Origin of the sequence: Methylobacterium sp. Leaf104, from assembly GCF_001422885.1 — a bacterium.
In the GTDB taxonomy this organism is placed as follows: Bacteria; Pseudomonadota; Alphaproteobacteria; order Rhizobiales; family Beijerinckiaceae; genus Methylobacterium.
This window is the reverse complement of record NZ_LMMZ01000038.1, coordinates 55,847-113,223: the sequence shown is the minus strand read 5'-3', so window position 1 is coordinate 113,223 and position 57,377 is coordinate 55,847. Positions and strand designations below refer to the sequence as shown.

The window sequence follows — 57,377 nt, the reverse complement described above, 5'->3', positions numbered from 1 at the left end:
GGGTCGGGGAGCGCCCGCGCCGCACCTATCTCGACTTCGCGCGCCGGGGCGAGGACGGGCTCACGGTGACCGTGTCGAAACGCACTTGGCGCGCCTTGCAGGAACGTGGTTTGAGTGCGGCCTCCCTGCGCGGGCGGCACGTCCGGGTTCGGGGGGTGCTGGAGGCTTGGCGCGGCCCGACCCTCGACATCGCGAGTGCCGACATGATCGAAGTACTGGACGGGGAGCAGGCGCAGCGGCGCTGAACGGCATGGGTTCGATCCTCCGCCTCACGATGCGCACGACGGCCACCCCTTCGCTTGCTGGCCGGCCCCGGCTCGGCGTCCGCGCCGCCGCCTGGCCGCTCCTCGGCCTGCTCCTCTCGGGCTGCATCGGCGACCAGACTGGCGCCGTCGTGCAGAAGGCGGCGCTGGCCGTGCCCCGAGAAGCTCCGCGCACCACGGGACGCGAGCGGACCGCCTCCGATGCCGACCACGCCAAGCTGGTGGCCTCCTTCGGCGGAGAGTACCGGTCCCCGGCCACGCTCCGGCTCGTCAGCGACGTGACCGACCGCCTTGTCAAGGCGACGGAGCGGCCGGAGGAGACCTATGCCGTCACCCTGCTCGACTCGCCTGTGATCAATGCCTTCGCGCTGCCGAGCGGCCGGCTCTACGTCACCCGGGGCCTGCTGGCGCTGGCGAGCGACACCTCCGAGGTCGCGGCGGTCCTCGCCCACGAGATCGCCCACGTCACCCTGCGCCACGCCACGGCGCGCACCGAGCTGGCGCTGCGCTCGCAGCTGGTGAGCAAGGTCGTGGCCGACGTGCTCAATGACCCCGTGACAGGCGCTCAGCTCCAGAGCCAGTCGAAATTCGCCCTGGCGCGGTTCTCGCGCGACCAGGAACTCGAGGCCGACAGCGTCGGCGTGCGCACCCTTGCGCGGGCCGGCTACGATCCCTTCGGCGCCGGGCGCTTCCTCACGGCGCTCAACCGGACGACGGCCCTGAAGACCGGCACCGGTATGGCCGGTGAGCCCGACATGCTGGCGACCCATCCGGGCACCACCGAGCGGATCACCCTGGTGACCCGCGCCGCCCGCCTCATCGGTGCGCCGGGCCTGGGTGTCGATGAACGCGCGCGCTACCTCGCGGCCATCGACGGCATCGCCTACGGCGACAACCCGGGCGAAGGCGTCGTGCGCGGGCGCAAGTTCCTCCATCCCGCCCTCGGCATCGCCTTCGAGGTGCCGGAGGGCTTCTCCATCGAGAACACCCGCAACGCGGTCCTCGGCACCACCGGAGAGGGCAGCCGGCGCCTGCTCTTCGACCAGGTCGAGAGCAATCCGGGCCAGGGCCTCGACGAGGTGCTGAAGGCGACCTGGAACGACGTCGTCGAACCCGGCTCCCTGGAGAACCGGATGGTCGCCGGCTACCCGGCGGCCACGGCCCTGTCCCGCGGCAAGGACTGGACCTTCCGCCTCGCCGTGATCCGGGTCGGCGAGACCACCTTCCGGATGATCATGGCGGCCAAGGGTGGCACCGATCCGGACGGCGCCTTCCGACGCTGGACCGAGAGCCTGTCCGCGATCGATCCGGCCGAGGCCCGGACCCTGCGGCCCCTGCGCCTCGTCGTGGTGACGGCCGGCGCCGGCGAGACCGTCGAGACCCTGGCGCAGCGCATGGTCGTTCCCGACAAGCCGGTGGAGCGCCTCCTCGTGCTGAACGGCCTGGAGCGCGGCGCCATCCTGCGGACGGGCCAGACCTACAAGGTCGTGGTGGAATAGCCCGGCCGGGTACCGGACGATCCTGCCGTCCGGACCATGATCGTCGGTGAAATCCGGACCTTCCCGGCAAGATCTTTCCGGGAAGCGGAAATGTCGTTCGACTCCGCGCGTTCGCAGACGATCGCGCACGTATGCCCTTTGGAAGTCGTAGAACCGGGCATGCGTCAGCTGGCGAGGCGGAGAGATCAACGGATCTTCGCTGGGTTGCGGCGCCATCCCGTCCATCGATACTTCCGAAAACCGGCCATCGCGGCGCCGTGATCGCGCAATCTCAGCGTGCGCGGCCACACTATATCGACGTCCATCACAGAGTTGGACCGAAAAAGCTCACAGTCGACGCGCGCTTTTGTCGAAGACGACGGTCGGACTTCAGGCTATAGGTGTCCCTGCATCGCTCCCGTCGCGCAAAACTTGTCCGAAGCGACGGACCCCATGACCCTTCGAGACCCGCCATGCTCGAGATCCTGAACGGCTTCCTCGACCGCACCAGCCTGGCGCCCCACGGGATCTGCCTGCTCTGGCGGCCGGAGCTGATCTGGACCCATGTGGTTTCGGACGCGATCATCGCCCTCGCCTACTTCACCATCCCGATCGCTCTCGGCGTCTTCGTGACCCGGCGGCGTGACCTCGTCTTCGGGTGGATGTTCTGGGCCTTCGCCCTGTTCATTCTCGCCTGCGGCACCACCCATGTCTTCGAGATCTGGACCCTGTGGGTTCCAGACTACGCGGCCGAGGCGGCGGTCAAGGCGGTCACGGCCGCAGCCTCGATCGTGACCGCGATCCTGCTCTGGGTTCTGCTGCCCCGGGCCCTGGCCCTGCCCTCGCCCGCGCAGCTGCGCACCGCGAACGCCGAGCTGCTGGCCCGCGTGCGCGAGCGCGACGAGGCGCTCGCCGCCCTGCACGAGGCCCATGCCGAGCGCGACAGGGCGGAGGAGATGCTGCGCCAGAGCCAGAAGATGGACGCCATCGGGTCCCTCACTGGAGGCGTCGCCCACGACTTCAACAACCTGCTCGGCGTCGTCATCAGCAACCTCGACCGGATCGAGCGTTTCCTGCCCGCCGAGAGCGGCGCGCGGCACTCCCTGCGCGGAGCCCTGACGGGAGCGGAGCGGGCGGCGGCCCTGGTCCAGAAGATGCTCGCTTTCGCCCGGCGTCAGCCGCTGCAGCCGGTGCGGGTCGACCCCAACCGTCTGATCCGCGATCTGGCGGCACTCCTACGCGGGGCCCTCGGTACGGTGGAGCCCCCCGAGATGGTCCTCTCCGCCCAGGTCTGGCCGGTCTGCGTCGATGCCAATCAGTTGGAGAACGCCCTTTTGAACCTCGCGGTGAATGCCCGCGACGCGATCCAGGAAGGTGGCCACGCGGTGATCCGCACCCGCAACGTCCCGGCCGCCGAGGCCGGGATGATCCCTGCCCTGCAGGGTGTCGACCACGTCGCCATCGCGGTCGAGGATAGCGGCCGAGGCATGGCCCCGGAGATCCTCGCCCGGGCCTTCGAGCCGTTCTTCACCACCAAGGCGGTGGGCGAGGGTACCGGCCTCGGTCTGAGTCAGGTCTTCGGATTTGCCAAACAGTCTGACGGACACGTGGAGATCAACAGCGAACCCGGGCGAGGCACGACAGTATGGATCTACTTGCCACGTGACCGAACCGAGCTATCGTCCTCCCATTCCGGTGGAGAGGTGACACGAACCGGTCGCGCGCCACGCCTCGGCTACGCCTGACGGAACGCCACGACGATGAGCGGATCTCCCAAATCACGAATCCTGATGGTGGAAGACGAGTCTCTGCTGCTCGAAGTCATAACCGCCGATCTGGAGGATGCCGGCTTCGTGGTCTTCCAGGCCGCCACCGCCGAGATCGCCATCAAGATCCTGAAGGCCGAGGCCTCCGTCGACATCCTGTTCACCGACATTCGGCTGCCCGGTCTCATGGACGGGTGGCAGCTCGCCGAGGCCGCGCGGACCCTACGCCCCGACCTGCCAGTCATCTACGCCACGGGCTTCTCGCAGACGCCGCCTCGCCTGATCGAGGGCAGCGTGTTCTTCACCAAGCCATACCGAGCGGCGACGATCATCAAGGCGATCGAGTCCTTCGAGGCTAGGCCGACCGCGTGAGCCGACCGCCCGGCCCGACGCGCCGTGCGGTCGCGGCGACAGGACTTGCGGGCGCCGCTGCACTGGCTGCCGCCGGCTCGCGCGCGATGGGGACGTCTGACGGGTCGCCGTCGTCGGTCCGGCCGCTGCGCATCGCGATGCTGCTCTACCCGGGCATGACCGCGCTGGACCTCGTCGGCCCGCAGGCTCTCCTCTCCGGGATCGCCGGAGGCGGGCTGCACCTCGTGGCGCGGGCGTCTGGGCCAGTCCTCTCGGATACCGGTCTGGCGGTTGTCGCCGACGACAGCTTCGAGACCTGCCCGCGCGACCTAGATGTGCTGTTCGTGCCTGGGGGCGACGGCACGCCCGCACAGATGCGCGATTCCGGCACTCTCGCTTTCCTGCGGGACCGGGCGGCACGGGCCGGCTGGATCACCAGCGTCTGCACCGGCTCCCTGATCCTTGGAGCGGCCGGTCTGCTGCAGGGCTACCGCGCCACCTCGCACTGGTGCGTGCGCGACCGCGTGCTGCCGCGCCTCGGTGCCATTCCGGTGGATGAACGCGTCGTCGTCGACCGCAACCGCGTCACGGCGGCGGGCATCTCGGCGGGGCTCGATTTCGCCCTGGCGCTCTCGGCACGCCTCGCCGGGTCCGAGGCGGCCCGTACGAGCCAGCTCGTGGCCGAATATGCCCCGGCACCCCCCTTCGAGGCCGGAATGCCGGGCACGGCCGGCCCGGCCACCACCGCACGGGCGCGGGCGATACTCCGCCCGCTGATCGACGGCGCCGACGCAGCAGCGGGCGAGGCGACGATCACGCGTCCGTGACGGGCGCGCGGCCCGAAACCTGCTGGTGTCGTCATTCACCGTTTGCCACCGCATCGAGCAAACCCCAAGATCGCGCCTTGCTCAGATGACACCCTTGCCATCGTCCTCCGGGACCGCGCGCAACACCGGGCGGCCCGGCCGCTTCAGACCAGGATAGGATCAACCCATGGCGGCAGGCCTGGCGGGCGACCTCACGCGCACGAAATCGCTGGAACGGCTGAACAGCGACGCGGAGGGCGGCGAGCACAAGCTCTCGCGCACCCTCGGTCCCTGGAGCCTCATCGCGCTCGGCATCGGCGCCGTGATCGGTGCCGGCCTGTTCTCGCTCACCGGCATCGCGGCGGCCGAGCACGCGGGCCCTGCGGTGGTGATTTCCTTCGCCATCGCCTCCATCGCCTGCGCCTTCGCGGGCATGTGCTACAGCGAGCTCGCCGGCATGATCCCGGTGGCGGGCTCGGCCTACACCTACGCCTACGCGACCATGGGTGAGTTCGTGGCCTGGATCATCGGCTGGGACCTCGTGCTCGAATACGCCGTGGGCGCCGCCACCGTCTCGGTGAGCTGGTCGAGCTACGTCACCCGCTTCCTGCGCGACACGCTCGGGATCAACCTGCCGCCCAGCCTCGTGAACTCGCCCTTCGAGACCTACAAGCTCGCGGACGGCACGATGGCGCATGGCCTCGTCAACCTACCGGCGATCCTCATCATCGTGGCGGCCTCGGCACTCCTGATGATCGGCATCCGCGAGTCGGCCCGGGTCAACGCCGTCGTGGTGATGATCAAGCTCGCCGTGGTGGCGGTCGTGGTCGGGGTCGGCCTGTTCTACATCAAGGCGCAGAACTACGTTCCGTTCATCCCCGAGAACACCGGCACCTTCGGCGAGTACGGCTGGAGCGGAATCATGCGTGGCGCCGGCGTCGTGTTCTTCGCCTATGTGGGCTTCGACGCGGTCTCGACGGCGGCGCAGGAGGCCAAGAACCCCCAGCGCAACATGATGATCGGCATCCTAGGGTCGCTGGCCATCTGTACCGTGATCTACATCGCCTTCGCGGGTGTGCTCACCGGCCTCGTGCACTACGACCAGATGAAGGGCGATGCCGCCCCGGTGAACACCGCCATCGCCCAGACGCCGTTCCCGTGGCTGCGCAGCCTCGTGACCCTCGGGGTGATCGCGGGCTTCTCCACCGTGATCCTGGTGCTGCTGCTGGGCCAGAGCCGGGTGTTCTATTCCATGAGCCAGGACCGGCTTCTGCCGGGCTTCTTCTCCAAGATCCATCCGACCTGGAAGACGCCCTACCGCTCGAACCTGTTCTTCATGGTGTTCACCAGCGCGCTCGGCGGCTTCCTGCCGATCTCCCAGCTCGGCCATATGACGAGCATCGGCACGCTGCTCGCGTTCATCCTCGTCTGCGTCGGCGTCATCATCCTGCGCCGGACCCAGCCGGATGCGCGGCGCGACTACCGCACGCCCCTGGTGCCCCTGGTGCCGATCCTCGGCATCCTCAGCTGCTTTGCCATGATGGTTTCGCTGGACGGGGAGACTTGGCTGCGCCTGTTCGTGTGGCTCGCCATCGGCCTCGTCATCTACTTCGCCTGGAGCCGGCGCCACAGCCGCGTCGGGCGCGAGGAAGCCGCCTGATCGAAGGTGGGATTCTTCTCCTCTCGGCGAGGGATCCCGCGCCTCAGGCGGAGCGTGCAAGCGCCAGCGTGGGTGCGCTCCGCACCGGCTCGCCCACGGCCACGGTCTGGCGCTCGCGGGCGATGAAGGCGGTGGGCATCTCCGCCTGCATGTCGGCCTCGACGCTGCGCAGCATCGCGTCGGTGTGGCAGGGGTGGAGGTGGATGATGGCGAGCGCCTTCACCCCGGCGGCCTGCGCCAGTTCCACGCCCTTCTGCCAGGTCGAGTGGCCCCAGCCCCGGCAGACCGGGTATTCGCCCTCGGTGAACATGCCGTCATAGACCACGAGGTCGGCGTCCCGCACGAAGTCCATCAGGGCCGTGTCCGGCCACGGGTCGCTGTGCTCGATGTCGCTGATCACGCAGAGCCGCCGGCCCGCATGCTCGAAGCGGTAGCCCACCGACCCCTGCGGATGGTTGAGGAGGATCGTGTCGACGGTGGCGCCGTCCGGGAAGGTCAACCGCTCGCCGGCCCTGAAGCCGTGATGGGCCAGCCGGCACGGAATGATGTCGAGCGTGACGGGGAACAGCGGCGGCGAGAACAGCCGGTCGAGGGCACCCGCGGCGCTCTCCCCGTCGAGGTTGCCGCAATAGGTGTTGAGGGTCCGCTCCGGGTCGAGCACCACCGGCTTGAAGAACGGCAGCCCGGCGGTGTGGTCCAAGTGCAGGTGGCTGAAGAGGAGGTCGATCTCCTTGGGCATCGCATCGCGGTGATGGCGCCCGCAGGCATTCAGTCCCGAGCCCGCATCGAGCAGGAACAGGCGCTCGCCACACCGGATCTCGAGACAGGGCGTGCTGCCGCCGAACTCGGTATAATCCGGGCCGCTGACGGGCGTCGAACCGCGCACACCCCAGAAGGTGAGGGTGAGGCCGTCATCCGCGGAGGGACGGGAGGAGAAGGTCATCGTTCGATTACCATGTGCCCCGATCCCAACGCGGATCGGGTGCCCTTCGTCGCACCGGCGCGATCCAATCCTCGCTGGTCGGCGATAGGCGTGTGCCGGGATCGAAGTGGAACTGCTTTGAGGTAGTAAGCCGCCCCCGAGCCCGATGTGCGAGCCCGCACATGGTCGGGCAGAGATGCGGGCGACGCAGAGTTTCGTCGGCGAACTGTGTCGACCCGGCCACCAGCCCGGTTCACCGCTGCGCCAGGACGTCGATGGGGCCCCGGGCCGAAGCGATCGCGGGGTATGGGAGGTCGCCCGACAGGCTGAGCCGGATCAGGCTCGGCCAGGCGACCGGGTAGGCCGGCAGCCCGAGGGCAGCCGTGCCGATCGGCGCGAATAGCGGCGCCGCGCGCTCATAGGAGGGAACGAAGTTCGGCATCCGCGTCCGCGACAGGAGCGAGTCCGGCGCGATCCAGCGCGACCAGACAGCCTCGGCCACCTGGACCGGACGTGGCCGGGCCGCGATGACCACCACCTCCTGGCCCGCATAGGCGAGGGCCTCGGGCCGGCTCACATCGCCGAGCGGAGCCCCCTTGGCCGCGAGCGCCGCCCAGAACGGGTGCTGCGCCCCATCGGAATAGGTGGTGCGCACGGCCGCGCTTCCCTCCTCCACCAGGGTGGCGATGCGCGCCTCCTCCGCCCGGTGATAGGCGACGACCTGGGCCTCCTTGGCCAGATCCTTCGCCGGCGCGAAGGTGTAGCGGCCGGCGACAACGCCGACGGCCGGCTCCTCGCCGATGGCCTCGAACCGGTCGGCGCCCTCCTTGAGCTGGCGCCAGAAATCGATGTTCGGGTCGGTCCGGTGCCGGGCCATGTTCAGGGCCGTCATCCGGAAGGGATAGGATTGGAACTGGAAGGCGGACTGGCCGCCGGCGAAGGCCTCCCGGGCGATGGCGTAGATCTCGCCCACCACTTGGTCCGTCATGGCAAAGCAGCCCATCGACGAGCAGACCCCATGCACCATCACGGCCGAGCCGGTGGAGCCGTGCGCCCGGTCGTAGGCATTGGGGTAGCCGACGTCGAAGGAGAGGTAGTAGCGCGAGTTCGGGTTCATCTGGCGCTGGGGCACCGTGTAGAACCCCTCGGGGGTCTGGCGGTCGCCGCTCTTGCGCTTGGGACCGAGCTGGCCCGACCAGCGGCAGATCGGGAAGGTCTTCACGTGGACGAAGCGGCCGTTGCCGCCCCGCTTCCACACCTCGATCTCCGATTCCTTCTTGTAGGCCCGGAACAGCACCGGAGCCGACGCGGTGGTGCCGCGGGCCTGCATCAGCGCCAGGGTCGCAGCCGGGATCGGGGCGAAGGCCTTGGACGGCTCGGCCGAGACCGGCGACGCCGCGATCACGGCGCCGAGGGCCAGGATCGGTGCCCCGAGGGCGAGAAGGGCTGACGCCGCGCGGCGGAGCGGAGCCCGGAACAGGAAGACCATGCGTGGTCCCGAAGAGCGATCCGTCCGCTGGCGGGCGGACGCCCGTGCACGATGCACACGCTCCTGCCTATCGCATCCCAATGGGGCCGCAATAGGGGAAGGCCCCGGAACCCGTCCGACGGCTCGATCTTCCCCTTCGATCAGCCGGCCAGGACCGTGTTGCGCTCGATGCGCAGCACCGCGTCGAAGGGCTCGACCCCGGTGAGAGCCTCGGCATCCGGCAGACAGACGATCAGCCCCCGACCCGCACGGGCCGCGCGCAGGGCCGCGAGGCGGGTGCGGATCTCGTCGCCCTTCCGGTCCTCCAGGGCGATGGCGACGACGACGATGTCCGGCCGGCGCACGAGGCAGCGGGCGAGGTCGATGGCGATGCGCTCGCGCGGACCGATGGCGTTCTCGCCGAGGCTGGCGCCCCCGCCGGCAAGACCGGGCTCGACGCGGCTCTCGAGGCCCAGCCGATAGACGGCCGGCTCCAGGCCGCCATCGGCGAGCACCCGTCGCACCAGGGCCCGCACCCGCGCCTCGGCGCCGGCCTCCTCGCCGTTGATGCGGCCGAACAGGATGTTCTCCTCCAGGCTCGCGGCGGCGGTGAGACGCGTCGGATCGTAGAATTCGACACTTCCCCGCAGGTGGGCCGGCATCAGGCGCGCGAACGAGCGGCGGGCGTCCACCAGGCGCTCCTCGAAGCCGGCGTCGATGAGGCCGAAGCGGTGCCGGGTCTCGCTGTAGCGCAGGGCCAAGCCGATCAGGCGCTTGCGGTCGCGCTGACCGGCCGGGCCGCGCCGCCAGCCCTTGGCCTCGGGCTGGCGTCCGACGAGGTCCTCGAAGAAGCCGCGCTCGGCCGCCGGGAACAGTGAGAACGTCTCGAAGAGCGGATGGTCGTCGGGCAGGTCGGCGAAGATCTCCACGAGGCTGCGGGCAACTTGGAGGCCGATCTCCGTGAGGGGGCGGCTCAGGCTCTCCGCCTCCAGGACGGCGCGCAGATACGGGTGTGCCGCGATGTGATCCGGCGCGAAGGCCGGCCCCACCGGCTCGCCGAAGAGGATGTTCTCGCCCACCGTGGCCTGGTGATTGTAGCGGGCCGGATCGAAGGGCTCGACCAGGCGCCCGGCCTTGTCGGCGGCAAGCGCCTCGCGGACCGCCCGCCGGGCGGCCACCACGGCGCGGGCGACCTCCGGCTCGGCAGCCGGATCGACGGTACCTTCCAGCCCCCGCGCATAGGCGAAGGCGTCGAGGCCGGTGATCCGCAGGGTGGCGATGAGGTCATCCGGGTCGGTGGTCCCGGCGGCGCCGTAGAGGATGTTCTGGCGCAGGGTCCCCTCGATGAGGATCGCCTCCGCACCGGCCAGGGCGATGCGCCGGGCCCGCTCCTCCGGTGCGAAGGCGCGAAGATCGATACCGCCGTAGGTGACCACGCCGGCGGAGGGTTCGAGCTGTCCGGCCAGGATCGCGGCGAGGACCCGGCTGCCGCTGCCGCGCTCGCCCAGGATGGCGACGTGGCCCGGCATCGGCAGGGTGGCGTCGACGCCGGCCAGGCGCTCGCCGGTGACGGGATCGTAGGCTCCGACTCCCTGTGCCACCAGGGCGCCCGCCTCGGGCAGGGCCATCACCGTGCTGGGTCGCGCCGGCGCACGACCTTCCAACGACGGCACGGCGACGGCGACGTCGCGGAACGGTCCAGCGAGAACGCGATGCAGGCTCGCCATCCGGAGAGTCACGGTCAGGGCCACCACCGCGAGGGCGAAGCCGCCGGCGGCGGCCAGCAGCGCCCCGGGCTCCACCGGGGCCGTGGTACCGTCATGGCCGCGCCACAACGCCACCGCGACGACGATCGCCGGCAGCAAGATCGTCAACGCCATGGAGGGCGCGCGAGCATAGGCCAAGGCGGATTCCGAGGCCTCGAGGGCGTCGCGGGTGCTGGCGCCCTTGGCGGCAAGGCGCCCGCGCTCGAAGGCCGCCGCCCCGTGAGCTCGCACCGCCGGCATGCGCCGGATCAGGTCGGACAGCGCCCGTCCGGCGGCCCCACCGGCCCGGAGGCGCAGGGTGGCCCGGTCCTGCATCCGCCGCTGGATCAGCGCCCGGGCGAGACCGGCGGCCAGGAGCCCGGCGGCGACGGTGGGCACGAGGCGCGGCGCAGCGAGGCCGGCGAGGACCAGGGCGAGAGCGACGCTGCCGATCGCCAGGGCCGGGACCAGGATCGCCAGTCCGAACAGCGTGTCGAGCCGTGCAAGCAGGTCGCCCATGGCCTGGGCCAAGGCGCGGGCCTCGTCGCGGGCGCCGGGCGGCGCGCGCAGGATCGCCTCGGTGACCCGCCCTTGCAGCGCCGCCACCGTGCGGGCCTGGGCGTGGAAGCACAGGCGGGCCACGGCCCAGCCGAGACCGGCCGAGGCGACGGCGGACGCGGCGAGCCCGAGGAAGGCCGCGCGCACGAGTTCGGCGTGCGGCAGGGTCCAACCGGCCAAGACCACGAAGGGGCCCTCGGCGGCGGGACGCCAGGGCAATGCCGCGGCGACGCGCAGGAACGGGCCGGTCGGATCGGTGTCGTGCACCTGGACGCCGAAGAGATCGCGCAGGCAGAGAAGCGCGAGCAGCGCGAGGGGGCCGCCGAGACCGAGCGCCAGCCCGACCGCGGCGGCATGTTCCCGCCGTGCGGTCCGCCAGGTGAAGGCGATCGGATCGCGGTCCATCGGCACCCTGTCCACGTCGCCCCGGGAAGTGGGGGCACGGGGAGCGGCTTAGAGGATCGCCTCCGGCGGTGAAAGCGCGGGGGCGCACCTTCAGCGGCCCCTGGCCTGCTTCTGCGCTTCAGCCGGGAATGCTTGCAGGAGTGCCGATCGTTCATCGCGACTCGCAGCGTTTCCGGAGGATTGCCGGCTCCCGTGGACAGGAAAATCCTCTAGAGTGGGCGGCCCGGCGCTCCCTTCCAGGGATGCCGCGCCCCGCAACGCCTCCCCTCCCTCCCACGCGAAGTCCCCTGAACCTCCATGTGCGAATTGCTCGGCATGAGCGCGAACGTGCCCACGGATATCCGCTTCTCCTTCGCCGCCCTGGCACGGCGCGGGGGCGAGACCGGCCCGCACGCGGACGGCTGGGGCATCAGCTTCTACGAGGGACGCGGCGCCCGTGCCTTCCACGAGCCGGAGCCGAGCGCGCAGTCGGAGCTCGCCAAGCTCCTGCGCAGGACGCCGATCAAGAGCCGCATCGTCATCGCCCACGTGCGCAAGGCCAACCGCGGCCGGGTGAACCTCGAGAACACCCACCCCTTCAGCCGCGAATTGTGGGGCCGGCGCTGGACCTTCGCGCATAACGGCCAGCTCAAGGGCGTGAAGAAGTGGCCCTTGACCTGGTTCAAGCCGGTGGGCTCCACGGACAGCGAGCATGCCTTCTGCTGGATGCTCGACCAGTTGCAGCAGCGCTGGCCGGACCTGCCGAGCCCGGCGCGCATCGACCGGGCCGTGGCCGATCTCTGCGCCGCGCTGCACGGCCTCGGCGTCTTCAACATGCTGCTGTCGGACAGCCGCACCCTCTACGCCCATTGCGGCAAGCGCCTGTGCTACCTGACGCGCTGCGCGCCCTTCGGCACCGCGACCCTGGTGGACGAGGACTGGCGGGTGGACTTCGCGCAGGAGACCGGGGCGAAGGACGTCGTCACGGTGATCGCCACCAAAGCGCTCACCCGCGACGAGTGCTGGACCGACGTGGAGCGCGGCCACGTGCTCTCCCTGCGCGACGGCGCAGTGCGCATCCTCAAGCCGGCCGATGCCAAGAGCGGCACTTCCGAAGGGCCGAGTTCCAAGCCGATCCCGCGCTCCGAACGCGTCCCCTCGTCCTGCGGCTGTTGATGCGGCGCCGCGCATAACCGCCACGGTTGTCCGGCGGGATGCGTGGCCGGCCCAGATGCGCTACAACGCCAGACATCAGTTGACCACGCGGGTGCTTCTCGGACGCCTCGGGCCGACACGAAACCTGACCGCCCCAGATTACGACGAGCCATGACACGCGACGTGACCGACACTGCCCATGACGCCCTGTCGGCCTCCGCCGACGGCCGCCCGAACCTGTCCTCGAACATCCGCAGCCATCTCGGCGAGCACCTGCGCACGGTCTACGAGCGGCTGGCGCCGGACGAGCAGCCGACCCGCTTCGCCGAGCTCATCGAGCAGCTGGAAGCCGCCCTGAAGGCGCGCGGCGAGGCGATCGAGCCGGAGTTCCGCAACGGCCTGCTCGCCGCCGTGCCGTCCCTGCGCGCCTTCGCTCTGTCGCTGACGAGCAACCCGGCGCGTTCCGACGACCTCGTGCAGGACACGTTGCTGAAGGGTTGGCAGCACCGCGCACGCTTCCAGCCGGGCACGAACCTGAACGCCTGGCTGTTCACGATCCTGCGCAACATCTTCTACTCGGACCATCGCAAGCGGGTGCGCGAGGTCGAGGATCAGGACGGGTCCTACGCCGCCCGCCTGGCCACCGCCCCGCACCAGGGCGACCGCCTCGACGTCGAGGACCTGCAGACGGCCCTGGGCAAGCTGCCGCCGGACCAGCGCGAGGCCCTGGTGCTGGTCGGCGCCGAGGGCGTCTCCTACGAGGAGGCCGCCGCGATCATGGGCTGCAAGGTCGGCACCGTGAAGAGCCGTGTCAGCCGCGCCCGCGGGCGTCTCGCCGAGCTCCTGGGCTACGACGAGGAGGACCTGAGTTCGGACCGGCTGATCCAGTCGGCGATGCCCAAGGAAGCCTGATCGGGAAGGGACGCCTGATCGAGAATCTCGGAGCCGCGTGCCCCGGACGATGCGGTCCATCCCCGTCCTTCCCGGAATTTTCAACGCATCCCTTCCGAGAGTTGGACGTTACTGCCCTGAACCCGGCAGCGCTTCACAGCGTCGCGGGATACTCGTTCAGGAGCCACACGATGAACTTCAAGACCCTTCTCGCCGCCTCCGCGATCGCCCTCAGCCTGCCCATTGCCGCCCAAGCGCAGGGCCTGGTCCGTGGCGCAGAGCGCGGCGCTCAAGAGGGTGCGGATGCGGCCGGCCCGGTCGGCGCGATCGTTGGCGGTGCCGTCGGCGCGGCCACCGGTACGGTCGGCGGCATCCTGGGCGTCGATGACCGCCCCCGCTTCCGCCAGTACGTGACCCGCGAGCGTCGCTCGTCCTACGATTACAACGGCGACGTCCGCGTCGGCGCCGTGCTGCCGAGCTCGGGCGTGACCTATTACGAGGTCCCGGCCGAGTACAACGCCCGCGGCGCTCGCTACACCGTCGTCAACGAACGCCCGGTGCTGGTCGATCGCAGCCACCGCATCGTCGAAGTGATCGACTAAGACTCTCCCCCGCGCCTTCGGTGCGGTGATTGATCGGGGCCTCCGGCGATTCCCTCGCCGGAGGCCTTTTTCTATCTGGACCTGTTCATCCCGGTCTTCGCCGGAGAGCCCTTGAGCGATGGACCGTGCAACACTTGCCGATCTCGGCCGTTACTCTCTCCGGCACGCGTTGCGTGGGTATGAATTTGTCGATGGACGCGAGGGATACCCAAAAAATGTCAGACGAGTCCACGCTCGAACCGGCCCTCCCCGAGCCGGTGCGCGATCATCTCGGCCAGCAGTTGCGGACGGTGTTCACCACCGGAGAGACGGTTCCGGACTATCTCGGCGATCCGGCCGCCCCGGAGGCTTTCGCCCCGCAGCTGAAGCGGCTCGAGGTGCGGCTGAAGACACACGAAGAAGGCACGGTCGCGGTCGAGCAGGCGCTCGAGGGCCTGCTGGGCGACCTCGGCGCAGCCCCGAAGCCCAGCGAAGCACGTTAGATCCGTCAGACCGTCGGCTTCGTCGCCAAGATATCGCGGATCTCTGAGAGGAGCTTCACGTCGGCCGGGACCTGGGCCACGGCGTCCGGCTTGGCTTGCTCCTTGCTCACGAGGCGGTTCATGGCCCGGATCACGAGGAACAACACGAAGGCGACGATGACGAAGTTCAGTGCGACCGTGATGAACTGGCCGTAGCCGATCACGGCGCCCTGCTTCTTCGCATCCGCATAAGCCGCGCCCTTCTGCACGCTCGACGAAAGGGCGATGTAGTAGTTCGAGAAATCCAATCCGCCGGTGATCGCGCCGATCATCGGCATGAACAGATCTTGCACCGCCGAGGTGACAATCGCCCCGAAGGCGGCACCGATGATGACGCCTACCGCCAAGTCGACGACGTTGCCGCGCAGCGCGAACTTCTTGAATTCCTCGAGCATCGCCCTGCCTCCGCGCGAACCGCGCCCGGACGAAAACTCCAGGCAGGGTCCAACCTAACCGAAGACGACCGGAAAGCGACAGCGCCGCGCGTCAGATGTCCACGGCGCGATCGTGCACAGGTCCCACCGGCTCGGCGGCCTCGTCGGCGGCCGCGAGCGAGGGGGAGCCCTGCCCCTCCGCCTTGGCCCGGCGGCGATACTGCGCCGCGCCGATCGGCAGGGTGACAAGGTAGCCGAGCGCCAGGGCCACCATCGCCTCGAAGGGGAAGCTGATGAACAGGCCGAAGGCCGCCACCACCACGAGAAAGATCGGCAGCACCCAGTCTCGGGGCACGCGCTTGCCCATGGTCTTGCCCGAGAAGGTGGGCACGGTGGAGACCACCAGGAGCGCGATGCAGAGCATGTAGCCGAGCACCATGGGGGCCGCCCAATGCTCCATCGGCAAGCCGAGGAAGTTGAGGTAGAGCGGCAGCATCGCCGTCAGCGCCCCTGCAGGGGCCGGCATGCCGACGAAGAAGTCCTTCTTCCAGGCCGGCCGGTTGGGATCGTCGAGCATCGCGTTGAAGCGGGCCAGCCGCAGCGCCATGGCGATGGCGAAGATCAGGGCCACGATCCAGCCGACCGAGCGCAGGTCCTTGAGCGCGAACCCGTACAGGATCAGCGCCGGCGCGCAGCCGAAATTGACGAAGTCGGCGAGAGAATCGAGCTCCGCCCCGAAGCGCGAGGTGCCCTTGAGCATCCGGGCCACGCGTCCGTCGATGCCGTCGAGGAAGGCGGCGGCCACGATGGAGATCACCGCGGGCTCGAACTTGCCCTCGAAGGCGAGGCGGATCGCAGTCAGGCCGAGGCAGAGGGCCATCAGGGTGATCATGTTGGGCGCGATCATCCGGAACGGCACCGGCTTGAAGCGGCGCGGCCGGGGCTCGTTGGCGTCGGGGGCGAAGGGCGGGAACAGGTCGTCCATGGGAACCCCTCAGATGCGCCGGAACACGCGCTCGGGCCCGCCGGCGAGATCGGCGAGCACCGTCTCACCCGCGACCGCCTTCTGGCCGAGGCCGACGAGCACGCGGGTGCCGACGGGGAGGTAGACGTCGACGCGCGAGCCGAAGCGGATGAGGCCGAAGCGCTCGCCGACGTTCAGGGTGTCGTTGGCATGCACCCAGCCGACGATGCGGCGCGCCACCAGCCCGGCGATCTGCACCACGCCGACGCGCAGGGGAGCGCCCTTGTGCATCGTCTCCATCACGAGGCCGTTGCGCTCGTTGTCGTCGCTGGCCTTGTCGAGCTCGGCGTTCAGAAACAAACCCGGCGTGTAGTGGATCTGACCGATCCGGCCCGTCACCGGCACGCGGTTCACGTGGCAGTCGAACACGTTCATGAAGACCGAAATGCGGAGCATCGGCTCCTGCGGCAGGTCGAGCTCCGGCGGGGGCAGGACCGTCGAGATGAGATTCACCCGACCGTCGGCCGGCGAGACCACGAGGCCATCGCCCACGGGCGTGATCCGCTCCGGGTCGCGGAAGAAGTAGCAGACCCAGAGGGTCAGGATCAGGAAGACCCAGCCGAGGAATTGCGCGAAGTAGGCACCGATCACCGTCAGCACGATGCCGATGACGATGAAGGGATAGCCCTCCTTGTGGATCGGCACGAGCGTCCGGCGAATCGTCTCGAGGAGGTCGGTCATGGATGTTTTCGGAAAGCCTTCGGCGGGTGGGCGGCCCGAGGCCGCCCGGGCAGGGGCCCTCTCATAAGGCACGCGAGCCCATCCGTCATACGGTTTCGGATCAGGGACGCGCGAGCGCCCTCCGGAATGGGTCGCCTGTTCGTCGTGCGTGGCCGCAGCCCGCGCAATGCCCTCGTCGGTTGCTGGAAAAGATGGCCCGCATCAGCGGTCCGGGAACGGGGTGCGACGGTTGCGGAGCGGTCGCCTCGCCCTCCTGCCTGCTCGCGGAAGGGAGGCGGAATGAGGCTGCGCCAACGGATGCCGGGTCAGCCGTCGGCCTGAACCAAGGGCGGAAGCCGCGACAGCCGCAGGGCGATGGCGAGGGCCAGCCCGTACAGGGTTGCGAAGAACGCCACCACGCCGACCCAGCCGGAATGGGCGAAGAACCAGCCGCCGGCGGTGCCGAGCACCGAGGAGCCGAGATAGTACAGGCAGAGATAGATCGACGAGGCCTGGGCCCGGTCGCGCATGGCCCGGCGCCCGACCCAGCTGCTGGCCACGGAATGCGCGCCGAAGAAGCCCACCGTGACGAGGACGATGCCCAGGATGATCACGGCGAGGTGGCCGGAAAGCGTGAGGCCGACGCCCACGAGCCCGAGCAGGATGGCGAGCCAGAGCACCTTGCGCCGCCCGAGCCGGCTCGCGATCTCGCCCGTCAGCGCCGAGGAGACGGTGCCGAAGAGGTAGACGATGAAGATCGCCCCGATGGCGCTCTGGCTGAGGGAGAAGGGCGGATCCAGCAGGCGGAAGCCGATGTAGTTGTAGATGCAGACGAATCCGCCCATCAGCAGGAACGCCTCCGCGAACAGCCAGGGCAGGCCGGGATCGCGGAAGTGCTGCCCGAAGGTGCCGGGCACCTCGCGCCAGCGCATCCGGTTGGCCCGGAACCGGCGGGAATCCGGCAAGAGGTAGACGAAGGCGATGGCGGCGAGGAGCGCCAGCACACCGATGGTGCCGAGGCCCCAGCGCCAGGAAGCGTGGTCGGCGATGATGCCGGCGAGCAGCCGGCCGACCATGCCCCCCGCCGCGTTGCCGCCGATCAGCAGGCCCATCGAGAGGCCGATGGCGCGCCCGTGCATCTCCTCGCCGAGATAGGCCATCGCCACGGCCGGCAGGCCGGAGGCGGCAAGTCCCGTCAGGGTGCGCAGGGCCAGGAAACCGTGCCAGCTCGGTACCAGGACGGCCACGATGGTGAGGAGCGCCGAGGCGAAGAGCGAGGCCACCATGATGGGCTTGCGGCCCCAGACTTCGGAGAGCGGGCTGACCACCAGGAGCGCGATCGCCAGCATGGCGCAGGGCAGCGACAGGGCGAGGCTGCTCTCGGCTGGCGAGACCGCGAAGTCATCGGCGAAGACGGGCAGCAGCGGCTGCACCCCGTAGAGCACCGCGAACGTGGAGAAGCCAGCGGCCCCGAGGGCGATGGCGGTGCGGCGGAAGGCCGGCGTGCCGGCTTCGATCAACCGCGCGCCCGGCTCGTCCGGCCGCCCCTGCGCCTCATCCATGCCGGCTCCTGTTCCGGGCCAACTTGTCGGAGCCGGCCCTCACGCTCCCGGCGGGTATAGGCCGGACCCACAGGGCAGGAAACCGGGTCCGGCGCCGGGGGATCGGAAAAATCCCCCGGCGCCGGAGGTTTGCGGCGACCGGCGCCGTGGACGGAGGCTCAGCGGGGCGGCGGAGCCGCCTCGCCCTGCTGCTGGATCAGGGGCGTGATCCGGCGGACGGTGACCCGGCGGTTCTCCCGCGAGGCGTTCTGCGTGTTCACCTTCAGGTTCTGCTCGCCGTAGCCCTGGGTGGTCAGGTTCTCGGGCGGCACCTGGAAGGTCTGGGTGAGCACCGTGGCCACCGACTGCGCCCGACGATCGGAGAGCGAGAGGTTGTCGATGTCGGAGCCCACCGCGTCGGAGTAGCCCTCGATCAGGAAGACCTCCTGCGGATTGGCCTTGATCGCCCGGTTCATCGCCGCCGCGATGGTGGAGAGGCGGGCGGCCTGATCCGGCGTCACCGTGAACGAACCGGTGTCGAAGTTGATCGTGTCGATGTCGACGCTGCGCATGCGGGCTCGCAGCTGCGGGCTGTAGCGCACTTGATCGAGCGTATAGCGCCGGTCCACCGCGACCACCGGCGGGGCCGAGAGCGCCTCGTATACGGTGCGCTCGTCGGCCCCGTCGTAATCGACGATGTAGCGGTCGCGCGGGATGCGGATGTCCGGCGGCGGCAGCTCGACGACGTCCTCGTAGATCGGCCGGCGCGCGCCGCCGCCGAAGCTGTTGTCGATGATGACGACCTCGCGCCCGTCGCGGAAGCGGCGCGAGCGGCGCACGAGGCGGCCGTCATCGTCCACGATGGTGACGATCTGCTCACCACCGGGACGGTCGAGATACGTGATGGTGTCGCCGCCGCGACGCTCGCTGCGGTAGGCGCGCCGGTCGAGGTCACGGAAGCGCTCGTTCTCGTCGTGGCGGATGAAGTAGTTGTCGCGGTCGCGCACGATGATGCGGCCGGGCTCCCGGATGTAGGTCCGGCCCCCTTCCGAGAACTCGCGACGGTCGCGGCGTACCTGCTCGTAGTCGCGGACATCGTCGTCGTCCCGGAAGCCGCCGGGAACGTAGCCCGGGCGCCCCGGCGCGTTGAAGCCGCTGCGCGCGTCGCGGCGCTCGAAGGCGTCGCGCCGCTCACGGTCTTCACGCCGGTCATCGACGCCCCGGTCGTCGCGACGGGCATCGCCAGGGCGGAGATCGGGCCGGCCCGCATCGTCGCGGCCCACGCCTTGCCGATCGGGGCCGTTCCGATCGGGACCGTCGCGGCGCAGGTCACGGCTGCCGGCATCCCTAGCCCCGGGATCGCCGCTGCCCGGAACCGGACCGTCCCGGTCAGGCCGCGCATCGGCCGGGCTGGCACCGGCGCCCGGGCGCCCGTCGGGGCGCTGGGCGTCCGGGTTGGGGGCGCCCGGCGGGACGAACGGGCGCCCCGGGACACCGGGCCGCGCATTGGGAGCGACGGCGCCGGGCTGGCCGGGTTGCGGCGTCGGCTGGGCCGGCTGACCCGGGGCACGCGGCTCGCCGGGCGCATTCGGGCGGCCGGGCTGGGCGGCGCCCGGCACGTTCGGATTGGCGGGGTTGGCCGGATTGCGGATCTCGGGCGCGCTCGGCGCCGGGGCGGGTGCCGGGGCTTGGCGCGGCTGCACGGGCGCCGGACGGTTGGGCTCGGGTGCTGTGGGGCGCTCGGGCGTGTTCGGCCGTTCGGGGGTACGCTCGCGCGCGGCCGGCGGCGCCGGCGGACGCTCGGCCGGCCCCTCGGCGCCCGGAGTGCGCCGCTGTGGAGCCTGATCGCGGTCCGGGCTGGGGCTGCGCTCGTCGCGGGCAGGGCGCTCCTGGCGCGATTCGGACCGCTCGGGGCGGGCCGCGGGACGCTCGGCCGGAGCGCGTTCCTGGCGCTCCTGGCGCGGCTCGGGACGTTCCGGACGCGGCTCTGGACGCTCCTGGCGCGGTTCGGGCCGGGGAGCCGGGCGCTCGGGACGCGGCTCAGGGCGTTCCTGACGGGGTTCGGGTCTTTCCTGACGCGGTTCGGGCCGGGGAGCCGGACGCTCCTGGCGCGGCTCGGGGCGCTCTTGGCGGGGTTCCGGCCGCTCCTGGCGCGGCTCGGGCCGCTCGCGTCCGCCACCGGGCGGCCCGCCGCGAGGCCCCTCGCCACCCCCGCCTCGCGGCCCCTCGCCCGGCCCGGCTTGAGCCAGGAGGATAGTGGCGCTCGACGCAGAATCCTGACGAGCCAGACCTGGCCCCGAGAGAACCAGGACAGGCAGGACCGTGCCGGTCAGGAGGAGGTGGCGGATGCTCCGCATGGAAGGTCACTCACGTCGTTGATGTGGCCTTCGGAACAGAATGCGAGCGGGATGGTTCCCGTTTCTCGCTTGGCATCCCCCTCAGGGGGTGCCCTGACGCGTCGCGGTCGAGAACAGGTTCGGGGCGATGATCCGAACCGGCTGGCGCTCCTCTCCGGTCGCCGGGGTTGCCGCGACGGCCGGCTCCGGCGGAGCGGCGGCATCGGTGGCGACGGCGGTGCTGCGCGTGGCGGCGTCGGCGGCGAGCACCGCGGCGGTCTTGTCGGCCCGGCCGACCAGGGTCAGGCGCACCTTGGGCGGACGCGACAACGCCTCGGCCTGCATCGGCGTGACGAAGATGTCCCCCTTGTGCCGCACCAGCATGCTCTCGGCCTTGACCAGCGACTGCGCCCAGCTCTGGCCCTCGCGCTTGCACGAGCAGTTCGGCGTGAACGAAGTGCGGAACTTGAAGGCGTTGGGCAGGGCGGTGTAGGCGCGGCTTCCCTTCACGGTGGCGGCCTGCTTCAGGGCCTCGTCGCCGTGCGGCATCGAATAGGCGGCAGCCTCGGCCCCCGGGCAGAGCGCTTGGCAGAGCTCGTCGGCGCCCTCGCGCCCATCGGGCAGGTTGGTCATCGGGAAATAGGAGCCGTCGCAGGTGCGCACGCAGATCACCTGCGCGCCGCCCCGCGCCCGCGCCTCGCCCGGCGTTCCATCTGCCCGGATCAGGCTGCGGCTCGCCGCATCCGTGCAGGCGGAGGCGATCGCCTCCGTGAGCTGCTGCCGACGGGCGGCCGTCACCTCGCCGTTCTCGGCGCCGTAGCCGGCATTGAGGGCACGGATGCGCTGCTCGACGGCGCCGCATTGCGGGGGCCGTGAATCGAAGAACAGGAACCGCCCGCCCTCGCAGTTCAGGGTGCGGTAATAGGCGTTGAGCCGGCCGATCTCGTTCTGCAGCGCCCGCGCGGTGCTGGCCCCGTCGCTGAGTCCGGCGAGTTCCGAACGGTAGCGCAGGCAGGCGGAGGTCTGCGCCTCGGCGGCACCCGTCAGGGCGGTGGCGGTGAGGACGCCGGCGAGCACTCGGACGAGCGTGCGGATCTGGGAGGGGATCAGCGGCATGGCCTGATTGCAATGAATGGCGGGACGCCGCCGCGCGGGGCCTCCTTGCGGAGACTTCGGCGAAGCGGAGGCGAACGGGCTCAACACAAGTTTATTAGCCACCCTCGCACGACGGCGACACCCTTCCCACATGCGCCCCGAACAAACGGAGGGGAATGATACGATGATGTGGCTTCGGGGTCTCACAGGCTGCGCGCTGGCGCTGGGGCTCGGCCTCGCCGCGCACTCTGCGCGCGCGGACGATGCGGACCGCATCTTCGACAAGTCGACCGTGTGGCGTCCGTTGACGCCCAACGACAAGCTCGTGGTCTACGGGATCGACGATCCGTCGGTGGCCGGGGTCGCCTGCTGGTACACGCAGCCGGAAAAGGGCGGCATCAAGGGCACCCTCGGCCTGGCGGAAGACGTCTCGGACATCTCGCTTGCCTGCCGTCAGGTCGGCCCGGTGCAGTTCAAGGAGAAGTTCAAGCAAGGCGCGGTGGTGTTCAGTGAGCGCCGGTCGCTGATCTTCAAGTCGATGCAGATCGTGCGCGGCTGCGACACCAAGCGCAATACGCTGATCTACATGGTCTATTCGGACAAGGTGATCCAGGGTTCGCCCAAGAACTCCACCTCGGCCGTGCCGCTGATGCCCTGGGGCACCGAGCCGCCGCCGCGCTGCGACGCGTTCATGGAGAAGTAGGCCGCCAGGCCGGGCCGCCTCCGCGGGGATGGCCCGGCTGCGTGTCGAGCCCAAGGTTCGATCGGGCCTGGGAGAGGATCAATCCTGACAGGTGATCCGGATCGGACGCTCGGCGGCCTTCGCCACCGGGGCCGGCGGGATCGCACCGGTGTACTCGTCCTGGGCGGCGACGCCGAAGGAGCCGGCCGAGGCGAAGCCCTGTGCCTCGCACCAGGCGTTGGCCACCACCTGGCCGCAGGCGCTCTCGCCGTTGGTGAGGCAGTCGCCGACACCGTAGCCCTCGCTCGACGGGATCAGGAACGTCTTTTCGACGGTGCCGGGCGCCTTGGCCGGGCTCTCGCCGTCGGAGGCCAGGGTGCCGTGAACGGTGAGGGCGAGGGCGAGGAGAGCGCCGATACTGGCGGCCGCGCGGCGCATGGGCAGAACCTTGCTGATGTCGGAAGCGTATGGGGCGAAAATCTCACGGCACCAGGTTAACAAACCCTTTCGCCGCTCCGTGGTTTTCGAGGCAGCCGGTTCCGGAAGGGTGCCGGTCCGGCGTCGTTCTCGAATTGCTCATGGTTTTGGGGTAGCCCAGGACGGGCGGCGCGACCGTCGCCTTCGCGCAACAGGACCCTGAGCGGAACGCGGCAACGATGTGGCGGGCGGTTGGGTGCGTTGCGGCAAAAGCCGCGTAAAACCAACGCGGTGCGGCGGTTCAGGGGCGGACGGGCACGGATGGAGGCCCGGGACGTAAGGAAAGTTTCATGGCCTCGATGTTGCGGCTCTACAACACGCTGACCCGCGAGAAGGCCGCGTTCGCGCCGATCGATCCGACGAACGTGCGGATGTATGCCTGCGGCCCGACGGTCTACGACGCGGCGCATATCGGCAATGCCCGGCCGATCATCGTCTTCGACCTGCTGTTCCGCCTGCTGCGCCACCTCTACGGAGCGCCCCACGTCGCCTACGCGCGAAACGTCACGGACGTGGACGACAAGATCAACGCCCGCGCCGCCGAACGCGGGATCAGCATCCGCGAACTCACCGACGGCACCCTGAAGGCCTTCCACGCCGACATCCGCGAACTCGGCGTGCTGATGCCGGAGGACGTCAACGTGCCGGGCGAGCGGCCGCGCTTCGTCGAGCCGCGGGCGACCGACCACATCGCCGAGATGCACACCATCATCGCCGGTCTGGTGGATCGCGGCCACGCCTACGTGGCGGACGGCCACGTGCTGTTCGACGTGCCCTCGATGCCCGATTACGGCGCTCTCTCGAAGCGTCCCCTCGACGAGATGGAGGCGGGGGCCCGCGTCGAGGTCGCGCCCTACAAGCGCTCGCCCCTCGACTTCGTGCTGTGGAAGCCCTCGAAGGCCGGCGAGCCGTCCTGGCCCTCCCCCTGCGGAATCGCGGAACCGGGCCGGCCGGGCTGGCACATCGAGTGCTCGGCGATGTCCTGGAAGCATCTCGGCGAGCGCTTCGACATCCATGCCGGCGGCATCGACCTCATCTTCCCCCACCACGAGAACGAGGTCGCGCAGTCGCGCTGCTGCTTCGGCACCGACGTGATGGCCGACGTCTGGCTCCACAACGGCTTCCTCCAGGTGGAGGGGGAGAAGATGTCGAAGTCGCTCGGCAACTTCATCACCATCCGCGACGTGCTGAAGGACTGGCCCGGCGAGGTGGCCCGTCTCGCCATGCTGAAGACCCATTACCGCCAGCCGATCGACTGGACCCTGCGCGGCCTGGAGGAGGCGGCCCGGATGCTCGACCGCTGGTACGGGACCGTCGGCGACGCGGACGCATCCGACACGATCCCGGAAGGCGTGCGGGAGCCGCTCCTCGACGACCTCAACACCGCTGCGGCGCTCGCCGAGTTGCACCGCCTCGACGACCCGGCGGCGCTGAAGGCCGGGGCCAACCTTCTCGGCCTGCTCGCCCAGACGAAGTCGGCCCGCGATCGTGGCACGATCCGGGCGGCCGGCATCGACGTCGCGCGGGTCGAGACGCTGGTCGCGGCCCGCCGCGCGGCCCGGGCCGCCAAGGACTGGGCCGCCTCGGACCGGATCCGCGACGAGTTGCTGGGGATGGGTGTCGCCGTGAAGGACGGCAAGGACGGAACGACCTGGAGCGTGGCGACCTGAGTCGGGCCGCCGCGAACGGGAGCGTGCTGCCCTAGAACCGCTCCGCCACCAGGGCCTCCGCGGCGGGGGCCGGCGCGACCGATCCGGCCGCGTCGCGCAGGAGGCCGACCACGTCGGCCGCCTCGATGGCCACGAGATAGCTCAAGTCGAGCCCCTCGCGGATAAAGCCCTGGGCCCGCATGTGGTCGAGGAGCGTCAGGAGCGGCGTCCAGAAATCCGCCACCGAGAGCAGCAGGATCGGCTTGTTGTGCTGGCCGAGCTGCGCCCAGGTCAGCTGCTCCACCAGCTCCTCCAGGGTGCCGATGCCGCCCGGCAGGGCCACGAAGGCGTCGGAGCGCTCGAACATCAGCCGCTTGCGGGTGTGCATGTCCTCCACGACGATGGTCTCCTGGATCTCGTCGAGCATGCGCTCGCGCGACTTCAGGAAGTCGGGGATGATGCCGGTGACGTGGCCGCCATTCTCGAGGACCGCGCGCGCGACCGTGCCCATCAGGCCGACATTGCCGCCGCCGTAGACGAGGCCGATCCCGGCCTCCGCCAGGGCCTTGCCGAGGGTGACGGCGGCAGCCGTGAAGGCCGGATCGCCGCCGAAGCCAGAGCCGCAATAGACACAGACCGTCCTTACCGGAACCATGCCGGGCCTCCCTGATGCGGCGCGACCAGGGCCAGCGCATCCCTGTCCACGAGCCAAACTGCTGATTTTACGGAAGATCCGGCCGTGATGCGGCAGGTGTGATTTGGTGATCCGGTCATGTTCGCTAATATGTCGCCATCAATCGCCGGTTTGTCGACGGGCCCGATCCCGCGGCGATGGAATTTCGGCCGCCGTGCCGGTGGACGAAGGAGTGGCGTGTCATGAGGGCGGAGTTGCGACGGAGCATCTTCCTCGCCTGCGTGGGTCTCCTGGCGGGCTTTGCCCTGGTGGTCACCCTCTACGGCGCGGGCACCCTGTTCAGGCGCGGCCTCGGCGCCCCGGTCGGCCTCGGGTCGACCGAGGAGAGCGGCCCATCCGCAGCCAAGCTCTCCGCAGGCGCCGCCGACCCGAACGGCTCCGCCCGGCGGGACGCGGTTCCCGAGGAGGGGGCGACACCGGCGGGAAAGCCCCTGGCGGCCCTGGGGGCGGCCCAGCCGCCGGCGCGGGCCGCTGGCAGCCCAGCGGGCAGCGAAGCGCCGACCTTCGACATCATCCGGATCGAACCCAGTGGCGAGGCCGTGATCGCCGGGCGGGCCGCGCCCAACACCACCGTCGAGCTGCTGCGCGACAACGAGCCGATTGCCCATGCGCTCGTCGATCCTTCCGGCCAGTTCGCCATCGTGCCCCCGGTCCTGCCCTCCGGCAACAGTGAGATCACCCTGCGGGCGCTCGGCGCGGACGGTCAGGTTCGCGTCTCGCGCGACAGCGTGGCGGTGGTGGTTTCGCCCCATCGCAATGCCAAGCCCCTCATCGCCCTGACCTCCCCCGACAAGCCCACCATCGTGCTCTCGCAGCCTGATCCGGCCCCCACGCCCCCGGGAACCGATGTCGCCGACGCGGGCAAAACCGATCCGGACAAGGCCGGCAAGGTCGATGGCGGGCTCGCAACGAACATGCCCGGCGCGCGCGTTCCTGCGGGATCGGCCGGCCCGGCCTCGTCGGCGGAGGGCGCCGCCAAGGCCGATGCGGACCGCACCGGGCCGGTGAAGATCGTCAGCGTCGAGGCGGAGGAAGGCGGCCGGCTCTACGTCACGAGCCAGGCCGCGCCCGGAGCCACCGTGCGGCTCTACCTGAACGACGCCCTGGTGGCGCCGGGAAGCGCGGGCGCCGACGGGCGCGTGGCCTTCACCATCGGGCGCGGTGTCCGGCCGGGCGACTACAAGGTCCGGGTGGATCAGGTCGATCCCGTCTCCGGCAAGGTGAAGACCCGCTCCGAGGTGGCCTTCAACGTGCCGGTCACCGTGGCCAAGCCATCGGCCCCCGGGGTGGTCCGGCCGTCGGAGGGCGGCGCGGTCCTCGCCCAGGGCAGCCCGCCGCCGGTCGCGGCCGGCCCGCGCCCGGTCGCCCGCGCGGGAACGTCCGAGAACCCGGCCGCCCTGCCCGCGGCGGCGCAGCCCCGAACGCCGGCTCCGCAGCCCCCGGCCGCACTCGGGTCCGCGAACCCCGAGGCCGGAACACCGCGGGCCGCCCCGCCCGCGCAGGCGGACGCGACGCAGGGTCAGGCCCCTGTGCCGACGGACCGGGGCCCCACCGTCTTCGTTCCGGAGATCGGAACCGCGAAGATCATCCGCGGCGACAGCCTGTGGCAGATCAGCCGGCGCATCTACGGCAAGGGCACCCGCTACACGGTGATCTTCGACGCCAACCAGCCGCAGATCCGCAACCCGGACCTGATCTATCCGGGCCAGATCTTCGTCCTGCCCACCGACGGCACCGCGGCGGTGCCGCAGGCCGACAGGCGGGGTTGAGGCGCCGAGCCTATTCGGCGGGTACGCGCTCCGGCACCAAAGCCGGCCGCTCCTTGGGCACCGGCAGGGCCGCCTCGCTGCGCTGGAGAATCTCCAGGGCGGCATCGGCCTCGCGCTGACGGCTCCACATCGCGGCGTAGACGCCGTCGTGCTCCAGCAGGGTGGCGTGGTCGCCGCGCTCGACGATGACGCCCTTGTCGAGGACGATGATCTCGTCGGCCTTGACCACCGTGGAGAGGCGGTGGGCGATGACGAGGGTGGTGCGGCCCTGGCTCACGGTGTCGAGGGCGTCCTGGATCTCGCGCTCGGTGAAGGAATCGAGGGCCGAGGTCGCCTCGTCGAGGACGAGGATCGGCGGTCCCTTCAGGATGGTGCGGGCGATGGCCACGCGCTGCTTCTCGCCGCCCGAGAGCTTCAAGCCGCGCTCGCCCACCGGCGTGTCGTAACCCTCCGGCAGGGCGGAGATGAAGCGGTCGATCTGCGCGAGCGACGCGGCGGCGCGCACCTCCGCCGGGGTGGCGTCCCAGCGGCCGTAGCGGATGTTGTAGCCGATGGTGTCGTTGAACAGGACCGTGTCCTGCGGCACCATGCCGATGGCCGCCCGCAGGCTGGCCTGCCGGACCCGCGCGATGTCCTGGCCGTCGACGAGGATGCGCCCGCTCTGCGGCTCGTAGAACCGGAACAGCAGGCGCGACAGGGTCGACTTGCCCGCCCCCGAGGGACCGACGATGGCGACCGTCCGGCCCGCCGGCACCTCGAAGCTGACGCCCTTGAGGATGGGCCGGGCCGGATCATAGGCGAAGCGCACGTCTTCGAACCGCACCACGCCGTCCGAGACGGCGAGCGGCAGCGCATCCGGCCGATCGGCGATCTCCGGGTTGCGGTGCAGGATCTGGAACATGTCGTCGATGTCGATCAGCGCCTGTTTGATCTCGCGGTAGATCATGCCCATGAAGTTGAGCGGCATCGAGAGCTGCACCAGCATGGTGTTGACCAGCACGAAGCCGCCGAGCGTGGTGCGCCCGGCCATGATGTCCGTCGCGGCCAGCCACATCACGATGGTCATGCCCACCGTGAAGATCGCCGCCTGACCGGCGTTGAGGATCGCCAGCGAGACGTAGGTCTGCGTCGAGGCCTTCTCGTACTTGGCCATCGAGACGTCGTAGCGCTCCGCCTCCCGCAGCTCTGCGCCGAAGTACTTCACCGTCTCGAAATTCAGCAGCGAATCGACGGCCTTGGTGTTGGCGTCGGTGTCGGAGGCGTTCATCCGCCGACGGATCTCGATGCGCCACTGCGTCGCCTTCCAGGTGAAGGCGAGGTAGGCGGCCACCATCACGAACACGACCACCGAGTAGATCCAGTCGAACTCGTAGGCGAGCACCCCGATGACGAGAAGGAATTCGACGATCGTCGGCACCAGGGTCAGCACCATCAGGCGCGAGAGCTCCTCGATGCCGCCGCGCCCGCGCTCCAGCACGCGGGTCAGGCCGCCGGTCTTGCGCTCGAGGTGGAAGCGCAGGGAGAGCCGGTGCATGTGCTCGAAGGTCTGCAGCGCCAGGCGGCGCACGGCATGCATCGCCACCTTGGCGAACAGCCCGTCGCGCACCTGCGTCAGCCCCGCCATCAGGATGCGGGACAGGCCGTAGAGCCCGATCAGCAGCATCGGGGCGGCGAGCAGGCCCGTTGGCACGGCCGCGCCCGGCTTGGCATCGGTCATCGCCACCAGGGCGTCGGTGGCCCATTTGAAGGTGAAGGGCGTCACCATCGTCACGAACTTGGCGACGATCAGCAGGCCGAAGGCGAGGAAGACGCGCCGCTGCAGGTCGGGCCGGCCGTGGGGCCAGAGATAGGGCCAGAGGCGGCGGTAGGTGGCGACGAGGCCGGGACGCGCAGGCGGCGCGTCCGCGACCGGTGCCGCCGGTGCGGGGTCGGTGCTCATTCGAATCTGGGGTTCGGGATTAAATCGGCGTCGAGCCCGCATATAGGCGTGCCGCCCGCCCGGCGACAGTCACCGATGCCGAGGGGGCGGGTCTGCATGCGCCGCAGAGAGAGAGAGGCTCTCAGACCTCTCCCGCCAGCCGGCGCAGCACCGCGTCCCGCCCGATCAGCGGCAGAAGGCCGGCGAGGTCCGGCCCGTGCTCGAGACCCGTCAGAGCGAGGCGAAGCGGCATGAACAGCGCCTTGCCCTTGGCCCCGGTGCTCGCCTTCACCGCGCCCGTCCAGGCTTTCCAGGTCTCGGCGTCCCAGGGCTCGACCGGCAGGAGCGCGGCGGCGGCCCCGATGAAGACCGGATCGGCGATGACCGGGGCTACGGGCCCGGTGACCACGCGCCACCAGTCTCCCGCCTCCGAGACCTTGGCGAGGTTGGGCCGTACCGCCTCCCAGAAGGCTTCGGCGCGCCCGGACGCGATTCCTTGCGCCGCGAGGCGGTCGGCGACCGCCGCGTAGGGCATGGCGTGGACGAGGCGGGCGTTGAGCCCGTCGAGCTCCTGCGGGTCGAACTTCGCCGGCGCCCGCGAGATCTGCGCCAGGTCCACGAGGCCGGCGAGTTCGTCGAGGCCCGCCACGGCGCGGACGGATTCCGCCGAGCCGGTGAGGACCGCCAGCGAGCGCACCGCGCCCGGCTCGTAACCGGCCTCGCGCAGCCCCCGGAGCGACAGGTGGCCGAGGCGCTTCGAGAGCCCCTCCCCGTCCACGGTGGTCAGGAGATTGTGGTGGCCGAAGACCGGGATCGCGCTGCCGAGCGCCTCGAAGATCTGCACCTGCACGCCGGTGTTGGTGACGTGGTCCTCGCCGCGGATGACGTGGGTGATGCCCATCTCGGCGTCGTCAACCACGGAAGGCAGGGTGTAGAGGTAGCTGCCGTCGGCGCGGATCAGCACCGGATCGGAGAGCGAGGCGCAATCGACATGGGCCTCGCCCCGCACGAGGTCGTTCCAGGCCACGGTGCGGGCGTCGAGCTTGAAGCGCCAATGGGGGTTACGCCCCTCCGCCTCCAGGGCGGCGCGCTCGGCCTCCGTGAGGGTCAGGGCGGCGCGATCGTAGATCGGCGGCTGGCCGCGCCCGAGCTGGCGCCGGCGCCGGCGCTCCAGCTCTTCCTGCGTCTCGTAGCAGGGATAGAGCCGGCCCATCGCCTTCAGCCGCGCCGCGGCCGCGTCGTGGATCGCCACCCGGTCGGATTGCCGGGCGAACAGGTCGGGCACGATCCCGAGCCAGGCGAGGTCCTCGGACACGGCCTCGGCGAAGGCTTCCGTCGAGCGCTCCCGATCGGTGTCGTCGAGGCGGAGCAGGAAGCGCCCGCCCCGCGCCCGGGCGAACAGCGCGTTGAGGAGCGCCGGTCGGGCATTGCCGATGTGCAGGTAGCCGGTGGGCGATGGCGCGAAGCGCACCAGGGGTGCGCCGGCATGGGACGGAGAGGCCTGAGTCATGGGCGCCCTCTAGACCATTTCGCCGGCCCTGAGGACTCCGGTGACGCGGGGAGGCCTCAGCCGCGGGTGCCCCAGCGGACGCCCATGCGGCTCGGCGCGTTCGAATCCGGGCCGAGAGCCGGTCCGCTGCCGCTGCGCGGCACGAAGGGCTTCGGGGCCAGGGTCTCGGGGACCGCGCTCTCGAACTCCTGCACCTTCGAGAACTGCCCCGCCTTGCGGAAGCGCCACAGGTAGCCCGGCACCACCGCCTCCATGGCCGTGGGCTGCAGGCCGATGCCCTCCAGGGTGCGTCCCTCCGCCCTGGCCGCCTCGGAGACGACGTTGTCGTTCTGGAGCAGGGTGACCTGGTCGCGGGTGAGCTTGAGGCTGTCCGGCAGGAGGCCGAGGGTGAGGGTGTCGACCACTTCGAGGGCGCGGGCCTGGAGCAGGGCCGCGGGCTGCGGCAGGCCCAGGACCATGCGCTTGCGCATCGTCACCTTGAGCATGTAGCGCACCAGCGCCTCGAGGGTTTCGACCTCGGGGCCGCCGAGTTCGTAGACCTTGCCGGCGGGCACGTGGCCCTCCACGGCGCGGGCCACCGCCTCGGCCACGTCGGCGACGTAGACGGGCTGGAAACGGGACTCGGCGCCGGCCAGCGGCAGCACCGGCAGGGCGCGGGCCAGGGCGGCGAAGCGGTTGAAGAAGCTGTCGCCGGGGCCGAACACCAGCGAGGGCCGCAGGATCACGTGAGGGCCGCCGGCCGCGGCGACCCGGGCCTCGCCCAGGGCCTTGGTGCGGGCATATTGCGAGGGCGAGTTGGCGTCGGCGCCGATGGCCGAGACGTGGACCAGGGGCGCGCCGACGGCCGCGGCCGCCCGGGCGATCTCGCCCGCGCCCTCGGCCTGCAGTTGCGAGAAGTTCTGCTTGCCGGTCTCCTGCAGGATGCCCACGAGGTTGACGACGATGTCGGCCCCCTGGACCGCCCGGGCGATCGACTCGGGGTAGCGCAGGTTGGCCTGCACGGCGACGATCTGGCCGACCTTGCCGAGGGGCTGCAGGAACAGGGCGAGGTCGGGCCGGCGCACGGCCACCCGGATCCGGTAGCCGCGCTTGGCCAGGGCCCGCACCACGTGGCGCCCGAGGAAGCCCGACCCGCCGAACACGGTGACGAGTTGCGAGGCGGGGCGGGTCAGGGGGAGGGTCTCGAAGCCGGTCATCGCTCGTGCGTCTCGAAAAGCGGCCCCCGCGCCCGTCCGATTCCCCTGCGGGGCATCGATCGGCGCCGGTCCTTGAGCCTGGTGCAGCGTATCTAGACCACTTCCCCGCCAGACGGGAGGCCGCCCGGTGAAATTCGGACCCGGCTGTTCCGGGAGCCGGCACGGGCCTCAGCGCAGGCGCGGCTGGGGCTCGGGTCCCGCGACCGGGGTGCGCCGGCTCAGGCCCTTGTGCACGTGCACCATCAGGGCGATGCCGAAGAGCGGGGTGACGAGGTTGAGCACCGGCACGACCATGAGGCCGGCGAGCAGCACGCCGGCGAGGAGGGTGGTGCCGCCGTAGTGGCGCCGCATGGCGCCGGCCTCGGCCATCGGCCGGAAGCGCCCGGCGGCCAGCTCGAAATACTCCCGCGACAGCAGGTAGGCGTTGGCGCCGAAGAACGCGACGAGATTGACCCCCGGCACGAAGAACAGGATCAGCGCCACGAGGTTCACCAGCAGGGCTAGGCCGGCGAAGCGCACGGCATAGAACATCGCGGTGCCCAGCGGCAGCGCGATGCCGGGCGGATCACCGGGGAAGTCCGTGCGCTCGACGATCTCGGCCGCATCGTCGAGGAAGTAGCCCGCCACCAGGATCGACACCGCCGGCATGACGTAGGCGAGGCCGACGAACAGGCCGGCTCCGGCGAAGAACACCGCCAGGGTGTCGAGGAAGGGGTAGTCCACCGAAAGGTGGTGCTGGGACAGGAACCAGTTGATCGCCCGCGTCAGCCCGAACCAGACGACGACGAGGATGCCCACGGTGAGCCCGAGGGACTTCCACAGGATCGCGCGCAAGGGGGCTGAGAACACCTGCCGGAGGGCGGCGAAGGCGGCCTGGATGAGCATACCTGGGAATCCCGTGGTCTCGAGTCGGTCCGGTCGTGAAGGGCCCGGCCTGCGTCGCCCCCGCGCGCACCGTGTCCAGAGGTTCTCGCCATAGGTTCTGGCTATGGCGCTGCGCAGGCGCAAGTGCGGGGCATCGCTGCACCCGCCCGTCCCGCGGGCCGGCGGGACGGCGATTCGCGGCCGCGACCCTGGACGCCGGGGTTTTCTCTCGTGTGACTGGCCCGTGCGACGGGATTGCGACCGGAGGCGCGGTGTCGCCCGCCGCGGCCCTCTGCTAGGTCCGTGGCCACCCATCCGACAGGAACGAGACCGTCATCCATGAGGACGTCCCGCCCCGAGCACGAACGCTGGCGCCCGAGCATCGCGCCGCGCCTGGCGCCCCTGCCCGAAGACCCGGAGGTCATCGTCGTCGGGGCTGGCGCCGCCGGCATCGCGGCGGCGCGCGCGCTGACCGAGCGCGGGATCCGGGTGGCGGTGCTGGAGGCGCGCGACCGGGTCGGCGGGCGCCTCGTCACCGCGTCCCTGCGGGGCCATGCCGTCGATCTCGGCGGCCACTGGCTGCATGCGGGGCCGATCAATCCGCTGGTGCGCCTGGCCACCGAGCGGGGCGAACCCCTGCGGGTGGCGGCGCAGGACAGCCACCTCTGGGTCGGTCGCCGGCGCGGCCGCCCGGCGGAGGCGGCGGCCCTGGACCGCGCCTTCGCGGTGGCCGACCGGGCGATGAGCACCCAGGCGGGCTGGGCGGGACCGGACCGGCCGGCCGCCACAGCCCTGCCGCCGGGCCTCGGGCCCTGGGGCCGGCGGGTGGAGCGGGTCCACGGCCTGGTCTCCGGGCAGTCGCTCGCCCGCGTCTCGCTCCAGGACTTTCCGAGCATGGAGTACGGCGACAACCGCTTCATCGCCGGCGGCTACGGCGGCTACCTCGCCCGCCTCGCCCAGGGGCTGCCGATCGCCCTCGGGACGCCGGTCACCGGCATCGACTGGTCGGGCGCGGGTGCGCGGGTGCGGACGGGATCCCGGAGCTACGCAGCCCGGGCCGTCGTCGTCACCATCCCCACCATGGTGCTGCGGGCCACGCCCCTCTTCACGCCCGCCCTCCCCCCGGAGGTCGCGGACGCGATCACGGGATTCGCCACCGGCATCTACGAGCACGCGGTGCTGCACTGGCCGTCCTGCCCGTTCCGCGGGGCGGACCGGCTCGCCAGCCTCGTCGGCGAACGCGAGGCGAGCCCGGGCCTCCTCACCCGGATCGACGGCACGCCCTTCCACTTCTTCGAGCTCGACGCGCCCATGGCCGCCGCCCTCGATGCCCGCCGGGCCGGGCCGGACGGGGTCCGCCGCCTGGTCCGGGCGACGCTCGTCGCGCATTTCGGCACCCGTGCCCTGCACGACCTCACCATCCCGGCGGTGAGCGCGTGGCGCCACGACCCCTGGGCGCGCGGGTCCTGGGCCGTGGTGCCGCCCGGCCATGCCGGGGCCCGGGCGCAGCTGCGGGCTCCCGTGGCGGACCGGATCTGGTTCGCCGGGGAGGCCCTGTCGCGCCTGCAATGGGGCACGGCGGGCGGCGCCTATGAGGAGGGCACGCGGGCGGGCGCGGCGGTGGCCGGCCGCTTGCGCGGCTAGGCCGCCTCAGGGGGTCGCCCGGCGGAACGTCACCGGCAGGAGCGGGAAGATCTCGCCGAAGCGCGTCGGGAGGGTGGCGATGAGCTGCGCGATCTCGTTCGCCGGCCGCGCCGGGCTGAAGAGGAAGCCCTGGATGTCGTCGCAGCGGCTCGCCTTGAGCATCTGCGCCTGCTCCACCGTCTCGACCCCCTCGGCCGTGACGGTGATTGCGAGCTTGTGCGCCAGGGTCAGGATCGCCTCGATGATCGCTTGGCACTCGGGTCGGCTGTCCATGTCCTTGATGAAGGAGCGGTCGATCTTGATCTTGTCCACGGGGAACCGGATCAGGTAGCTCAGCGACGAGTAGCCGGTACCGAAATCGTCGAGCGCCACGCGGATGCCCAGCGCGCGCAGCCCGTTGAGATTGGCGATGGTGGTGGCGTTCATCTCGAGGAACACCGACTCGGTGACCTCGATCTCCAGGCGTGCCGGCGCGAGCCCGCTGGCTTCCAGGGCCTGCGTCACGTCGGCGATGAGGTCGGTGTTCCGGAACTGGATCGGCGAGAGGTTGACCGCCAGCCGGATGTCGTCGGGCCAGCGCGCGGCCTCGCGGCAAGCCTGCATCAGGACCCAGCGGCCGATCTCGGAGATCAGGCCCGAGGCCTCGGCGACCGGCACGAAGTCGGCCGGGGAGACGGCGGTACCGGAGGCGCGGGTCCAGCGGAGCAGGGCCTCGAAGGTGCGGACCCGGCCGTCCGTCAGCCCCACGAGGGGTTGGTAGTTCAGGCTGAACTCCCCCTGCGCCACCGCCCGCTTGAGGTCGACTTCGAGTTCGCGCCGCAGGCGCATCGTGGCCTCGAGATCGGGCGCGTACACCCGGACCTTGCCGCGGCCGGTGGCCTTGGCGCGATAGAGCGCAAGGTCGGCCCTGCTGAGGAGGCCTTCGGGACTGTGGGCATCGCGCGGCGCCATCGAGAGGCCGATACTGGCGCCGATCTCCACCTGAACCCCGTCGAGGGTGTAGGGCATGCTCAGCGCCCCGATCAGGCGCCGGCCGAGGTCGATCAGCGCCTCCTCGTCCCCGCCGGCGAGGAGAATGGCGAACTCGTCACCGCCCAGGCGCGAGACCAGCGCCTCCGGTGGGACCGCGCCGGTGAGGCGCTGCGCCACCCGGACCAGCAGGACGTCGCCGAGGGCGTGGCCGAAGGTATCGTTGACGAACTTGAAGCCATCGAGATCGAGATAGAGCAGCGCACAGGGTTCGCCGGAGGCGTGCGCGCGGGCGCAGAGCTGGGTCGCCATGTCCTGGAACAGGGTGCGGTTGGCGAGGCCCGTCAGCGAATCGTAGCTCGCCAAGTAGGCGATCCGCGCCTCGGATTGGCGGGTGTCGGTGATGTCCGAGCCGACGCCACGGAAGCCCAGGAAGGTCCCGCTGCTGTCGCTGATCGGCCGGCCGCTGAGGCGCCACCAGCGCGTCAGGCCGCCGATGGTGACCTCGACCACCCGCTCGCGGAAGACCTTGCGCTCGGCCACGAGGGTGAGGATCTCGGCGATCTCGGGCGTCATCGGCCGGGGCTTGCAGGTGCCGAGAAAGAGTGCCGCGAACGGCGCCTGATGCAGGGCGCCCGGAGGTTCGCCCGCCACTTGGCCGATGCGCTCGGAGACGTGCTGCAGCCGTCCCTCGGTATCGGTCTCCCAGAGCCAGTCGCTCGTGTTCGCCTCGAAATCGTGGAGGAGCAGGCTGATCGTCTCGTTCTGCTCGCCGACCCGGACCCGGTCGATGACCCGCTGTTCCGAGAGGCGGCCCATGCGTCCGGCGGTCAGGATCACGAAGGCCGAGTAGATCCCCAGCATCGCCGCCAGCGACCAGGCGGCCGTCCCGCCGGTGAGGACGAGGGCGATCAGGCTGCCCAGAGCGATCGGCACCGCGAAGACGAGGCCGAGATGCGGCAGCGCGCCGAAGGTGTAGGTGGTGGCCATGAGGCCGGCGCAGATGGCCACCACGTACATCCGTCCCTCGGCATCCGAGTTCGGGAACAGCATCAGCGGCATGCTGCTCCAGGACATCCCCGGGATCAGAGCGAACGCGGCCGCGATCCAGTGTCCCATGCGGATGCCGGCCGGATCTGGCCGACGCAGGCGCAGGCGCTGGCGCCGCGCCGCGATCGTCGCAAGGGTGGCGGGCAGCACGATGCAGAAGAACAGGATCGACAGGTAGAGCTGTCGCGATTCGCTCCAGAACAGCAGGAGCACCGTCGCGGCGACCACCGCATGGGTCACCGCGAGATGGGGCGCGAGTTGCAGAACCTCGTCGAGGTGCCCGGCCCGGGCCTCGAGATCGTAGCGGTTCGTCGTCCCGGGCTCGGCGAGCCTCGGCCCTGGTCCGTCCGTCGGCGGCGCGGCAAGGACCGGCGACCGGACGCGGTCGGTGGACCGACGGCCCCAGGCGGCTACGGGAGCCTGCGATACGCGGGCGGCCAGGGCGGGCAGCGAGGGGACGGGCGGGCTTGACATCGGGTGCGCGGCGTTCAGCGGACCGCGCGCCGCGGATCCGGAGCGACTGGCCCGCGGGGCATCGCGCGCATCCTCGGACGTCCGACGGAGTCCTTGCGATGTCGCGGGCTCGGATTGGCCGCTGTGTCCGCCTTGCCCATCGTCACGTCCATCGGCTGATCGACCAGAGCGCAGCCTAGAAGATGTCATTTGAAAGAATCTTAATTGCAGCGCGGCTGACCATGCCAGCTGACGTTGCGCCGGGCTCGCGGAATCGCGTCGCTCCGTCAGCCCGCGGCCGGGACCTCCTTCAGTGCCCGACCTCACAGGGTGACGTGCGGTCCGAGTTCTCCGGCAGACAGGGTCTGCAGGAACGCGGCGCCGATGCCGTCTTCGAAGCAGCGGGCGACGGTGGCGGGCGTCTGGCCGAGGGTGATCCGCGTGCCCGGCTCCAGGGGGATGTCGACGCGCAGGGCGGCGCCGGAAGCCGAGACGTTGATGAGCCGGCCGGGAATGCGGGTGCCGCAGGACATGGTGACGAGGATGTCGGGCCGGTCCGGCACGAAGCGGGGATGCACGCGCTGGGGCACCTCGCCGCCATTCTGCTCGGAGGCGAGGTCGAGCATCCGGCGCACGATGACGGGGAGGGGCGCCTCGGCGCGGATCACCCGGGCGACGAAATGCTCCTTGCCGCCCTCGATGACCAGCGCCTCCAGGGAGCCGGCGTGCCGGATGCTGCAGGACAGGGCCTCGCCCGGGGACGGCACGACGGAGGACCGGAAGCGAAGTCCGGTCACGGACAGGTCGGCGGTGACGGCATAGAAGTCGGCGCGGTACCGATTCCAGCAGATGGCCGGCAGGATCAGTCTCGTCTGCGTTGCGGTGGAAGGTTCGTCCATGACCGTTCTGCGGTTGCAGGGCCATAAGAGGGCTCGGTCCCGGAAATTCCTTTACGGCGACGCTGACAATTTGAGGCAATCCGTTTCACATGCGTGCGAAGCGACCCGCCCGGCGGCGTGCGTGGAGCCCGCGGACCGGCGCCCACGCGGGCACCGCTCCTAGGGGTTGCAGTCGGCGCTCGACGGAAGGGTATCGAGGCGGGTGAGATCGCCGATCACGGCGAACTCGCCGTAGTTGAGCCGCAGCGCGCCACTGACCCCGTTCTCGTAGAGGTCGAAGCTGAGGACGTAGACCGGCGTGCGCTCGCCCTGCCCGGGAATGTAGTAGCTCAAGGTGACGGGCCAGCGCGGCACGTTCGCCATCGGTCCGTCCCGCAGCGGCTTGTCGCGCGCGGCCGCCTTGTCGGAGGCCGTCGGCGTTGGGACCTGCCGGCCGATGACCGCGAGGGTGTCGTAGACCTTGCGCCCATCGTCGGAGCCGTCGAAGACCTTGACCGAGACGGTGCTCTGCCCGTCGCGGGCAGCCTGGATCAGGCGCCGCATGTGCACCGTGGGGAACAGGACCTCGCCCGAATCCTGGAACTGGTCGCGCTTGGGCTCCTTCAGCTTGACCTTCAGCTGGTCGGAACTCGACTCGGCGGTGCCGTCCACCGCCTGGCCGGGTGTGCCGTTGAGCACCGTGCTGGTCTTGAAACGGTAGCTGCGCCCGTCCCCGCTCTCGAAGGTGGTGTTGCGCAGGTCCGAGGTGCGGCTGCCGGTCTCGCCGCTCTCCAGCACCGTCACCTGCCGGGTCTGCATCGTGTAGCCCTTGCAGGCATCCCCGGTGAAATCGATGACGATGCGCCCGCGCGCGCTCTCCACCGCCCGGGTTCCGCTGCTCTCGGCGAGGGAGAGGTCGTAGACGGCCCGGTGATTGGCGAGGGTGATCGGCGCGGCGGCCTCCGCCCCGGTCGCGAACAGGACGAGGCCGGCGGCGATGCCGGGGAAGGCCATCCGCACCATCGCGGCGGCGGCACTCACGCTGGGACGACGCATGGAGTCTCCTGACAGGGCGGGGCCGGAGGATGCGGACCCCGCCGATGCCTCCCAGATAGGGCATCCCGCGGATCCGAGCGAGGTTCGATCGGCTGCGTCCGCATTCGCCGCGCCGACGGGGCGCCCTAGATGGGTCTGCAGAAGAAGAACCGGAAGACGGGAGAAGGAAACGCCCATGGACGCCGACACCCTGCGCTCGCTCCAGGCCCCGATCAAGGACCGCTACCGCAACGCCCCGGACGCGGCCGTGGTGACCCTGCGCGCCCGGGGCAGCCTCGACGACACCGCGATCGCCTGCAAGGTCGAGACCGGGCGCGCTCTCGCGGTGGCGGGCCTGCACCCGGCCACCGGCGGCTCCGGTGCCGAGCTCTGCTCGGGCGACATGCTGCTCGAAGCCCTGGTGGCCTGCGCCGGCGTCACCCTGAAGGCGGTGGCCACCGCGATCGGCGTCGAGCTCCGGTCCGGCACGGTGAGCGCCGAGGGCGACCTCGACTTCCGCGGCACCCTGGGGGTCGACAAGGAGGCGCCCGTGGGCTTCCGCGCGATCCGCCTCGCCTTCGCCCTCGACACCGACGCTCCCCAGGACAAGCTCGACCAGCTCCTCAAGCTGACCGAGCGCTACTGCGTCGTGTTCCAGACCCTGAACCACAAGCCGGAGCTCGCCGTCACCCTCGCGTAGGGCTGGGAGGCGGTGCGGGATTCGCGCCGTAGCGAGTGATCCCGGCGCCGTCTTGGTGCGTTCCCCTCGACATGATGATTTTCCAATGGACCGTCGGCGTCCTCCTCGGCGCCGTGCTCCTGGCCGGGCTCGCCCGCCGGGCGGGCGCCCCCTATCCGGTGTTCCTGGCCCTCGGGGGAATCGGCCTCGCCTTCATCCCCGCCGTGCCCAACCTCGTCCTCGACCCGGAACTGGCGCTGGCCCTGTTCCTGGCGCCGGTGCTGCTCGACGCCGGCTACGACACCTCGGTGCGGGACCTGCGGACCCACTGGCGCCCGATCGCCGGCCTTGCCTTCGGCGCGGTGGTGGCGACGACGGCCGCCGTGGCCGTGGTGGTGAAGTGGCTCGTGCCCGACATGCCCTGGGCCGCCTGCATCGTGCTCGGCGCGGTGGTGGCGCCGCCCGACGCCGTCGCGGCGCTCTCGGTCCTGCGCCACGTCTCCCTGCCCCACCGCCTCACCACGATCCTGCGCGGCGAGAGCCTCCTCAACGATGCGGGCTCGCTGCTGATCTACCGCCTCGGCGTCACAGCAGCGGTTTCCGGCACGTTCTCGGCCGCCGAGATCGGGCCGACCTTCGTGGTCGGCATCCTCGGCAGCCTCGTGGCCGGGCCGGTCCTCGCCCTCCTCTACAGCGCCGCGACGCGCCCGGTCGCCGACGCGCCGAGCGTCATCGTGCTGCAGTTCGTGGCCGCCTTCGGGATCTGGATCGGGGCGGAGCACGTGCACCTGTCCGGGGTGCTCACCGTGGTCACCTTCGCCATCACGGTGGCGCGCATTGCCCCCGGCCATACCCCGCCGCGCACCCGCATCGTCTCCTACGCGGTCTGGGACACGGCGGTGTTCGTCCTCAACGTGCTCGCCTTCGTGCTGATCGGCCTGCAGATCGGGCCGATCCTGGAGCGCCTGACCCGGGCGCAGCAGGTCTCCTACGCGCTGGTCGGCGCGGCGGTGTTCCTCACCGTGGTGGCGGTGCGCTTCCTCTGGGTCCTGCCCACGGCCCATCTCGCCCGCCTGGGGGCCGACGGGACCGAGACCCGCGACCGCGGCCTCTCGGCCGGCATCGCGGTGTCCTGGGCGGGGATGCGCGGCATCGTCACCATCGCGACGGCGCTGGCCCTGCCCGACGGCGATCCGGGCTTTCCTTATCGCGACCTCATCGTGCTCACCGCCTTCTGCGTCATCATCGGCACGCTGACGGTGCAGGGGCTGACCCTGCGACTCCTGCTCGGCCGGCTCGGGCTGGAGGACAACGACCCCGTCGGCCGCGAGGTGGGGCATGGCCGGACGGAGGCCTACCGGGCGGCCCTCGAAACCCTGGAGGACGCGGCGGACGCACCTTCCGAGGCACTGCGCGAGGAGTTCCGCATCGCCCTGGAGCAGGCCGAGGCCCGCGATACGGGCTTCGCCTCCGAGGCTTTGCCCGCCGATGCCGCCCGCCGGCGCGCCATCGAGGCGGCGCGGGACCGGGTGCTGGCCCTGCGCCGGTCCGGCGATATCGGCGACGATGCCTACTACGTGCTGGAGGAGGAGTTTGACTGGGCCGAGATGAATGCGACGCCCCGGGCCGAGACCTGAGGCGCGCCAAAGCCCGACGCCCTCAGGCCAGGGGCGCGACCCGCAGGGAGAAGTGCGCCCCCTGCACGTCCGGGGCGACCGTGAGGGCGCCGCCGAGCTGGCGGGCGAGGCTGTTGATGATGCGCATGCCGAGGCTGGCGCTGCGCGCCGCGGTAGGATCGAATCCTTCGGGAAGCCCGGCGCCGTCATCCTCCACCGCGAGAATCAGGCCATCCGCATCGTCGGGCTGGGCCTCGACCCGGATCTCGCCCTCGCCGTCCGCGTAGGCGTACTTGATCGCGTTGGTGACGAGCTCGTTGACGAAGAGCCCGAGGGGGATCGCGAGATCGGCGGGAATGTTCATCCGGGCCGCGCGGCAGACCAGGCGGTGGCGGGGCGCACTCTCCTGCAGCTTGGCGCACAGGGCTTCGAGGAACCCCGCGACGTCGATCGCCTCCAGGCTCGGCTGGCGCCAGAGCTGGTCATGGACCTGGGCCACCGCCTCCACGCGGGTGCGGGCATCGGCGAGCGCGCTCTTCACGTCGGCATTGTCGGAGCCCCGGGCCTGCAGCCCGAGAAATCCCGCCACCACTGCGAGACTGTTCTTCACCCGATGGCTCATCTCGCGCGACAGGAGTTCCTGGCGCTCCAGGGCCGCCTTCAGCCGCGCCTCGGCCCGCTGGCGCTCGATGGCGCCGCCGACGAGGTTGGCGAAGCCCTGCATGAAGGCGATGTCCGCCTCTTCGAACTGGCCCTCGCGGGTGTCGTCCACCTCCAGCACGCCGTAATTGCCGTCGCGGTTGGCGATCAGCACGTTGATCGCGCGGCGGATGCCGTGGTCGGCCATCAGCTTCGGGGTGCGGAAGCGCGTCTCGTTCTCGAGGTGGTTCGAGATCACGGGCCGTCCCGTCTTCAGGGCGTAGCCCGCCGGCGAGGCGAGGTCGGCGCCGATGATGGTCGTGCCCACCGCGTCCTCGGCCCAGCCGACCCCGGCGCAAACGAGGAGGCAGTCCTGGTGCGGCTTGTATTCCAGGGCCTTGCAGAACTGCGCCTCCATGCCCTCGGCGCAGAGTTCGGTCGCGCGCTGGAGCAGGGGCAGCAGCTCGGTGGCGCGCAGGGCCTCGACCCCGAAATCGGAGAGGATCGCCTGCTGCCGCAGGCGGATCGCCAGGGCCTTCGGCGCCAGTTCGGTCATCGCTACGCTACACGTCCCGGGTTCGGCGCGGCCGGGCTGCCCGCCCGCGCAGCTTCCTTTTGCGACACCCGCAGCGCTGCCCGCAAGGGCATAAGCAAGGTCCGCACGAGAGTTGATGGCCTCCGTCCGGCTCAGATCTCGATCTCGGTGCCGACCTCCACCAATTGCCGCGTCGGCACGCAGAAATGCGCTCCGGTGCGCTCGGCGTTGCGCAGCAGGAAGGCGTAGATCTCCTCGCGCCAGGTCGCCATGCCGCGGTGGTCGCTCTTCGGGATGATGGTCTCGTGGCCGATGAAGATCGTGAGATCCTCGAGGCATTCCGGCGGCAGGCGCTTGGCCTCCACCGCGCAGCGCAGGCCGTCGGGGACCGAGGCATCCTCCATGAAGCCGTAGCGCAGGATGACGCGGGTGATGTCGGGGGTAATCACCATGACCTCGGCGCGCTGGTCGCGGGCCACCGCGGGTTCCTCCTCGTAGCGGGCGGTGACGATGAGGATGCGCTTGTGCAGGGCGTGGCTGCGCGCGACGAAGCGGGAGAGGTGCAGGGGAATCGCGCTGGTGGCCGAGGACAGGAAGGCGGCGTTCCCCGGCAGGACGATCGGCGGATCGCGTCGGAGCTGATCCAGGAACTCGCCCTCGGGCTGGCGGAGCGAAACCCGCGCCGCCTCGACGAGCTGGTTGCCCTTGCGCCAGGTCAGCATCAGGAAGGCGACCAGGGCGGCGAGCATCAGCGGAAACCAGCCGCCCTCGAACAGCTTCACGGTGTTGGCCCCGAGGAACACGAGGTCGATGAGGAGGAAGAACCCGTTCACCGCCAGCACGGCGACGGGATTGTAGCCCCATTTCAGCGCCACGAGAGCGGCGAGCAGGGTGGTGATCGCCATCAGGGAGGCGACCGCGATACCGTAGGCGCCGGCCAGGGCGTCCGAGGAGCCGAAGACCAGGACCGCGCTCAGGGTCGCGGCGGCGAGAAGCCAGTTCACCATCGGCACGTAGATCTGCCCGCGCTCGTGCCGGGCGGTGTGGACCACCCGCATCGGCGGCAGGAAGCCGAGCTGGATCGATTGCTGGGTGAGCGAGAAGGCGCCCGAGATGATCGATTGCGAGGCGATCACGGTGGCGATCGTCGCCAGACCGATCAGGGGGTAATGCGCCCAGTCGGGACTCAGCCGGTAGAACGGGTTCTCGATGGCGTCGGGCTCCACCAGCAGCAGCGCGCCCTGCCCGAAATAGTGGATCACCAGGGCCGGAAGCACGAGGCCGAACCAGGAAGCGCGGATCGGCCCGGCCCCGAAATGCCCGAGATCGGCATACATCGCCTCGCCGCCGGTGACCGCCAGGAAGGCCGCGCCCAGCATGGCGAAGCTGACGTGCCAGCCCGCATGGCCCAGGAACTCGACGGCCTTGAGCGGATTGAGGGCGGCCAGGATCTGCGGCGCGTGCCAGATGCCGCCGAGGCCGAGCAGCGCCAGCACGACGAACCAGACCAGCATCACCGGTCCGAAGATGCGGCCGATGAAGGCCACGCCCCGGCTCTGGACCAGGAACAGTCCCACCAGGATCAGCACCGTGATCGGCACGACGAAGCGCGACAGGGCCGGGGCCTCGACCTTCAGGCCCTCGACCGCCGAGAGCACAGAGATCGCCGGCGTGATCGCGCCGTCGCCGTACAGGAGGGCGGCCCCCACGAGGCCGACGACGAGGAGCACCCCGGCCCAGGAGCCGGGCTTGGCGTGACGGGCCCCGAGCAGGGCTAGCATGGCGACGATGCCGCCCTCGCCACGATTGTCGGCGCGCAGGATCAGCACGGCGTACTTGATGGAGACGATGAGGATCAGCGACCACAGGATCAGCGAGACGGCACCCGTCACGGCGACCGGGGTCGGCGGGGCGCCGGCGCTCGCGGCGCGGACCGCTTCCTTGAAGGCGTACAGGGGCGAGGTGCCGATATCGCCGTAGACGATTCCGAGCGCCCCCAGCATCACCGCCGGGCGCAGGGCCGGCCGTCCCGGTCGGGATTCCTCGTGGGCCACGGGCACGCTCTCCGGCAACGGCGAAGGTTCGCTCTGCCGCTCGCAGGTAGGGGCGGGTTTCCTCCCGACCAGGGGCCCGACCGGCCTCCGGCTTGAACCCCGGACGGGGGCGTCACTCGAGCCGCACCAGCACGCTGTCGCTGGCGCCCGTGGCGTCCATCACCGAGATCCGCGCGAAGCCTGCCCCTTCCGGAGCCCAAGCCGATTGCCGGCGGGCGCCGCCCGCCACCGGCAGGCCGTCGACCATCCAGGTCAGGGGCGGCACGCCGCCGAGCGCCTTCAGGGCGAGGCTCGCCGACGGTGCGGGCGCGGGCTCCGACAGACCCAGATCGATGCGGGCGCCGTCCGGCGGGTAGGCGATCTTCAGGGCGCCGCCCAAGGCCGCCGACAGGGTCTTGGGGATGTCGCGCCGGATGTGGCGCAGAGGCGGCGGCAGGCCGGCCGTGGTCGTCACCAGGGCGTCGCGCGGCATCGGCACGGGATCGGGTTCCCCGCCGAACCGGGCGAAGGCGTCGAACAGGATCGGCGCCGCGACCACCCGGCCGACGAGGCCCGGCACGGCGTTGCCGTCCGGCCGCCCGACCCAGACGGCGATCGTCACGCGCCGGTCGAACCCGACCGCCAGGGCGTCCCGGTAGCCGTAGGAGGTGCCGGTCTTGTAGGCGATCCGGCCGGCCAGGGCATTCTCCGGCGGGGGCGCCCCCCGGAGGGTGTCGGCGACGTACCAGGCGGCGACGGCTTCCGTGATGCGGGCCTCCGGGGCCGCCTGGCCCGACGCCTCGCCGACCCGGCGGGTCAGGTTCGGCACCAGCCCCTGCCGGGCGAGGCCCGAGAACAGCCGGGCGAGGTCGGTGAGCGTGACGCCGAGGCCGCCGAGCGCCACCGGCAGACCCGGCGCGGTGTCCCGGGGGAGATCGATGCGCGCACCCGCCGCCCGCAGGCGCGCAATGAAGCGGGCGGGGCCGACCACCTCCAGCAGGTCCACGGCCGGGACGTTCAGGGAGAGCTGGAGGGCGCGCCGCGCCGTCACGGTGCCCTGGTAGCCGAGGTCGAAATTCTCCGGGGCGTAGGCACCTGCGAAGCGGACCGGCCGGTCGTCGAGCTGCGTCTCCGGATGGGCGAGGCCCGTCTCGAAGGCGAGCGCGTAGATGAAGGGCTTGAGGGCGGAGCCCGGCGAACGGATCGCGCCCGTCATGTCGATGGCACCGGCCCGGCTCGCATCGAGATAGCCGGGGCTGCCGACCTGGGCCAGCACCGCGCCGGTGCGGTTGTCGAGCGCCAGGATGGCGGCGGAAATCCCTGGCCCCAGGGCGGCCGCGCGCTCGGCACCCAGGGTTTCGAGGCTCGCCTGCAGGCGGCCGTCGAGGGTGAGCCGGATCACCTGCGCGGCCGGGTCGGCGGCGTGCGCGGCGTCCGCCGCGTGGGCGGCCAGCATCGGGAAGGGCTTTCGCCCGGCCGGCACCGGCTCGGCGCGGGCGGCCTCCGCCTCGGCCGCCGTGATAACGCCCCGTGCGGCGGCGATGGCGAGGACCCGGTCGCGGGCGCGCCGGGCCGCCTGGGGGAAGCGATCCGGCCGCCGCGCCTCCGGCGCCTGCGGCAGGGCGACGAGGAGGGCGCTCTCGGCAAAGGACAGCCGGGCCGGCTCGCGCCCGAAATACGCGAGGCTGGCGGCGCGCAGCCCCTCCACCGGGCCGCCGTAAGGGGCGAGTGCCAGGTAGAGATCGCGCACCCCGTCCTTGCCGAGACGCCGCTCCAGCTGCACCGCCCGCACCATCTGGCGCAGCTTGGCGGCCAGCGAGCGCTCGGCCCGCGGCTCCACGAGCCGGGCCACCTGCATCGACAGGGTCGAGCCCCCCGAGACGATGCGCCCCGCCGTGAGCCATTGCCCCGCGGCCCGGAGGGTCGCTGCCGGATCGATGCCCGGATGCGAGGCGAAGCGCCGGTCTTCGTAGGCGGTGAGCATAGCCAGGAAGCGCGGATCGACCTGAGCGCCCGTCACCGGCAGGCGCCAGCGCCCGTCGGCGGTGGCGAAGGGGCGTAGCAGGCGCCCGTCCTGGTCGAGCACCACGGTGGAGCGGAGTTCCGCCTGGGCGAGGTCGAGGGGTGGGAGGGTGTCGGCGAAACGCCAGAGGGCGATGGCCGGGACGAGCAGGAGGAGGAGGCCCGCCACGAGCGCGCAAGTCGTGCTCGCTTTCGCAAGCCGAAGCCCCCCGTCCGAGGATGGGAACGGGGCGACGTAGGCCTTGTCAAACCCACCGTCAGTCCGGGGCGCTGCAGGCGAGCCCGGAAGCCAGAGCCGCAGACATTGCCAGAGCTCGAGCGACCTGTGGTTCCGGAGCCCGGGCTCCGTCGCGCGGCCCCGGGATGACGGCGTGCCTCCTTCCAACGCGTTGCCCTGCGCAGGAGGATCGACGGGCCTCGTCTCCACGGCCCTACTTCGCGCTCACCGTCATCGAACCGAAGCCGGTGCGCCCGAAGCGCTCCGGCCGGTACATGTCCTCGATCGTGGCCGCCGGATGGACGTAGCTGCCGGGCGAGACCGCCCGCACGGTGTAGGCGACCCGGAAGAAAGCGGATTGCTCCGGGCTGCGTTCGTAGGCCGCCACGAAGCGGTCATCGCGGAACTCGGTGTGGACCGGCGCCACCTCCGACTTGGCGAAGGCGAGGCCCGTGAGCGCGTCGGCGTCGAGGAGCTTCGGATTGTCGATCTCGAGGCCGGCGGGCAGGCGGTCGACGAGGAGGAGGCGCCCGGCGCTGGCCTTGGCCTCGGTCACGGTGAGCACCACCACGAGGCGGTCGTTCTGGCGGACTCCCTGGGCGAGGTCGACCGGGCTGCCGTCGAGGCGGTGGTAGCGCCGCTCGATCGTGTAGCCGTGCGCCTCCGCCGGCTCCGGGGCGATCGGGTTGCCGCTGACGCTGACCACCGCCTGCACGGGCTGGCTGCCCGCGTTGACCAGGGTGACCGGTTTCCCGTCGAGAGCGGCGGCCCGGTAGCTGCGCGCCACGGCGCCGCTCTCGGGGCGGCCGTCGAGGGTGAAGCGGAGGTTTTCGGAATCCGCGCTCAGGCCCTCGGCGGCGAGCACCATCCAGGCCTCCTCCTGGGTGCTGGTGGGCCGGCCACTGGCACGCTCGGCCGCGATGAGCGCGCCGAGGGGCTGGACGCTGTCGCGGGCCAGGCCCGTCTCGGCGGCCAGCGCCAGCAGGCCGGCACCGTCGCGCAGGCGCGAGCCGTAATCCGGCCGGTAGACCGGGCTCGTGGCCGTCTCCCGGAAGCCGGCCATCGCGGACGTGAAGGCCTTCGCCGCCCGGCCGCGGTCGCCGAGCAGCGCCAGGGCGGCGGCGATCTGCCCTCGAGCCAGCGGGGTCGCGAACGAGGCCAGCTTGGTGTCGGCGAGGTAGCGCAGGTCGCCCATCACCGGGCGGCCGTTGCGGGCGAGCACGTAGGCCGCATAGGCGATGTCCATGCCGCCCTCGCCGATCTCCGTGGTGTTGGCCACCGCGTTGCGCAGGCGGTCGAGGGCATTGGCGAAGGCGGTCTGGGGCACGGCGAACCCGCGCTCCCGGGCCCGGGTCAGGAAGTCGGTGACGTAGGCGTTGAGCCAGGTGTCGCTGACCCCCTCGGTGGACCACAGACCGAAGTCGCCGGCCGCGTTCTGGCGACCGAGCACCCGCTCGATGGCCTGGCGCACGCGCTCGTCGGCTTGTGAGTCGAGGCCGAGTTTGTCGAGCGACGCGAGGCGGTTGACGTAGAGGAGCGGCATCGCGCGGCTCACGGTCTGCTCGGAACAGCCATAGGGGTAGCGGTCGAGGGACTGGAGCAGGGCCGGCACGTCGATGCCGGCGAGATTCGACGCGGAGAGGGAGACCGTGCCGGTGCCGGGCAGGATGTCGGCCAGGAGCTCGTCCGAGAGGCGCAAGGAGGCACCGGGTTCGAGGGTCTGCACGGAGCGACGGGCGAGCGCCCCCGTGCCGGGGCCGATGTTGAGGGCAAAGCTCTGGCCGACGCCCCCGGGCAGACCGGGCCCCCGCAGGGTCAGGTCGATCCGCGACAGGCCCGGTCCGGCGGCGGTGATGGGGATGACGAGGGCGCCCTTTGCGCCGGCCTCCAGCCGCAGGGTCTTGTGCACAGCCTCGGCGCCGACGAGAACGGAGCCGGTCAGATCGAGATCCACCGTGTAGTCGCCGGCCTGCCCCTCGACGTTGTCGATGGCGACGTGGAAACGCGAGCGGTCGCCGACGTTGAGGAAGCGCGGCAGGGTGCCGGTGAGAACGACGGGATCGCGGATGATCACGTCGGCCTGGGCCGCGCCCACCTTGGCGCGGCTCCAGGCGGTGACCATCACCCGGCCGGTGCCGTTGAAGGCCGGCAGGGGGAAGCTCACGCTCGCCTTTCCGTCCGGCCCGACCGTGACGGGCCCGGAATAGAGCGCCAGCGGCGCCTGGGTCGGGGGCGAATCGGCAAGCTCGGCCGCGCCGCCGTCGCCGCCCGATCGGATGGCGCCCAGCGTCCCCTGCATGCCGTCGATGAGGTATCCGTAGAGGTCGCGGATCTCGGGACCGAGCGCCTTTTGGCCGAAGAAGTAGCCGAAGGGGTTGGGCGCCTCGTAGCGCGTCAGGTTCAGGATGCCGACGTCGACAAGGGCCACGCTGACCCGAGCCTCCTCGCCCGATTTCAGACCGGCGAGCTGGATCGGCAGGGTCAGGGTCTCGCGCGGGCGGGTCTTGGCCGGTGCCTCCAGCGTCACGCCGAGGGTGCGGCTGTCCCGGTCGACCCCGAACCACGCCAGGCCCAGCGCACGGCCCGGCAGGCGCTTGGCCGCCTGGTCGAGGGGTCGGTAGGCGGTGGCCACGAGGTATGCTCCCGAGCCCCATTCCGCCTTCACGGGAATGTCGATTGTGGTGCCGGCGGCCGGCACGTCGATGGTCAGGAGCGCGTGCAGCCTGTCGCTGACGACGGCGAGCGTCGCCTGTCCCTTGAACTTCGGCTGCAGCCGCGCGCGCAGGGTCTCGCCAGCGGTGTAGGCCGCCTTGTCGAGGCGAAGATCCAGGAGGTCCGGCACGTCCGCGGTCTCGCCGCCGCTCCAGCCCACCGTGAAGGTCACGCTCGCGGTGGCGGACGGCCGGCCCGGCACGCTCGCCTCCAGCCGGTAGGTGCCGTAGCTCACCGTGGCGCTGACGCGGCCCGGCGCGTCCGGGGTCAGGTCGAGGCGGCCATCGGCGACGCGGCGCGTGCTGGTGACCGGCTCGTAGGACCAGCGCCCGTTCTCACGGTACCATTGATAGGTCTTCTCGACGCGCTGGAGCGTCCAGGCGACGTCGCCCTGCGCCAGGCGCCGCCCGTCGGGAGCGGCCATGACCACGTCGAAGCCGGCGACGCTGCCTTCCTGGATGTCACCGCCGAACCCCTTGCGGATGGCGAGCACCGGCCCCTCGGGCAGGATCGGCAGGGTCAGGCTGCGGCTCAGCGCCCGCCCGCCGGGCTCGCCCACCTGCAGGGTGATCTTCGCCTCGGTGGGACGCGGCGCGGCCAGGGCCTGCACCGGCACCACGAGCCGGGCCTTGCCGGCCGCATCCGTTGTGGCGCGCGCGTCGATCTCGGCCGAGGCGGCCTCAACCCGCTCGTCGTCGAGACCGACGGAGAAGCCATCAAGTCCCTTGATGCCGTTGCCGGCCGCCTGCTGCACCAGCACCGTGCCGGAGACCTCCAGGCCGGCACTGGGCGCGCCGTAGAGGTAGCGCGCAGCCACGTCGATGGTGGCGGGCGCGCCCCGGCTCAGGCTCGGCGTCGCGCTCTCCAGCGTCACCTCGAGGCGCTCGGGAACGTAATCCTCCACGAGGAAGCTCGCCTCGCCGATGGCCGGCGCCTTCGGGTCCGTATAGGCCGACACCCGCCAGGTGCCGTGCTGGGCGCCCGGCAACAGGGGCAGCGCCAGGGCGCGCCCGCCGAGGCCGGCATCGGCCACCTGGGCGCGGCGGTACTCGACGCCGTCCGGGCGCTTGACCACCAGGGTGAGCGGGATCTCCGGCACCGCGAGGCCGGCGGCGTCACGCAGGAGTCCGGTGAGATTCACGGTCTCGCCCGAGCGGTAGACCCCGCGCTCGGGAAACACGTAGGCCTCGACGGCGCCGGGCTGGGGCCGCCCCTTCACGCCGCGATCGGTCAGGTCGAAGGTCGACTGGCCCAGGTCGAGGAAGCCGTAATCGTCGCCGATCTGCGCCACCACGAGGCCGGGCGCGATGCCCCCCTCCCCGCGCGCGAGGCCCGGCGCGAAGGCGGCGTGGCCCTGCCGGTCGGTCTTGGCCGTGGCCAGGACCTCGTTGTTGCGGGCCACCAGCCGGATCTCGGCGCCGGGTACGGTCTCGGCCGAGGCCAGCGAGCGGGCGAAGACGTGGACGCCGTCGCGGCCCTTGAAGGCCGTGAGCCCGAGATCCGAGACCACGAACCACTGCGTGGCCTTCGCCTCGTAGCCGCCCTCCTCGTCGGGAGCCGCGGCGGCTCCGCTGGCCTGCGCCATCATGATGTAGATGCCGGGCTCCAGCTTGCCGACGGCCTGAAGCACCGGGAAGGCGGTGACGGCCTCCTGGTTCAACTCGGCCTTGGCCGTGTCGAGCGCACCCTTCCAAACGCGCTGGCCCTTCTGGTCGGCGATGGTCCGCGCCGTGGTGCCGTTGAGCTGGGACAGGAAGTCCTCCGCCCGCAAGGACGGCAGGAGGCCGCGGTCGCCGACGCGCAGCACCTCCACGTCGATCTTGGCCGCGTTCACCGAGACCAGGGGTACACCGGCCTGGCCGGTGCGGGGCAGGACGTAGTTGCGCCCCGTGAAGCGGACCTGGGGCGAGCGGTCCCGGACATAGACCTCGTAATCGGCCGATTTCAGCAGGCCTTCGCCCGCCGCCGAGGGCAGGCCCGAGCGCACCACGAAGGCGTAGCGCTCGCCGTGCTTGAGGCCGTCGACGCAGACCTGCTGGCCGGTGCCGGTGACGGCGGCGTTGGCCGCGCCCGAGACCGCGATGTAGGGCGTGAAGTCGGTCTTGGCGGCGATGCCCTCGGAGAACTGGAAGCAGATGCGCGGCGCCGCGGCGTCCGAATCGACGGTGTAGTTGAGGATGCGGAAGCCGTGCTCGGCCCGCAGCGATTCGTAGGTCTCGCGCACCTCGGCATCGTCGGCCAGCGCGAGGCTGGCGCGGTAGGCTTCCAGTGACGGACGCCATTCCGCCTCGTCCGCGTAGACCTCGCCCAGGACGGCGAGGGCCTCGGCCTCGGCCGCCGCAGTCCCGGCCCGCAGATAGCCCTGGTAGGCGGCGGCCCGCGCGTTGCGGCGCAGGCGCAGGCGGCTGGCGTAGTCGCCTGTCTGGTCGTCGTTGCCGACCGTGCTCGCCGCGCGCGCATAGGCGAGCCAGTTCGCCGGCGCCCCGGGCTCCCCCGCCACGGCGAGGCCGAGAGGCTTGAGGGCATCCGCCGGCTTCTCGGCCTCGACCAGGGCTTCCCCCTCGGCGCGGGCCTTCGCGGCGGCTTTCGCATCCGGCCTGGCCGTGCCGGCCTCGCCCTTCAGCGTGGCCTCGAGGCGCACGCCGTCGCTGGCGAGATCCTCGCGCACGAAGCTCTTCGCGGCGGACGGCCTGGGCATGCCTGTGGCCGTGGCTCGTGCGGTCGGAGCCTGCGCCTGGACCGTGGCGGGGAACGCCAGCAGGCCGGCGATCGCCAAGGCCTGCAGGATGCCCGCGACGCCGACCGCCGATCGGGGCGAACGCCCGTGTCCGGTTGTTCCCGACATGCTTCAACCCCGTCGTCCGGGCGCCGGTGCCGGGCGCCGGGCGGGACCGTAGCACTTCGCGCATCCGCCGCAACGGCCTGGAATTCGGTCGCGGGCTCTGCCACACCGGATCGGTTCTCGCGAGGGAGACGCGACTCGGCCATGACGCGACGGGATCGGACCATCCGGGGCGTAACCGGATTGCTGCTGGGGATGATGGCGGGCACGGCGGTCGCCCAGACGCCACCCGCACCGCGGCCCACCGCCCCGGCACCCACGCGGCCGAAGCCCGCCGCGCCCGATCCGGCCTTCGAGGCGGCGCGGGTCGCGTTCGAGGCCCTGCCGGAGACCGAGCGCAAGGGCCTGCAGGATGCCCTGGTCTGGACCGGCGACTACAACAGCGTGATCAACGGCGCCTTCGGACGGCGCAGCTACGAGGCGCTCCAGGCCTATGCCAAGCGGAGCGGCGGGACCGGGCTGCCGGATGCGGCCGGCCGGGCCGCCCTCCTGAAGGACGGCGCCGCGGCGCGTGCGGCCGCGCGCTTCACGGTCAAGCCGGACCCGGCCAGCGGCGTGGTGCTCGGCGTGCCGGAGCGGATTCTGCCGAAGCGCTCGCCGCTGCCCGGCGGCACCCGCTGGCAGAGCGCCGACGGGCGAATCACCCTGGAGACGAAATCCTACGCGGCCGGCGAGACCGGGCTCGAGGCGGTCTTCGCGCGCGTCACCGCGCCGAGCCCCGACCGGCGGGTGACCTACAAGCTCCTGCGGCCCGACTTCCTCGTGGTGACCGCCGAGACCGGGACGGGCAGATCCTATATCCGCTACGCCGCCGGCGAAGCGGGCCTGCGCGGGCTCACCCTCGGCTACGACAAGGCCCTGGCCGGCGAGGTCGACCGCCTCGCCATCGCCATCGCCAACAGCTTCGTGCCCTTCCCCGAGGCCGCCCCGGCCGCCGCCGCAGCGGCGCCCCCGGTCGCGACCGCCGTTCCCGCCCCCGCACCGCCGCCCGTGCCCGGCAGCCGTACGGCCCCGGCCGCGACCGGCCTCCTCGTGGCGCCGGGACGCGTCCTGGCGAGCGCGGCAGCCCTGTCAGGCTGCCGGGTCCCGCTGGTCGCGGGCCAGCCGGCGCGGATCGCCGTCGGCGCCACGGCGGACCTGCTGATCCTGGAAACCGGCCCCCTCGCGGGCCGCAGCGCGATCACGCCGGCCATTCGCGGGAGCACCCCGGCCGAAGGCGAACCGGTGACGGCCCTCACCATCGATGCGGAGGGCGGCGTCGCCGTGGCACCGGGCCAGGTGATCCTGGGGGATAGTGCGGGGAGCGCCCGCATCACGGCGCCGCTTCAGCCCGGCGCGGGGGGCGCTCCGGTCCTCGACCGCTCGGGCGCGCTCGCCGGCCTCGTCGCGATGGTCCCGGGACGGCCCCGCCTGGTGGCGGGGGTCCTGCCGCCGGCGCGCTACGGCCTGGTGCCGGCCGCGACCCTTGCGAGCTTCCTCGGGGCGGCGGGTCTGCGGACAGCGCAACCGAGAGACGCCGGCACGCAAGGGGCCGGCACGTCCGGCGCAGCCGCCGCGACACAGGCGGGCGCGGTGGTGGCCATCACGTGCCAGCCGTGAGCGAAACCGTCAGATCCGCCCGGTGACGAGGAGCACGATCAGAATGATGACGAGCAGACCGCCGAGGCCGAAGCTCGGACCGCGATAGGCGCCGCCGCCGAGGAAGTTGCCGCCGCCGAGGACGATCAGGATCAGGATGATGAGGAGAATGGTGGTCAGGGTCATGGGTGGGAACTCCGTCACGCGCCCAACCGAAATTGCTTGAGCTTGACCGTACAAACGTCGCCGTGACGATTCCGTTCAACGGTCCATGCGGCATAATCCCGGAAACGCAGGGATTTTTACCGTCCCGCGCTCAGGCCCGCCAATCCGGCAGGGACTCGGACGCGACACCGAGCCAGGCCGGCACCGGCAGGCCTCGTTCAGCCAGGAAGGCGGGATTGAACAGCTTGGAAGCGTAGCGGGCGGCGCCGTCGCACAGGATGGTCACGATGGTGTGCCCCGGCCCGAGCTCGCGGGCGAGCCGGATCGCACCGGCGACATTGATGCCGGACGAGCCGCCGAGGCTGAGGCCCTCCTCGCGCATGAGCCGGAAGACGATGTCGAGGGCCTCGCTGTCCGGAATCCGGAAGGAGACGTCCGGCGTGAAGCCCGCGAGGTTGCGGGTGATCCGGCCCTGACCGATGCCTTCCGTGATCGAGGAGCCCTCGGCCTTCAGGGTGCCGGTGATGTAGTGGGCGTGCAGCGCCGAGCCGTCCGGGTCGGCGAGGCCGATCCGCACGCCGGGCCGCGCGGCGCGCAGGGCCGCGGCGGTGCCGGCGAGGGTCCCGCCGGTCCCGGCCGCGCAGATGAAGCCGTCGACCGCGCCGCCGGTCGCCGCCAGGATCTCCGGGCCCGTCGTCTCCACGTGCGCCTGCCGATTGGCGACGTTGTCGAACTGGTCGGCGAAGAAGGCGCCGGCCGGCTCGGTCTCGCCGAGGCGCTCGGCCAGCCGGCGGGCGGCATGGACGTAGTTGTTGGGATTGGCGAACGGCACCGCCGGCACCTCGACCAGGCGGGCGCCGGCCAGGCGCAGGGTCTCCTTCTTCTCGGCCGACTGCGTCTCGGGAATCACGATGACCGTGCGGTAGCCGCGCACCGAGGCGACGAGCGCGAGGCCGATCCCGGTGTTTCCGGCCGTGCCCTCCACGATGGTGCCGCCGGGCCGGATCGCACCGCGGGCCTCGGCGTCGCGCACGATGGAGAGCGCCGCCCTGTCCTTCACGGAGAGGCCGGGATTCAGGAACTCCGCCTTGCCCAGGATGGTGCAGCCGGTCTCCTGCGAGGCGCGCGCCAGGCGGATCAGCGGCGTGGCGCCGATGGCCGAGAGGACGTCGGGCAGGGAACGATCAGGGTGGACGGTCATGCACGGGACTCCGAGGGCGTGGCGGCGGATCCGGCGCGTCTCAGGCGGCGAGCGCCCGGTTCACCGTGGAGCGCAGGTCGGCCAGCGAGAACGGCTTCGTCAGCACGTCGGTCACGATGGCATCGAGGCCGCGGGCGCGTTCGCGCTGGTCGGCGAAGCCCGTCATCAGCAGGATGGTGAGGTTGGGAAAGTCGCGCTTGGCCGCGAGCGCCAGGGCGATGCCGTCCATCAGCGGCATGCGGATGTCGGTGAGCATGAGATCGAACGCGCCGTCCGCCTCGGTCAGCCGGTCGAGCCCGTCGCTGCCGTCGCTGGCCGTGACCACGGCATGGCCATCGATCTCGAGGCCCCGCTTGAGGAAGCCTCGCACCGTCTCTTCGTCATCCACCAGGAGGATGCGGGCCATCGTGCGTCTGTGTCTCTCTCGTATCCGGGCGCTCAGTGACGCAAGCGCCGGCGCGCCCTGTCAAGGGATCGTCGGACACAGCAAGCCCCTTAAGGGCCGAATCGTTTCATAATCTCTCGTGCGCAAGGTGAATTTCTGCGCAGGGCGGAACCGTGGACCTCAGGTGCCGCCGAACAGGTCCGGCTCGCGGCTCTCGTAATCGACGAGGCCGACGAAGGGGAGCTGGCGGTAGGCATGGGCGACATCCATGCCGTAGCCGACCACGAACACGTCCGGGCAGGTGAAGCCGACGAAATCTGCGTCGATGGTCACGGCGCGCTTGCCGGGCTTCTCCAGGAGCACGGCGGTGAGCACCCGCTTGGCGCCCCGTGCCATCAGCAGGTCCTTGGCGAACACGATGGTGCGGCCCGATTCAAGGATGTCGTCCACGAGGAGCACGTCGCGCCCGCGCACCTCGCTCTCCACGTCGCGCAGGATCTCGACCTGTCCCGAGGAGACCGTGGCGGTGCGGTAGCTCGACAGGTGGACGAACTCGGCCTGCGGCTCCAGCCCGACCCGGTGCAGGGCGCGCAGGAGGTCGGCGGCGAACATGAAGCTGCCCTTGAGAACCGCCACCACGAGGAGGTTCTCGGGATTGGCAGCGGCGATGGCCGCCGCGAGTTCCTCGGTGCGCCGGGCGATGGCGGTTTCGTCGAAGAGGACGCGGACGCGTCGGGAAGTGCTGGTCATCCGCGTTCCATATCACGGGGCCGGCGCGCTGGCATCGGCCTTCGAGCCGGACTCGTTCGCCTCCGCGGCGGCAAAGTGCACGCGCACGGAGCGGCCCTGCGCCGGCGGCGCCGACAGGCTCGCCCGGAAGCGCGCGCGCTCGCCCTTCTCGAGGGTCGTGCGCGGAGGGGCGATGCGCCAGCGATAGAGCGGCTGGTCGTGCCCGTCCCGCACCTCCACCTCGATCGGTGACACCGCGACCTCGGCGACGCCGACGAGGTCGCCCTCGACCACGAGCTGGCCCTGCCCCCCCTCGCCTGGGCTCTGGAACGCCACGACGTCGCGAAACTCGACGCCGCGCAGGTTCACCGGGAGCCCGACGCGTTCGTAGAGCCCGGCGCTCTGGGGCATCGCCCGCACCACCGTGGCGCGTCCGAGACCGGCGAGACCGAGCCCCGCCACCACGGCGAGCCCGAGGACGGCGCCGGGCGAGGACACGAGAAAGCCTTGGCGCCTGGTCTTCGCGGGCTTCGTCCTGGTCCGCGGGCGCGAAGCCTCCGACGGCGCCGCAGCGGGCTCCGGCTCGGCGGCCATGGCCGATTCCCAGGCATCGAGGTCGGCCTGGGCCGAGGCGCGGCTCTGCGCCGCGTCCGGTCCAAGCTCGGAGGCGGCCATCATGGCGGCGGTCATCTCGGCCTCAAGGGCCGCGGAGACGTCGTCGGGGGAGATGAACCAGGTCTCGCGACAGGCCGCGCAGCGCACCGAGCGCCCGTCCGCGCCGACGCGGTCGACGGCGATCTCGTATTCGCTGGCACAGGACGGGCAGACGATCAGCATGGCGTCCGTGGGCCTCGGATCTCGATGGACGGTTGCCGAAGGGGGCAAAAAGACTCAAACGGTTCTCGGTCAACACGGTTAATCGTCCGTGAAGCGGGCGCCTGTTCGCTGAGTCGTGCGGAGCCCTCTTCGGAGGGCAGGGCGTTGGGGGCCAGGACGTTGGGGGGATCGTGGCGGATCGGGTGAACACGCAGTCGCTCCTCTCCGGAGCCGAAGAGCCGGTGGTCCAGTTCGAGAGCGTCGGCATGCGCTACGGTCTCGGTCCGGAAGTGCTGAGCGACGTCAGCTTCCAGATCGCGCCGCGCTCGTTCCAGTTCCTCACGGGGCCGTCCGGCGCGGGCAAGACCACCCTGCTGCGCCTGATCCTCCTGTCCGTGCGCCCCACGCGCGGCCTCGTCTCGGTCTTCGGCGAGGAGGTCAGCGACATTTCCAGCGAAGCGCTGACCGGCCTGCGCCGGCGCATGGGCGTGGTCTTCCAGGATTTTCGGCTGCTCGACCACCTCACGACCTACGAAAACGTGGCGCTGCCCCTGCGCGTCCAGGGCCGGTCGGAGACGAGCTACCGGGCCGAGGTCGTCGAACTCCTGCGCTGGGTCGGCCTCGGGGAGCGCATGCACGTGCTGCCGCCCCTGCTCTCGGGCGGCGAGAAGCAGCGCGCCGCCATCGCCCGCGCGCTCATCGCCCGGCCGGAACTGCTGCTAGCCGACGAGCCCACCGGCAACGTCGATCCCGGCCTCGGCCGGCGCCTGCTCCGCCTGTTCATCGAGCTCAACCGGCTGGGGACCTCCGTGCTGATCGC

45 protein-coding genes (2 of these 45 running past the window's edge) are annotated in these 57,377 nt (G+C 71.3%); 18 read left to right on the top strand and 27 right to left on the bottom strand.

What is annotated here, in order from left to right:
- From ASF49_RS19005 to ASF49_RS18980, 6 genes are all read left to right on the top strand, one after another.
- Positions 1-245, top strand: the end of a protein-coding gene (locus ASF49_RS19005) for a DNA-binding protein (protein ID WP_243214798.1). 580 nt of this gene lie to the left of the window's left edge; only the last 245 of its 825 coding nucleotides appear in the window; its start codon lies beyond the left edge, outside the window; it ends in the stop codon at positions 243-245.
- A 29-nt stretch (positions 246-274) separates the two neighbouring features.
- A complete protein-coding gene (locus tag ASF49_RS19000) occupies positions 275-1,762 on the top strand; it encodes a M48 family metalloprotease (RefSeq protein WP_082511428.1) in 1,488 nt (495 codons plus the stop codon).
- 452 nt (positions 1,763-2,214) lie between these two features.
- Entirely contained in the window at positions 2,215-3,486 is a 1,272-nt protein-coding gene (locus tag ASF49_RS18995) for a sensor histidine kinase (protein WP_056476664.1), read from the top strand.
- 15 nt (positions 3,487-3,501) lie between these two features.
- Entirely contained in the window at positions 3,502-3,879 is a 378-nt protein-coding gene (locus ASF49_RS18990) for a response regulator (RefSeq protein WP_056476662.1), read from the top strand.
- A gap of 86 nt (positions 3,880-3,965) precedes the next feature.
- Positions 3,966-4,685, top strand: coding sequence for a DJ-1/PfpI family protein (locus tag ASF49_RS18985; protein WP_200930085.1), 720 nt, complete (start codon positions 3,966-3,968; stop codon positions 4,683-4,685).
- Between the two features lie 166 nt (positions 4,686-4,851).
- On the top strand, positions 4,852-6,324 hold the full coding sequence (locus tag ASF49_RS18980; RefSeq protein ID WP_056476656.1) for an amino acid permease: 1,473 nt from the start codon (positions 4,852-4,854) through the stop codon (positions 6,322-6,324).
- A gap of 43 nt (positions 6,325-6,367) precedes the next feature.
- Here the strand turns inward: ASF49_RS18980 and ASF49_RS18975 are convergent, their stop codons facing one another.
- The 3 genes from ASF49_RS18975 to ASF49_RS18965 all read right to left on the bottom strand — a co-directional run bounded on the left by ASF49_RS18975 (position 6,368) and on the right by ASF49_RS18965 (position 11,422).
- Positions 6,368-7,267, bottom strand: a complete 900-nt coding sequence (locus ASF49_RS18975) for an MBL fold metallo-hydrolase (protein ID WP_056476654.1) — start codon at positions 7,265-7,267, stop codon at positions 6,368-6,370.
- A gap of 232 nt (positions 7,268-7,499) precedes the next feature.
- Positions 7,500-8,735, bottom strand: coding sequence for a L,D-transpeptidase family protein (locus ASF49_RS18970; protein WP_156653087.1), 1,236 nt, complete (start codon positions 8,733-8,735; stop codon positions 7,500-7,502).
- Positions 8,736-8,875: 140 nt separating this feature from the next.
- Positions 8,876-11,422: an ABC transporter ATP-binding protein gene (locus tag ASF49_RS18965; RefSeq protein WP_056476653.1), complete on the bottom strand. Its 2,547-nt coding sequence runs from the start codon at positions 11,420-11,422 to the stop codon at positions 8,876-8,878.
- Between the two features lie 297 nt (positions 11,423-11,719).
- Between ASF49_RS18965 and ASF49_RS18960 the strand changes: the two genes are divergently transcribed.
- The 4 genes from ASF49_RS18960 (at position 11,720) to ASF49_RS18945 (ending at position 14,531) form a co-directional block, all read left to right on the top strand.
- The gene (locus ASF49_RS18960) at positions 11,720-12,577 is read left to right on the top strand and encodes a class II glutamine amidotransferase (protein ID WP_243214800.1); all 858 of its coding nucleotides are present in this window, start codon (positions 11,720-11,722) and stop codon (positions 12,575-12,577) included.
- A gap of 150 nt (positions 12,578-12,727) precedes the next feature.
- Entirely contained in the window at positions 12,728-13,468 is a 741-nt protein-coding gene (locus tag ASF49_RS18955; RefSeq protein WP_056476650.1) for a sigma-70 family RNA polymerase sigma factor, read from the top strand.
- 170 nt (positions 13,469-13,638) lie between these two features.
- A complete protein-coding gene (locus ASF49_RS18950; protein WP_056476646.1) occupies positions 13,639-14,049 on the top strand; it encodes a DUF1236 domain-containing protein in 411 nt (136 codons plus the stop codon).
- Between the two features lie 215 nt (positions 14,050-14,264).
- A complete protein-coding gene (locus tag ASF49_RS18945; RefSeq protein ID WP_156653086.1) occupies positions 14,265-14,531 on the top strand; it encodes a hypothetical protein in 267 nt (88 codons plus the stop codon).
- Positions 14,532-14,536: 5 nt separating this feature from the next.
- On the opposite strand, the gene mscL is transcribed toward ASF49_RS18945, so the two are convergent.
- The 6 genes from mscL to ASF49_RS18915 all read right to left on the bottom strand — a co-directional run bounded on the left by mscL (position 14,537) and on the right by ASF49_RS18915 (position 21,621).
- A complete protein-coding gene (gene mscL / locus ASF49_RS18940; RefSeq protein WP_056476641.1) occupies positions 14,537-14,965 on the bottom strand; it encodes a large conductance mechanosensitive channel protein MscL in 429 nt (142 codons plus the stop codon).
- A 91-nt stretch (positions 14,966-15,056) separates the two neighbouring features.
- Positions 15,057-15,929 (bottom strand): CDP-alcohol phosphatidyltransferase family protein, encoded by an 873-nt coding sequence (locus ASF49_RS18935; protein ID WP_056476638.1) that lies wholly within the window; start codon positions 15,927-15,929, stop codon positions 15,057-15,059.
- A gap of 9 nt (positions 15,930-15,938) precedes the next feature.
- Complete coding sequence (locus ASF49_RS18930) at positions 15,939-16,649, bottom strand: phosphatidylserine decarboxylase (RefSeq protein WP_056476635.1); 711 nt, start codon at positions 16,647-16,649, stop codon at positions 15,939-15,941.
- Between the two features lie 305 nt (positions 16,650-16,954).
- Entirely contained in the window at positions 16,955-18,190 is a 1,236-nt protein-coding gene (locus ASF49_RS18925) for an MFS transporter (protein WP_056476632.1), read from the bottom strand.
- Between the two features lie 158 nt (positions 18,191-18,348).
- Positions 18,349-20,526: an OmpA family protein gene (locus ASF49_RS18920; RefSeq protein WP_056476628.1), complete on the bottom strand. Its 2,178-nt coding sequence runs from the start codon at positions 20,524-20,526 to the stop codon at positions 18,349-18,351.
- A gap of 81 nt (positions 20,527-20,607) precedes the next feature.
- Positions 20,608-21,621 (bottom strand): DUF2865 domain-containing protein, encoded by a 1,014-nt coding sequence (locus ASF49_RS18915; protein ID WP_056476625.1) that lies wholly within the window; start codon positions 21,619-21,621, stop codon positions 20,608-20,610.
- A gap of 163 nt (positions 21,622-21,784) precedes the next feature.
- On the opposite strand from ASF49_RS18915, the gene ASF49_RS18910 reads away from it, so the two are divergent.
- A complete protein-coding gene (locus ASF49_RS18910) occupies positions 21,785-22,303 on the top strand; it encodes a CreA family protein (RefSeq protein WP_056476622.1) in 519 nt (172 codons plus the stop codon).
- A gap of 78 nt (positions 22,304-22,381) precedes the next feature.
- On the opposite strand, the gene ASF49_RS18905 is transcribed toward ASF49_RS18910, so the two are convergent.
- The gene (locus ASF49_RS18905) at positions 22,382-22,720 is read right to left on the bottom strand and encodes a hypothetical protein (protein WP_056476619.1); all 339 of its coding nucleotides are present in this window, start codon (positions 22,718-22,720) and stop codon (positions 22,382-22,384) included.
- A gap of 329 nt (positions 22,721-23,049) precedes the next feature.
- Here ASF49_RS18905 and cysS point away from each other — a divergent pair, with 329 nt between their 5' ends.
- Positions 23,050-24,429 (top strand): cysteine--tRNA ligase, encoded by a 1,380-nt coding sequence (cysS, locus tag ASF49_RS18900; protein WP_056476615.1) that lies wholly within the window; start codon positions 23,050-23,052, stop codon positions 24,427-24,429.
- Positions 24,430-24,460: 31 nt separating this feature from the next.
- Here the strand turns inward: cysS and ASF49_RS18895 are convergent, their stop codons facing one another.
- Positions 24,461-25,063, bottom strand: coding sequence for a TIGR00730 family Rossman fold protein (locus ASF49_RS18895; protein WP_056476611.1), 603 nt, complete (start codon positions 25,061-25,063; stop codon positions 24,461-24,463).
- Between the two features lie 221 nt (positions 25,064-25,284).
- Here ASF49_RS18895 and ASF49_RS18890 point away from each other — a divergent pair, with 221 nt between their 5' ends.
- Positions 25,285-26,871, top strand: a complete 1,587-nt coding sequence (locus ASF49_RS18890; protein WP_056476608.1) for a LysM peptidoglycan-binding domain-containing protein — start codon at positions 25,285-25,287, stop codon at positions 26,869-26,871.
- A 10-nt stretch (positions 26,872-26,881) separates the two neighbouring features.
- Here the strand turns inward: ASF49_RS18890 and ASF49_RS18885 are convergent, their stop codons facing one another.
- The 4 genes from ASF49_RS18885 to ASF49_RS18870 form a co-directional block, all read right to left on the bottom strand.
- Positions 26,882-28,810 (bottom strand): ABCB family ABC transporter ATP-binding protein/permease, encoded by a 1,929-nt coding sequence (locus ASF49_RS18885; protein ID WP_056476604.1) that lies wholly within the window; start codon positions 28,808-28,810, stop codon positions 26,882-26,884.
- A 121-nt stretch (positions 28,811-28,931) separates the two neighbouring features.
- Positions 28,932-30,299 carry a glutamate--tRNA ligase gene (gene gltX / locus ASF49_RS18880; RefSeq protein WP_056476602.1) on the bottom strand — a complete coding sequence of 456 codons (1,368 nt, stop codon included), beginning with the start codon at positions 30,297-30,299 and terminating at the stop codon, positions 28,932-28,934.
- A 56-nt stretch (positions 30,300-30,355) separates the two neighbouring features.
- The gene (locus tag ASF49_RS18875; RefSeq protein WP_056476599.1) at positions 30,356-31,495 is read right to left on the bottom strand and encodes a complex I NDUFA9 subunit family protein; all 1,140 of its coding nucleotides are present in this window, start codon (positions 31,493-31,495) and stop codon (positions 30,356-30,358) included.
- Between the two features lie 168 nt (positions 31,496-31,663).
- Positions 31,664-32,380, bottom strand: a complete 717-nt coding sequence (locus tag ASF49_RS18870; RefSeq protein WP_056476597.1) for a sulfate transporter family protein — start codon at positions 32,378-32,380, stop codon at positions 31,664-31,666.
- Positions 32,381-32,698: 318 nt separating this feature from the next.
- Here ASF49_RS18870 and ASF49_RS18865 point away from each other — a divergent pair, with 318 nt between their 5' ends.
- Complete coding sequence (locus tag ASF49_RS18865) at positions 32,699-34,003, top strand: flavin monoamine oxidase family protein (protein ID WP_056476594.1); 1,305 nt, start codon at positions 32,699-32,701, stop codon at positions 34,001-34,003.
- A gap of 6 nt (positions 34,004-34,009) precedes the next feature.
- On the opposite strand, the gene ASF49_RS18860 is transcribed toward ASF49_RS18865, so the two are convergent.
- From ASF49_RS18860 to ASF49_RS18850, 3 genes are all read right to left on the bottom strand, one after another.
- Positions 34,010-36,496 (bottom strand): putative bifunctional diguanylate cyclase/phosphodiesterase, encoded by a 2,487-nt coding sequence (locus ASF49_RS18860; protein ID WP_056476592.1) that lies wholly within the window; start codon positions 36,494-36,496, stop codon positions 34,010-34,012.
- A gap of 302 nt (positions 36,497-36,798) precedes the next feature.
- On the bottom strand, positions 36,799-37,374 hold the full coding sequence (locus ASF49_RS18855; RefSeq protein ID WP_056476586.1) for a PilZ domain-containing protein: 576 nt from the start codon (positions 37,372-37,374) through the stop codon (positions 36,799-36,801).
- Between the two features lie 159 nt (positions 37,375-37,533).
- On the bottom strand, positions 37,534-38,409 hold the full coding sequence (locus ASF49_RS18850) for a cell envelope integrity EipB family protein (protein WP_082511411.1): 876 nt from the start codon (positions 38,407-38,409) through the stop codon (positions 37,534-37,536).
- A gap of 175 nt (positions 38,410-38,584) precedes the next feature.
- Between ASF49_RS18850 and ASF49_RS18845 the strand changes: the two genes are divergently transcribed.
- Together ASF49_RS18845 and ASF49_RS18840 are read left to right on the top strand one after the other, a co-directional pair.
- Positions 38,585-39,088 carry an OsmC family protein gene (locus tag ASF49_RS18845; RefSeq protein ID WP_056476583.1) on the top strand — a complete coding sequence of 168 codons (504 nt, stop codon included), beginning with the start codon at positions 38,585-38,587 and terminating at the stop codon, positions 39,086-39,088.
- Positions 39,089-39,159: 71 nt separating this feature from the next.
- The gene (locus ASF49_RS18840; protein WP_056476579.1) at positions 39,160-40,704 is read left to right on the top strand and encodes a cation:proton antiporter; all 1,545 of its coding nucleotides are present in this window, start codon (positions 39,160-39,162) and stop codon (positions 40,702-40,704) included.
- Between the two features lie 22 nt (positions 40,705-40,726).
- Here ASF49_RS18840 and ASF49_RS18835 read toward each other — a convergent pair whose 3' ends face one another.
- The 4 genes from ASF49_RS18835 to ASF49_RS18820 form a co-directional block, all read right to left on the bottom strand.
- Positions 40,727-41,878 (bottom strand): sensor histidine kinase, encoded by a 1,152-nt coding sequence (locus ASF49_RS18835; protein WP_056476576.1) that lies wholly within the window; start codon positions 41,876-41,878, stop codon positions 40,727-40,729.
- Between the two features lie 131 nt (positions 41,879-42,009).
- Positions 42,010-43,860 carry a potassium transporter Kup gene (locus ASF49_RS18830; protein WP_156653106.1) on the bottom strand — a complete coding sequence of 617 codons (1,851 nt, stop codon included), beginning with the start codon at positions 43,858-43,860 and terminating at the stop codon, positions 42,010-42,012.
- 163 nt (positions 43,861-44,023) lie between these two features.
- A complete protein-coding gene (pbpC, locus tag ASF49_RS18825) occupies positions 44,024-46,081 on the bottom strand; it encodes a penicillin-binding protein 1C (protein WP_056476568.1) in 2,058 nt (685 codons plus the stop codon).
- A 262-nt stretch (positions 46,082-46,343) separates the two neighbouring features.
- A complete protein-coding gene (locus tag ASF49_RS18820) occupies positions 46,344-51,686 on the bottom strand; it encodes an alpha-2-macroglobulin family protein (RefSeq protein WP_082511409.1) in 5,343 nt (1,780 codons plus the stop codon).
- Between the two features lie 141 nt (positions 51,687-51,827).
- Between ASF49_RS18820 and ASF49_RS18815 the strand changes: the two genes are divergently transcribed.
- Complete coding sequence (locus ASF49_RS18815; protein WP_056476566.1) at positions 51,828-53,282, top strand: hypothetical protein; 1,455 nt, start codon at positions 51,828-51,830, stop codon at positions 53,280-53,282.
- 9 nt (positions 53,283-53,291) lie between these two features.
- Here the strand turns inward: ASF49_RS18815 and ASF49_RS23875 are convergent, their stop codons facing one another.
- The 5 genes from ASF49_RS23875 to ASF49_RS18795 all read right to left on the bottom strand — a co-directional run bounded on the left by ASF49_RS23875 (position 53,292) and on the right by ASF49_RS18795 (position 56,578).
- Positions 53,292-53,447, bottom strand: coding sequence for a DUF3309 domain-containing protein (locus tag ASF49_RS23875; protein WP_156653085.1), 156 nt, complete (start codon positions 53,445-53,447; stop codon positions 53,292-53,294).
- Between the two features lie 130 nt (positions 53,448-53,577).
- Complete coding sequence (locus tag ASF49_RS18810) at positions 53,578-54,627, bottom strand: cysteine synthase A (RefSeq protein ID WP_056476562.1); 1,050 nt, start codon at positions 54,625-54,627, stop codon at positions 53,578-53,580.
- Positions 54,628-54,667: 40 nt separating this feature from the next.
- Entirely contained in the window at positions 54,668-55,033 is a 366-nt protein-coding gene (locus ASF49_RS18805; RefSeq protein WP_056476559.1) for a response regulator, read from the bottom strand.
- A gap of 159 nt (positions 55,034-55,192) precedes the next feature.
- A complete protein-coding gene (gene hpt / locus ASF49_RS18800) occupies positions 55,193-55,762 on the bottom strand; it encodes a hypoxanthine phosphoribosyltransferase (RefSeq protein WP_056476556.1) in 570 nt (189 codons plus the stop codon).
- Between the two features lie 12 nt (positions 55,763-55,774).
- Positions 55,775-56,578 carry a zinc-ribbon domain-containing protein gene (locus tag ASF49_RS18795; RefSeq protein WP_056476553.1) on the bottom strand — a complete coding sequence of 268 codons (804 nt, stop codon included), beginning with the start codon at positions 56,576-56,578 and terminating at the stop codon, positions 55,775-55,777.
- 182 nt (positions 56,579-56,760) lie between these two features.
- Between ASF49_RS18795 and ftsE the strand changes: the two genes are divergently transcribed.
- Positions 56,761-57,377, top strand: partial view of a cell division ATP-binding protein FtsE gene (gene ftsE / locus ASF49_RS18790; RefSeq protein ID WP_181259686.1) — the 5' portion only. It continues 82 nt past the right edge of the window; only the first 617 of its 699 coding nucleotides appear in the window; its start codon is at positions 56,761-56,763; its stop codon lies off the right edge, out of view.

Bases quoted from the DNA above. Each gene is read 5' to 3' on its own strand.
- ASF49_RS19000 (WP_082511428.1), top strand. From the start codon at position 275: ATGCGCACGACGGCCACCCCTTCGCTTGCTGGCCGGCCCCGGCTCGGC.
- ASF49_RS18995 (WP_056476664.1), top strand. From the start codon at position 2,215: ATGCTCGAGATCCTGAACGGCTTCCTCGACCGCACCAGCCTGGCGCCC.
- ASF49_RS18990 (WP_056476662.1), top strand. From the start codon at position 3,502: ATGAGCGGATCTCCCAAATCACGAATCCTGATGGTGGAAGACGAGTCT.
- ASF49_RS18985 (WP_200930085.1), top strand. From the start codon at position 3,966: ATGGGGACGTCTGACGGGTCGCCGTCGTCGGTCCGGCCGCTGCGCATC.
- ASF49_RS18980 (WP_056476656.1), top strand. From the start codon at position 4,852: ATGGCGGCAGGCCTGGCGGGCGACCTCACGCGCACGAAATCGCTGGAA.
- ASF49_RS18975 (WP_056476654.1), bottom strand. From the start codon at position 7,267: ATGACCTTCTCCTCCCGTCCCTCCGCGGATGACGGCCTCACCCTCACC.
- ASF49_RS18970 (WP_156653087.1), bottom strand. From the start codon at position 8,735: ATGGTCTTCCTGTTCCGGGCTCCGCTCCGCCGCGCGGCGTCAGCCCTT.
- ASF49_RS18965 (WP_056476653.1), bottom strand. From the start codon at position 11,422: ATGGACCGCGATCCGATCGCCTTCACCTGGCGGACCGCACGGCGGGAA.
- ASF49_RS18960 (WP_243214800.1), top strand. From the start codon at position 11,720: ATGTGCGAATTGCTCGGCATGAGCGCGAACGTGCCCACGGATATCCGC.
- ASF49_RS18955 (WP_056476650.1), top strand. From the start codon at position 12,728: ATGACACGCGACGTGACCGACACTGCCCATGACGCCCTGTCGGCCTCC.
- ASF49_RS18950 (WP_056476646.1), top strand. From the start codon at position 13,639: ATGAACTTCAAGACCCTTCTCGCCGCCTCCGCGATCGCCCTCAGCCTG.
- ASF49_RS18945 (WP_156653086.1), top strand. From the start codon at position 14,265: ATGTCAGACGAGTCCACGCTCGAACCGGCCCTCCCCGAGCCGGTGCGC.
- mscL (WP_056476641.1), bottom strand. From the start codon at position 14,965: ATGCTCGAGGAATTCAAGAAGTTCGCGCTGCGCGGCAACGTCGTCGAC.
- ASF49_RS18935 (WP_056476638.1), bottom strand. From the start codon at position 15,929: ATGGACGACCTGTTCCCGCCCTTCGCCCCCGACGCCAACGAGCCCCGG.
- ASF49_RS18930 (WP_056476635.1), bottom strand. From the start codon at position 16,649: ATGACCGACCTCCTCGAGACGATTCGCCGGACGCTCGTGCCGATCCAC.
- ASF49_RS18925 (WP_056476632.1), bottom strand. From the start codon at position 18,190: ATGGATGAGGCGCAGGGGCGGCCGGACGAGCCGGGCGCGCGGTTGATC.
- ASF49_RS18920 (WP_056476628.1), bottom strand. From the start codon at position 20,526: ATGCGGAGCATCCGCCACCTCCTCCTGACCGGCACGGTCCTGCCTGTC.
- ASF49_RS18915 (WP_056476625.1), bottom strand. From the start codon at position 21,621: ATGCCGCTGATCCCCTCCCAGATCCGCACGCTCGTCCGAGTGCTCGCC.
- ASF49_RS18910 (WP_056476622.1), top strand. From the start codon at position 21,785: ATGATGTGGCTTCGGGGTCTCACAGGCTGCGCGCTGGCGCTGGGGCTC.
- ASF49_RS18905 (WP_056476619.1), bottom strand. From the start codon at position 22,720: ATGCGCCGCGCGGCCGCCAGTATCGGCGCTCTCCTCGCCCTCGCCCTC.
- cysS (WP_056476615.1), top strand. From the start codon at position 23,050: ATGGCCTCGATGTTGCGGCTCTACAACACGCTGACCCGCGAGAAGGCC.
- ASF49_RS18895 (WP_056476611.1), bottom strand. From the start codon at position 25,063: ATGGTTCCGGTAAGGACGGTCTGTGTCTATTGCGGCTCTGGCTTCGGC.
- ASF49_RS18890 (WP_056476608.1), top strand. From the start codon at position 25,285: ATGAGGGCGGAGTTGCGACGGAGCATCTTCCTCGCCTGCGTGGGTCTC.
- ASF49_RS18885 (WP_056476604.1), bottom strand. From the start codon at position 28,810: ATGAGCACCGACCCCGCACCGGCGGCACCGGTCGCGGACGCGCCGCCT.
- gltX (WP_056476602.1), bottom strand. From the start codon at position 30,299: ATGACTCAGGCCTCTCCGTCCCATGCCGGCGCACCCCTGGTGCGCTTC.
- ASF49_RS18875 (WP_056476599.1), bottom strand. From the start codon at position 31,495: ATGACCGGCTTCGAGACCCTCCCCCTGACCCGCCCCGCCTCGCAACTC.
- ASF49_RS18870 (WP_056476597.1), bottom strand. From the start codon at position 32,380: ATGCTCATCCAGGCCGCCTTCGCCGCCCTCCGGCAGGTGTTCTCAGCC.
- ASF49_RS18865 (WP_056476594.1), top strand. From the start codon at position 32,699: ATGAGGACGTCCCGCCCCGAGCACGAACGCTGGCGCCCGAGCATCGCG.
- ASF49_RS18860 (WP_056476592.1), bottom strand. From the start codon at position 36,496: ATGTCAAGCCCGCCCGTCCCCTCGCTGCCCGCCCTGGCCGCCCGCGTA.
- ASF49_RS18855 (WP_056476586.1), bottom strand. From the start codon at position 37,374: ATGGACGAACCTTCCACCGCAACGCAGACGAGACTGATCCTGCCGGCC.
- ASF49_RS18850 (WP_082511411.1), bottom strand. From the start codon at position 38,409: ATGCGTCGTCCCAGCGTGAGTGCCGCCGCCGCGATGGTGCGGATGGCC.
- ASF49_RS18845 (WP_056476583.1), top strand. From the start codon at position 38,585: ATGGACGCCGACACCCTGCGCTCGCTCCAGGCCCCGATCAAGGACCGC.
- ASF49_RS18840 (WP_056476579.1), top strand. From the start codon at position 39,160: ATGATGATTTTCCAATGGACCGTCGGCGTCCTCCTCGGCGCCGTGCTC.
- ASF49_RS18835 (WP_056476576.1), bottom strand. From the start codon at position 41,878: ATGACCGAACTGGCGCCGAAGGCCCTGGCGATCCGCCTGCGGCAGCAG.
- ASF49_RS18830 (WP_156653106.1), bottom strand. From the start codon at position 43,860: ATGCTGGGGGCGCTCGGAATCGTCTACGGCGATATCGGCACCTCGCCC.
- ASF49_RS18820 (WP_082511409.1), bottom strand. From the start codon at position 51,686: ATGTCGGGAACAACCGGACACGGGCGTTCGCCCCGATCGGCGGTCGGC.
- ASF49_RS18815 (WP_056476566.1), top strand. From the start codon at position 51,828: ATGACGCGACGGGATCGGACCATCCGGGGCGTAACCGGATTGCTGCTG.
- ASF49_RS23875 (WP_156653085.1), bottom strand. From the start codon at position 53,447: ATGACCCTGACCACCATTCTCCTCATCATCCTGATCCTGATCGTCCTC.
- ASF49_RS18810 (WP_056476562.1), bottom strand. From the start codon at position 54,627: ATGACCGTCCACCCTGATCGTTCCCTGCCCGACGTCCTCTCGGCCATC.
- ASF49_RS18805 (WP_056476559.1), bottom strand. From the start codon at position 55,033: ATGGCCCGCATCCTCCTGGTGGATGACGAAGAGACGGTGCGAGGCTTC.
- hpt (WP_056476556.1), bottom strand. From the start codon at position 55,762: ATGACCAGCACTTCCCGACGCGTCCGCGTCCTCTTCGACGAAACCGCC.
- ASF49_RS18795 (WP_056476553.1), bottom strand. From the start codon at position 56,578: ATGCTGATCGTCTGCCCGTCCTGTGCCAGCGAATACGAGATCGCCGTC.